The organism is Photobacterium jeanii (assembly GCF_001650345.1).
Taxonomy (GTDB): Bacteria; Pseudomonadota; Gammaproteobacteria; order Enterobacterales; family Vibrionaceae; genus Photobacterium; species Photobacterium jeanii.
Window position 1 is genome coordinate 1,036,799 of record NZ_LVHF01000033.1, and the last position, 57,671, is coordinate 1,094,469.

At 42.2% G+C, this 57,671-nt stretch carries 55 protein-coding genes (2 of these 55 running past the window's edge); 20 read left to right on the plus strand and 35 right to left on the minus strand.

Features of this window, described 5'->3' with window-relative positions:
* Positions 1-25, minus strand: partial view of a DEAD/DEAH box helicase gene (locus A3K86_RS22090; protein WP_068336760.1) — the 5' end (the start) only. 1,313 nt of this gene lie to the left of the window's left edge; the window shows 25 of its 1,338 coding nt (coding positions 1-25); its start codon is at positions 23-25; the stop codon falls past the left edge of the window.
* A gap of 243 nt (positions 26-268) precedes the next feature.
* Between A3K86_RS22090 and A3K86_RS22095 the strand changes: the two genes are divergently transcribed.
* Complete coding sequence (locus tag A3K86_RS22095; RefSeq protein ID WP_068336764.1) at positions 269-892, plus strand: DUF2238 domain-containing protein; 624 nt, start codon at positions 269-271, stop codon at positions 890-892.
* A 104-nt stretch (positions 893-996) separates the two neighbouring features.
* Here A3K86_RS22095 and A3K86_RS22100 read toward each other — a convergent pair whose 3' ends face one another.
* On the minus strand, positions 997-1,278 hold the full coding sequence (locus A3K86_RS22100; protein WP_068336767.1) for a helix-turn-helix domain-containing protein: 282 nt from the start codon (positions 1,276-1,278) through the stop codon (positions 997-999).
* Between the two features lie 724 nt (positions 1,279-2,002).
* Between A3K86_RS22100 and nadS the strand changes: the two genes are divergently transcribed.
* The 4 genes from nadS (at position 2,003) to A3K86_RS22125 (ending at position 5,692) form a co-directional block, all read left to right on the plus strand.
* Positions 2,003-2,218 (plus strand): NadS family protein, encoded by a 216-nt coding sequence (gene nadS, locus A3K86_RS22110; protein ID WP_068336773.1) that lies wholly within the window; start codon positions 2,003-2,005, stop codon positions 2,216-2,218.
* A 347-nt stretch (positions 2,219-2,565) separates the two neighbouring features.
* Positions 2,566-4,056, plus strand: coding sequence for a SulP family inorganic anion transporter (locus tag A3K86_RS22115; RefSeq protein ID WP_068336776.1), 1,491 nt, complete (start codon positions 2,566-2,568; stop codon positions 4,054-4,056).
* A 253-nt stretch (positions 4,057-4,309) separates the two neighbouring features.
* Positions 4,310-4,501 (plus strand): hypothetical protein, encoded by a 192-nt coding sequence (locus A3K86_RS22120; RefSeq protein WP_068336779.1) that lies wholly within the window; start codon positions 4,310-4,312, stop codon positions 4,499-4,501.
* Between the two features lie 567 nt (positions 4,502-5,068).
* Positions 5,069-5,692, plus strand: a complete 624-nt coding sequence (locus A3K86_RS22125; protein ID WP_084406731.1) for an outer membrane beta-barrel protein — start codon at positions 5,069-5,071, stop codon at positions 5,690-5,692.
* 158 nt (positions 5,693-5,850) lie between these two features.
* Here A3K86_RS22125 and A3K86_RS22130 read toward each other — a convergent pair whose 3' ends face one another.
* Positions 5,851-6,789, minus strand: coding sequence for a diguanylate cyclase domain-containing protein (locus tag A3K86_RS22130; RefSeq protein ID WP_198160461.1), 939 nt, complete (start codon positions 6,787-6,789; stop codon positions 5,851-5,853).
* A gap of 277 nt (positions 6,790-7,066) precedes the next feature.
* Between A3K86_RS22130 and A3K86_RS22135 the strand changes: the two genes are divergently transcribed.
* Positions 7,067-7,519 carry a DUF3069 domain-containing protein gene (locus tag A3K86_RS22135; protein WP_068336801.1) on the plus strand — a complete coding sequence of 151 codons (453 nt, stop codon included), beginning with the start codon at positions 7,067-7,069 and terminating at the stop codon, positions 7,517-7,519.
* A gap of 221 nt (positions 7,520-7,740) precedes the next feature.
* Positions 7,741-9,039, plus strand: coding sequence for a winged helix-turn-helix domain-containing protein (locus A3K86_RS22140; RefSeq protein WP_068336806.1), 1,299 nt, complete (start codon positions 7,741-7,743; stop codon positions 9,037-9,039).
* Here the strand turns inward: A3K86_RS22140 and A3K86_RS22145 are convergent.
* Complete coding sequence (locus tag A3K86_RS22145; protein ID WP_068336809.1) at positions 8,995-9,297, minus strand: hypothetical protein; 303 nt, start codon at positions 9,295-9,297, stop codon at positions 8,995-8,997. The genes A3K86_RS22140 and A3K86_RS22145 overlap by 45 nt on opposite strands.
* A gap of 308 nt (positions 9,298-9,605) precedes the next feature.
* Here A3K86_RS22145 and A3K86_RS22150 point away from each other — a divergent pair, with 308 nt between their 5' ends.
* Complete coding sequence (locus A3K86_RS22150) at positions 9,606-11,987, plus strand: fatty acid cis/trans isomerase (RefSeq protein ID WP_068336812.1); 2,382 nt, start codon at positions 9,606-9,608, stop codon at positions 11,985-11,987.
* A gap of 266 nt (positions 11,988-12,253) precedes the next feature.
* Complete coding sequence (locus A3K86_RS22155) at positions 12,254-12,934, plus strand: cytochrome b/b6 domain-containing protein (RefSeq protein ID WP_068336814.1); 681 nt, start codon at positions 12,254-12,256, stop codon at positions 12,932-12,934.
* A gap of 162 nt (positions 12,935-13,096) precedes the next feature.
* On the opposite strand, the gene A3K86_RS22160 is transcribed toward A3K86_RS22155, so the two are convergent.
* The 5 genes from A3K86_RS22160 to A3K86_RS22180 all read right to left on the minus strand — a co-directional run bounded on the left by A3K86_RS22160 (position 13,097) and on the right by A3K86_RS22180 (position 18,567).
* Positions 13,097-13,576 (minus strand): hypothetical protein, encoded by a 480-nt coding sequence (locus tag A3K86_RS22160; protein ID WP_068336817.1) that lies wholly within the window; start codon positions 13,574-13,576, stop codon positions 13,097-13,099.
* A gap of 160 nt (positions 13,577-13,736) precedes the next feature.
* A complete protein-coding gene (locus A3K86_RS22165; protein ID WP_068336820.1) occupies positions 13,737-14,372 on the minus strand; it encodes a hypothetical protein in 636 nt (211 codons plus the stop codon).
* Positions 14,373-14,608: 236 nt separating this feature from the next.
* Positions 14,609-17,107 carry an SEL1-like repeat protein gene (locus A3K86_RS22170; protein WP_068336824.1) on the minus strand — a complete coding sequence of 833 codons (2,499 nt, stop codon included), beginning with the start codon at positions 17,105-17,107 and terminating at the stop codon, positions 14,609-14,611.
* 141 nt (positions 17,108-17,248) lie between these two features.
* Positions 17,249-17,791 (minus strand): GNAT family N-acetyltransferase, encoded by a 543-nt coding sequence (locus A3K86_RS22175; protein WP_068336827.1) that lies wholly within the window; start codon positions 17,789-17,791, stop codon positions 17,249-17,251.
* 35 nt (positions 17,792-17,826) lie between these two features.
* Positions 17,827-18,567 (minus strand): DUF429 domain-containing protein, encoded by a 741-nt coding sequence (locus A3K86_RS22180; protein ID WP_068336830.1) that lies wholly within the window; start codon positions 18,565-18,567, stop codon positions 17,827-17,829.
* 200 nt (positions 18,568-18,767) lie between these two features.
* Here A3K86_RS22180 and A3K86_RS22185 point away from each other — a divergent pair, with 200 nt between their 5' ends.
* Both A3K86_RS22185 and A3K86_RS22190 read left to right on the plus strand, forming a co-directional pair.
* Positions 18,768-18,992, plus strand: coding sequence for a DUF6500 family protein (locus A3K86_RS22185; protein WP_068336833.1), 225 nt, complete (start codon positions 18,768-18,770; stop codon positions 18,990-18,992).
* 148 nt (positions 18,993-19,140) lie between these two features.
* Complete coding sequence (locus A3K86_RS22190) at positions 19,141-19,809, plus strand: MarC family protein (RefSeq protein WP_068336835.1); 669 nt, start codon at positions 19,141-19,143, stop codon at positions 19,807-19,809.
* 64 nt (positions 19,810-19,873) lie between these two features.
* Here A3K86_RS22190 and A3K86_RS22195 read toward each other — a convergent pair whose 3' ends face one another.
* The 4 genes from A3K86_RS22195 to A3K86_RS22205 all read right to left on the minus strand — a co-directional run bounded on the left by A3K86_RS22195 (position 19,874) and on the right by A3K86_RS22205 (position 22,331).
* Positions 19,874-20,707 carry a phosphotransferase enzyme family protein gene (locus A3K86_RS22195; RefSeq protein WP_068336838.1) on the minus strand — a complete coding sequence of 278 codons (834 nt, stop codon included), beginning with the start codon at positions 20,705-20,707 and terminating at the stop codon, positions 19,874-19,876.
* A 55-nt stretch (positions 20,708-20,762) separates the two neighbouring features.
* Complete coding sequence (gene yidD, locus A3K86_RS23165; protein WP_084406732.1) at positions 20,763-21,209, minus strand: membrane protein insertion efficiency factor YidD; 447 nt, start codon at positions 21,207-21,209, stop codon at positions 20,763-20,765.
* 16 nt (positions 21,210-21,225) lie between these two features.
* Positions 21,226-21,579, minus strand: coding sequence for a tRNA-binding protein (locus A3K86_RS22200; protein WP_068336841.1), 354 nt, complete (start codon positions 21,577-21,579; stop codon positions 21,226-21,228).
* Positions 21,580-21,644: 65 nt separating this feature from the next.
* A complete protein-coding gene (locus tag A3K86_RS22205; protein WP_068336842.1) occupies positions 21,645-22,331 on the minus strand; it encodes a DUF4336 domain-containing protein in 687 nt (228 codons plus the stop codon).
* Between the two features lie 192 nt (positions 22,332-22,523).
* Between A3K86_RS22205 and A3K86_RS22210 the strand changes: the two genes are divergently transcribed.
* Entirely contained in the window at positions 22,524-23,294 is a 771-nt protein-coding gene (locus A3K86_RS22210) for a siderophore-interacting protein (RefSeq protein WP_068336845.1), read from the plus strand.
* 188 nt (positions 23,295-23,482) lie between these two features.
* Here the strand turns inward: A3K86_RS22210 and A3K86_RS22215 are convergent, their stop codons facing one another.
* From A3K86_RS22215 to A3K86_RS22275, 13 genes are all read right to left on the minus strand, one after another.
* On the minus strand, positions 23,483-24,193 hold the full coding sequence (locus A3K86_RS22215) for a class I SAM-dependent methyltransferase (RefSeq protein ID WP_068336849.1): 711 nt from the start codon (positions 24,191-24,193) through the stop codon (positions 23,483-23,485).
* A 278-nt stretch (positions 24,194-24,471) separates the two neighbouring features.
* Positions 24,472-25,173: an ABC transporter ATP-binding protein gene (locus A3K86_RS22220; protein WP_068336852.1), complete on the minus strand. Its 702-nt coding sequence runs from the start codon at positions 25,171-25,173 to the stop codon at positions 24,472-24,474.
* Positions 25,174-25,185: 12 nt separating this feature from the next.
* Positions 25,186-26,466 (minus strand): ABC transporter permease, encoded by a 1,281-nt coding sequence (locus A3K86_RS22225; RefSeq protein WP_068336855.1) that lies wholly within the window; start codon positions 26,464-26,466, stop codon positions 25,186-25,188.
* A 1-nt stretch (position 26,467) separates the two neighbouring features.
* On the minus strand, positions 26,468-27,688 hold the full coding sequence (locus A3K86_RS22230) for an ABC transporter permease (protein WP_068336858.1): 1,221 nt from the start codon (positions 27,686-27,688) through the stop codon (positions 26,468-26,470).
* Positions 27,682-28,950, minus strand: a complete 1,269-nt coding sequence (locus A3K86_RS22235) for a TolC family protein (protein ID WP_068336859.1) — start codon at positions 28,948-28,950, stop codon at positions 27,682-27,684. Before A3K86_RS22235 ends, A3K86_RS22230 begins: the two co-directional genes overlap by 7 nt.
* The gene (locus A3K86_RS22240) at positions 28,943-30,082 is read right to left on the minus strand and encodes an efflux RND transporter periplasmic adaptor subunit (RefSeq protein WP_068336862.1); all 1,140 of its coding nucleotides are present in this window, start codon (positions 30,080-30,082) and stop codon (positions 28,943-28,945) included. Before A3K86_RS22240 ends, A3K86_RS22235 begins: the two co-directional genes overlap by 8 nt.
* A gap of 392 nt (positions 30,083-30,474) precedes the next feature.
* A complete protein-coding gene (locus A3K86_RS22245) occupies positions 30,475-31,020 on the minus strand; it encodes a YaeQ family protein (protein WP_068336873.1) in 546 nt (181 codons plus the stop codon).
* Between the two features lie 306 nt (positions 31,021-31,326).
* Positions 31,327-31,659, minus strand: a complete 333-nt coding sequence (locus A3K86_RS22250; protein ID WP_068336876.1) for a GIY-YIG nuclease family protein — start codon at positions 31,657-31,659, stop codon at positions 31,327-31,329.
* Between the two features lie 75 nt (positions 31,660-31,734).
* Positions 31,735-32,400: a YceH family protein gene (locus A3K86_RS22255; RefSeq protein WP_068336880.1), complete on the minus strand. Its 666-nt coding sequence runs from the start codon at positions 32,398-32,400 to the stop codon at positions 31,735-31,737.
* Positions 32,401-32,559: 159 nt separating this feature from the next.
* On the minus strand, positions 32,560-33,546 hold the full coding sequence (locus tag A3K86_RS22260; protein WP_068336882.1) for an OmpA family protein: 987 nt from the start codon (positions 33,544-33,546) through the stop codon (positions 32,560-32,562).
* A gap of 333 nt (positions 33,547-33,879) precedes the next feature.
* Complete coding sequence (locus tag A3K86_RS22265) at positions 33,880-34,329, minus strand: PAS domain-containing protein (RefSeq protein WP_068336885.1); 450 nt, start codon at positions 34,327-34,329, stop codon at positions 33,880-33,882.
* 2 nt (positions 34,330-34,331) lie between these two features.
* Positions 34,332-35,339, minus strand: coding sequence for a response regulator (locus A3K86_RS22270; protein WP_068336888.1), 1,008 nt, complete (start codon positions 35,337-35,339; stop codon positions 34,332-34,334).
* A gap of 241 nt (positions 35,340-35,580) precedes the next feature.
* A complete protein-coding gene (locus A3K86_RS22275; RefSeq protein ID WP_068336891.1) occupies positions 35,581-36,051 on the minus strand; it encodes a DUF1801 domain-containing protein in 471 nt (156 codons plus the stop codon).
* Positions 36,052-36,283: 232 nt separating this feature from the next.
* Between A3K86_RS22275 and A3K86_RS22280 the strand changes: the two genes are divergently transcribed.
* Together A3K86_RS22280 and A3K86_RS22285 are read left to right on the plus strand one after the other, a co-directional pair.
* Entirely contained in the window at positions 36,284-37,792 is a 1,509-nt protein-coding gene (locus A3K86_RS22280) for an FAD-dependent oxidoreductase (RefSeq protein WP_068336893.1), read from the plus strand.
* Between the two features lie 415 nt (positions 37,793-38,207).
* A complete protein-coding gene (locus tag A3K86_RS22285) occupies positions 38,208-39,644 on the plus strand; it encodes a basic amino acid/polyamine antiporter (protein WP_068336895.1) in 1,437 nt (478 codons plus the stop codon).
* Between the two features lie 129 nt (positions 39,645-39,773).
* Here the strand turns inward: A3K86_RS22285 and A3K86_RS22290 are convergent, their stop codons facing one another.
* Together A3K86_RS22290 and A3K86_RS22295 are read right to left on the minus strand one after the other, a co-directional pair.
* Entirely contained in the window at positions 39,774-40,094 is a 321-nt protein-coding gene (locus tag A3K86_RS22290; protein WP_068336905.1) for a cupin domain-containing protein, read from the minus strand.
* A 76-nt stretch (positions 40,095-40,170) separates the two neighbouring features.
* Positions 40,171-40,857, minus strand: a complete 687-nt coding sequence (locus A3K86_RS22295) for a chromosome segregation ATPase (protein ID WP_068336908.1) — start codon at positions 40,855-40,857, stop codon at positions 40,171-40,173.
* A 253-nt stretch (positions 40,858-41,110) separates the two neighbouring features.
* Between A3K86_RS22295 and A3K86_RS22300 the strand changes: the two genes are divergently transcribed.
* Entirely contained in the window at positions 41,111-41,635 is a 525-nt protein-coding gene (locus A3K86_RS22300; RefSeq protein ID WP_068336913.1) for a hypothetical protein, read from the plus strand.
* 59 nt (positions 41,636-41,694) lie between these two features.
* On the opposite strand, the gene A3K86_RS22305 is transcribed toward A3K86_RS22300, so the two are convergent.
* Positions 41,695-42,747, minus strand: coding sequence for a PTS transporter subunit IIC (locus A3K86_RS22305; protein ID WP_068336915.1), 1,053 nt, complete (start codon positions 42,745-42,747; stop codon positions 41,695-41,697).
* 507 nt (positions 42,748-43,254) lie between these two features.
* Between A3K86_RS22305 and A3K86_RS22310 the strand changes: the two genes are divergently transcribed.
* The gene (locus A3K86_RS22310; protein WP_068336918.1) at positions 43,255-44,121 is read left to right on the plus strand and encodes a DNA ligase; all 867 of its coding nucleotides are present in this window, start codon (positions 43,255-43,257) and stop codon (positions 44,119-44,121) included.
* Between the two features lie 106 nt (positions 44,122-44,227).
* Here A3K86_RS22310 and A3K86_RS22315 read toward each other — a convergent pair whose 3' ends face one another.
* Entirely contained in the window at positions 44,228-44,914 is a 687-nt protein-coding gene (locus tag A3K86_RS22315; RefSeq protein WP_068336921.1) for a VC0807 family protein, read from the minus strand.
* A 499-nt stretch (positions 44,915-45,413) separates the two neighbouring features.
* Between A3K86_RS22315 and A3K86_RS22320 the strand changes: the two genes are divergently transcribed.
* Complete coding sequence (locus tag A3K86_RS22320) at positions 45,414-46,346, plus strand: carbamate kinase (protein ID WP_068337223.1); 933 nt, start codon at positions 45,414-45,416, stop codon at positions 46,344-46,346.
* A gap of 404 nt (positions 46,347-46,750) precedes the next feature.
* Entirely contained in the window at positions 46,751-49,402 is a 2,652-nt protein-coding gene (locus A3K86_RS22325) for a molybdopterin-dependent oxidoreductase (protein WP_068336924.1), read from the plus strand.
* A 92-nt stretch (positions 49,403-49,494) separates the two neighbouring features.
* On the opposite strand, the gene galE is transcribed toward A3K86_RS22325, so the two are convergent.
* Entirely contained in the window at positions 49,495-50,514 is a 1,020-nt protein-coding gene (galE, locus tag A3K86_RS22330) for a UDP-glucose 4-epimerase GalE (protein WP_068336928.1), read from the minus strand.
* 336 nt (positions 50,515-50,850) lie between these two features.
* Here galE and A3K86_RS22335 point away from each other — a divergent pair, with 336 nt between their 5' ends.
* Complete coding sequence (locus tag A3K86_RS22335; RefSeq protein ID WP_068336930.1) at positions 50,851-51,903, plus strand: GGDEF domain-containing protein; 1,053 nt, start codon at positions 50,851-50,853, stop codon at positions 51,901-51,903.
* Between the two features lie 273 nt (positions 51,904-52,176).
* A complete protein-coding gene (gene gltS, locus A3K86_RS22340) occupies positions 52,177-53,403 on the plus strand; it encodes a sodium/glutamate symporter (RefSeq protein WP_068336933.1) in 1,227 nt (408 codons plus the stop codon).
* A gap of 471 nt (positions 53,404-53,874) precedes the next feature.
* Here gltS and A3K86_RS22345 read toward each other — a convergent pair whose 3' ends face one another.
* The 4 genes from A3K86_RS22345 to A3K86_RS22365 form a co-directional block, all read right to left on the minus strand.
* Complete coding sequence (locus A3K86_RS22345; protein WP_068336936.1) at positions 53,875-54,321, minus strand: hypothetical protein; 447 nt, start codon at positions 54,319-54,321, stop codon at positions 53,875-53,877.
* Between the two features lie 958 nt (positions 54,322-55,279).
* Positions 55,280-55,630 (minus strand): hypothetical protein, encoded by a 351-nt coding sequence (locus A3K86_RS22790; protein WP_068336943.1) that lies wholly within the window; start codon positions 55,628-55,630, stop codon positions 55,280-55,282.
* 130 nt (positions 55,631-55,760) lie between these two features.
* On the minus strand, positions 55,761-56,399 hold the full coding sequence (locus tag A3K86_RS22360; protein ID WP_107270273.1) for a hypothetical protein: 639 nt from the start codon (positions 56,397-56,399) through the stop codon (positions 55,761-55,763).
* Positions 56,400-57,231: 832 nt separating this feature from the next.
* Positions 57,232-57,671 carry the 3' portion of a hypothetical protein gene (locus A3K86_RS22365; RefSeq protein ID WP_068336949.1) on the minus strand. It continues 127 nt past the right edge of the window, so the window shows 440 of its 567 coding nt (coding positions 128-567); its start codon lies off the right edge, out of view; the stop codon is at positions 57,232-57,234.

Here is a 57,671-nt window from a genome sequence, read left to right on the forward strand (position 1 = left end):
CTAATCCAAGATCTTTAAAGTGCAAAATGATGCTCCGGTAATCACGCAGTTCTGCGTTATTGTTAACTCATACCAATGTGACAAGAATCACGCTTGGGTGAAAAATGTTAGCTGCGAATTATAACACAATTCTAGTGGATGATGACTAGCAACAAATAGGATTGATGATTAATTCTTGCTCAAGACCGGTTAATCAAGGAAGATTAATCACCAATGATATAAAATACTGATAATTAGATTGTTTGCTTGATAGGAATAATCATATCCAATGTCTGCACATAAGAGCCTAAAAAAATCCGCAGCCACTATGCTGCCTCATTACTTAGCCCTAACGTTTCTGACTCTATTCAGTGCGTTAGCAGTTGCTCCAGTCTTTCGTGAAGTGTGGCTCGCAGAAATCATTCCTGTGGTACTGATTTTTGCTGGTCTTGTCATCACCTACCCTAGATTTCGTTTTAGCAATACCGCTTATGTCTTAATGTTCCTTTGGCTTGTGTGCCACACCATAGGGGCGCACTACACCTTTGCCAATGTGCCCTTTGATTGGGTTAGCCAATTACTGGGAACAGAGCGAAACATGTTTGACCGCCTTGCTCACTTCACCATTGGCCTTTATGCATTCCCCATTGCAGAATGGTTAGTACGTCGTGGTGAATGTCCTCCAAAACTGGCTAGTTTCTTTGCTCTATCGACCATTATGGCCGTTGCCGCTGGTTATGAAATCTTTGAGTGGTGGTACGCAATGATAGCTGGTGGAGATGCAGGTATTGAATTCCTTGGCAGCCAAGGTGATATCTGGGATGCGCAAAAAGATATGCTGGCTGATACCTTAGGAGCAATCACGGCACTCGTACTCTTCTTTACGTTAAAGCCGTACGGAGAACCAGAGTAAAGGATCTAGTAAATGGTGTTTTCGCTCAAGGATCAGCACTAAATCAAAGTAAGAAAGCCACTTAAAGAATAAAGCCCATAGTTTCAACACTACAGGCCACACATTTACTTTCTTAGGAGAGAACTCAGCAAGATCTTTTCTACATCTGAGAGTTGTTTGGTCAAGTCTAAAATTTCATTTATCTGCGGTGATAACTCTTGGAAGTAGTTTTTATCGACTTCAAACAGAGCCACCGCTTTTTCTATCACTTTCTTTGATGGTTTGTTATGCCCATTCTCGACTAACGAGAGGTAGGTTGGCGTTATGTCTAAGTAACGCGCGCAGATTTCACTTTTCATGCCTTTTGACTGACGTAAGGCTCTAATCATTTGTCCATTTAGGTTCATCTTGTTTCGTTCACCATCATACAAGTAAGACCTTCAACAAGATTCAATTGCTCAACGGCACGACTAACAGCATCTTTATACAAACTGCTCTTCTTTAAGAACTGTACATGGATTCCATCGTTACAGGCTTTTACAATGATATCTTTAAACCCATAATCGCAAATCAATGATATTGCTAGTGATTCATCATCACGATTGAACTTGTCTGAAATGAGTACTTCAAATGAGTAAATCATTGGTCTTTATCACACCTTCTTTTCTCATCGAACAATGGCAACAAGCTGCAAGCAAATTTCAAGTTACCATTCTCGTCATGAGCATCTTGATTCAACATTTAACCGTTAAAGGTCTCTCATTCAGTTAAATTCGCTCTCGACTTTCTGTTTCGTGTGATTATTACATCGGCCTTCACTCTAAAATAAACAGTATTCAAAACCGTATAAAATATTTAATAAACATTATTTTGCTTTTATTAAGCACTTATAAAAAGCCATCACCTTAAAATCATAAACATACGCTAAGACTTAATTGGATAAGAAAGTTAAAATCATTAAATATTTTCACTATCATGCTTTCGTTTACATTTTTACTGTAAATTAACTTATTTATCAACTCAATATTTTCGGAAGATGATTTATTGATTTTTTTGCCAATACACATCTTGTAACATTCTTACATCCGCGTACAATGTACCTCCACTAGTCACGTGGATATAAGGTTTTCTATGGACGCAGCACCTCAAATTGAAAACGTCGACATTAAAGCGATAAGATTGAGGCTAAAAGTGAATCAGCATGAATTTGCCGATGCGCTTGGTTTAAGCCTGGAAACAATAAAAAGCTGGGAGCAAGGTAGAAGAAATCCTACTGGATTAGCCCAAAAAGCATTGAAACTTATAGAAAAAGACCTTGAACTCTATTACAGATTCAAATTTAACTAATGATATCACCGATAGCATCCACTCTCTCCTTCCTAGGGGTGCTATCGGTTATCTCATGAGTGAGTTCTCTCTATAAATATAAGGATTGAGTATTGAAAGATGATGAATATGAACTTGATATCTACTTCAACAATAAAGAAGAAATAGACAAATCAATTGATGATATTAACTTTGTAATTAATGATGGTTTTTTAAATTTTAAACACTTTAACTTACTCATTTTTTCTATCACCTTATTATTACTACTTTTGTTATTCATTTAATGGAGGGTAAGACAATTATTACGCCGCCTTAGACCCTGCATCTCTTTACACCAAATCTAAATAAATTAAATAGAAAGAGATATTATGCTGAGTTTTTACAAAGAAAAATGGTTCAACAACATCAAAGGAGATTTATTATCAGGGGTTGTGGTTGCTTTAGCCCTCATACCCGAAGCAATTGCTTTTTCCATTATTGCCGGACTAGATCCTAAAGTCGGTTTATATGCATCATTTGCTATCTGCGTGGTGATTGCCTTTACTGGCTCTCGCTCTGGAATGATTTCAGCCTCAACAGGGGCAATGGCTTTGCTAATGACCACCTTAGTCAAAGATCATGGTCTCGAATACCTTTTAGCAGCTTCCTTCTTGGCTGGCGTTCTTCAATATATTATTGGTTTACTGAAGCTCGGTGATTTAATGCGGTTTGTATCCCGCTCAATCGTTACCGGCTTTGTTAATGCTCTCGCTATCCTCATTTTCATGGCTCAATTGCCTGAACTGACCAATGTAACTTGGCATGTCTATGCTCTTACCCTCGGTGGATTAGGCATTATCTATCTGTTCCCGTATGTGCCACGCATAGGTAAACTACTACCTTCACCTTTGGTATGTATCATTGCCATTACCGCCGTGAGCATCATGTTCAATGTGGATGTGCGTACTGTCGGTGATATGGGCTCACTACCAGACTCATTGCCAGTATTCCTGATTCCAAACATTCCGTTTTCGATTGAAACGATACAAATCATCTTTCCTTACTCTCTCGCACTCGCCGTTGTCGGTGTGCTTGAATCATTAATGACGGCCAAAATCATTGATGACATCACAGATACACCAAGTGACAACAATGACGAGTGTAAAGGACAAGGTATCGCTAATATGGTCTCATCGCTTTTTGGTGGTATGGCGGGTTGTGCCATGATTGGTCAATCCATGATCAACATGAACTCTGGTGGTAGAACACGACTATCGACCCTTTCATCAGGTGTCTTCTTGCTGATTATGGTAGTGTTCTTAGGTGATTATTTAAAACAAATACCAATGGCTGCTTTGGTTGCTGTTATGATTATGGTGTCCATCAGCACCTTTTCATGGAAATCAATTCTAGATATCAAACATCACCCGCTTAACTCTAATGTGATCATGATTGCCACTGTCCTCTCCGTTGTGATGACCCATAACCTCGCTATTGGGGTCGTTGTGGGTGTGGTTATTTCTACCGTGTTCTATGCCAACCATAGTCGCAAGATCATGAAAGTGACTGATGATATTGAAATCCATAACGAACACACCATTCATAAAGTTCACGGTCAGATCTTCTTCGCATCAGCCTATAACTTTATTGACATGTTTAACTTTAAGAATCCAACAAAGTACATCACGATTGATTTATCTGACGCACATTTCTGGGATATCACAGCCGTTGGAGCATTAGATAAAGTCATCATCAAATTCATGAATGCAGGCTCAAACGTTGAAATCATAGGAATGAATGAAGACTCGGAAGAGATGATTTCAAAATTTGCTATCTTCGACAAACCAGACAAACTTGCCGCTCAAACTATAGGCCACTAGCTCAAAAGCGAAAAGCCACTGAAAGTCATTTAACAAATAACCATTCTAGGGGCTACACAGCCCCTATTCTCCTCTAAACACACTAGTACAGATCCCGCTCCTTTGTTAGCAGACACAGATCCGTTTAAAAGTTAAGCCTTAAGTAAATACCTAATAAGAAAAGATAAAATGACAATTTGAGAAAAGATATCTGTTCTAGCCACACGTAAGTGGTGATATATTAGCCACGTTAAAGATAAAGAGATTGATAACAATGAATAAATTAGAAAAGTTTCTTTACGCCTTGTCGATTATTGTCTTTCTTGTTCTCATGCATGGTGAATACAAAAGTATTAAATTAGATAGCGAAATTGAAAAGGAAATCAAAAAAATTGATGAACGCTTGAATAAATTAGAGCTTGAATCTCTGCCTTTTGAAAGTGCTAATGCGTTAAGGAACTTCTAGTTGTAATTACCGACACAACACGTAAACACTTCATAACAAACACCAAATACTATAGCAATATAAAACATTGCCAGCCGCACTTCTCCCCTCATCAATTAAAATCTGAAAACTTAAAAGATAAACACTTAAAGTTATTAATTAAAACTAAGAATGTAACTCAAATAAAATATTACATTTCACTTTTAACAATATCATCAATATTGAAATAACAGACACTACTGTTATGATGCTTTAGCTTGAATTAGGAAAGCCTCTAATAAAAATAGTAACATCCTTGTAGACACCTCACCCCACTTTTATGTGGGGTATTTTTTATTAGCCACAAGACTCTTCAGCATCCCCACAGTCTTTCCCTAATGAATACACGATAAAATCATGCTTATTTTTCAAGCATTCAGCACCAATACATGTTCAAACTATAGCCAGCAAAACGAATAGCCGACTTAAATACCACCACTCACAACCATAATGACCAATATGATTATTGATGAATGCAATAATACGCTTACAATGTTGATCTTCGTCACAAATCCTTGTGCCGTTTAAATAACAACCATTATAAAAAATATGAATAAGACTCTAATTGCATCACTTATCGCAATGGCTGCTATGCCATCGTTCGCTAACGCTAACAACCAAAATGTATCTTTTAAGTTGGGTACAGCTAAACACTCAGTTGATGGTAAGAAAATCACTGATAGCCAACCTGTAGCAATCGGTGTTGATTACACAAATTACATATTTCCTCTGAATTCGTACCTAGATCTTGGCTTCAGTGCAGGTGCAAACGTAGCTATTGCTTACGACAGCAAATACCATCGATACCCAGTTACTTCAACTATGTCTGTTGGCGTATCTCAATCAATCCGTACCGATTACGTTACAGGTTATTTTGCCCCTGTAATTTCGTTTAAGCCTAACGACATTATCGACATCTACGCACGTGTTGGCGCTTCAGTGAACTACTTCGCGATGACTTTGGAGCAAACAACGTCATCATACCTATACAGTAAAGACCGTACTGATACGACATCAGATACAACAGCTGGTCTTTACTATGGCGGTGGTATTAACTTTTCGCTTGGTCGTAAAGTATTTGCTGGTCTTGAGTACGTTGCTAACAAGTACGATGTAAAAGACGAGAAACTGAACTCAGAGATGTACTACGCGAAGTTTGGCTTCCGTTACTAAGCAAAGTTTTTGCTCAGTGCTCTTAGAAAAGAAGTCCGGATAGTTAAAAAAGTAAAGGGGCGCAATGCCCCTTTACTGTTTTACTATCCGCTATTTTCATTATTGAAGTTACTTGTTATAGCTTCTTTATATAGCCTCTTCTATACATCGGATATTCCCTAGGTAAACTCTGCAGCTACAAACCTATTACGACCCTGTTCTTTCGCTTTATAAAGCACCTTATCGACAATCTCGTACATATTCTCTGGCGTTTCCAACCCCGTAGGAACCCACGAAACCATGCCTTGACTCACAGTCACAATGTTTGATGTAGTGGATTTAGAGTGTGGAATTTCTAGCTTCTTAATGCATTGCTTTAAGCGCTCACATTCACGCACCGCGCGGGTTTTATCGCAATTACTGATCAAGATAACAAACTCTTCACCACCATAACGTGCAGCTAGCTCACCAGCACGACTAAAGTTTGTCTTCAACTCTTTAGCCACTTGCTGCAAACAGCGATCCCCTTCAAGGTGGCCGTAATAATCGTTATAAGGCTTGAAGTGATCGACATCGATCATAATCATTGTCAGTGAGAAATTATTACGACCATGCACTGAAATGAGCTCAGCTAATTTTTGATCCAAGTGACGACGATTAGCTAACTTGGTTAAACCATCTTCATTTACTTGTTGTGATAATAACTCGTTGGCGTTTTCAAGCTGCACTGTCGCTTCTTTTAATTTGTGACGCATGCTTGCGATACGCTGCATGGCTTTTAGCTTAGCTGCCAATACAATTTTATTGACGGGTTTAACTAGGTAATCATCACCGCCCATATCAATAGCCTTCGCTATCATTTCAGGTTCGTCATGACCACTTAGGAAAATAATAGGAACCCACTCTTCATGTTGAATACGCAGTTGTTTCGCTACATCTACGCCACTCATGTCTGGCATGCTAATGTCTAACAAAACCAAATCCGGATCAAAAACTGGGTATTTCTCAATAGCTTCATGCCCAGAGCCTACCGCCTCTACGACGTGTCCAAGGCGTTGTAATCGCATCGCCAGCTGCATCCGTTCCAAATGAACATCATCAACCAGTAGAACTCGCATCGCTTCCATGAAAGCATCCTATTGATATAAATAGAGTTGTATTGATTAATTTATAGCACAGATATGGGAAGTGTTAAGACGATACCAGCGTCAGCTTGTATTTTGTCACATCGAGCGTGACCCAGATTACAGTTTTATACTGTTATTCGTGCAGCACGATTGAGGTTTCGCCATCATTAAGCAGCATTAGCCAATAAAATAAACATCTTATTGACTTTTACCGGTGGAACTATAGGATTCCCCACCTAATTTATATTGTAAGCTGTAGGAACTCTCTATGTCTGAGATCGAAAAGAAAGACGAGCAAATCGTTGAAGAAGCAAAACTATCGTTGGATGATTGTTCACCAGAACTTCGTCAAGTAGCGGCGTTTGAAGAAGTTCCTGAAGAGCTAATCGACATGCTAATCAGCGTTTACCACGTGTCTGAAGCATCATCTCGTCAAGCATGGGATGCAATGCCAGCAAGTGCGCAAAACGTACTAGACAACTTCGAGCAATTCCACGCGCTAGTTGCTCTAAGCCAAACTTACTCTGGTGTTGATTTCCTTGGTGAATTCCAAGAAACCAAACTACCTGAAGAAATGAGTGCTGACGAGCAAGAAGAATACAAAGCAGTTCTTCTAGATAAAGTACTAAACAACTGTGTGAAAGATTTGACTAAGCAGCTTAAACAAGCTCGCCGTAACCCACCTATGAAGCGTGAGTTCCAAGAAATCTTCCAGAAGTAATACCTATTCGATATCAATGTCGCCTGATCAGGTATTCATATTAAAGGGAAGCGTTATGCTTCCCTTTTTACTGTATTGATGTGCTTTCCATTCCTTTTCCCCTTAGTGTAAAATTCTAACAGTCATCATAAATCAATAAGATAACGTCTTCGCCAACTATCAACCCACTTGATATCACGCCACTTCGTTTTGATTGATCATCCTTGGAGAATTTGAGCAGCATGTCTAAAACGGTACAAATCAAATTTCAAACTGAAGTTTGTTTTATCCCTGATGAAGGTATCATTAGCTCAAACAACACCTCACAGACGCTGAATAAAGCCGAATGCAATATCTTACTTTTCCTGGTTGAAAACCATCAGCATGCCGTTACCAAAGAAGCCCTTATTGCTGCAGGTTGGCCTGATCGTGATGTTACAGAAGCGTCTCTTTTTCAAGTGATCCGTGCCCTGCGCGTAAAGCTCCAAGAAAGCTATAAAGGCGAAATTATCGAAACCCTACCACGAGTAGGTTATCAACTCCGTCATTTTCAAATTGAAGAAATAAAACCAAAATTTAATTCACTGGTTGCCACCAAGAAGACACTACTCTCAAAAAAAGCGGGAACTTATATAGCAGCGGCGCTGATAGGTACTGGCATGAGTTATGCGGCTTATTTAGCCTTGACCAACCAACCTGACGGATTACAAAACTACACGCTTCATCATATGGAAGTGGATGGCGACATTGTTACTATTGCGGGAAGCTCTGCGGAAATCATCAATGAGCTGTCGTTAAAAGTACGTAACTTAAACAAGAGTTACAACGAGGTGCATTCGCCGGAAGATAAAGTGAATCGCCGTATCTATGTTTCACAGCATCACGACCAATATTCGGTTGCTTGGTGTCTAATCGATGACACCCAAACCTGTGTTAAAGATACAGACCTCGCTTATAGCCTGCCATTAACAAGTTGGGATAAGTTTGCTGATTATATTATTAGTATCCCAGAACAGCACCGCCTGCTTCACCGCATCCGAACCGATTACACTTTAGAGCCTGATGGCATTAGCCAAATGCACTTTTTTGATGACTCTAATATTCGTTCTAAAGTGGTTCAATATTACCTCTCTGAACGTAACGAATACGATGTAGTGTACTCTTCTATGACCTTCATTAAAGAAGAAGGTAAACCTCTACAGCAAGCTCTGTCTGTTAAGGCGGCAACATACCGAAGCTTAAAAGGGCTAAATAAAGACAAGAGCATCACAAGCATTAAGATCTTTCCGCAGATGTTTCACTGGGCATATCGCTCTACTCTTGATTGGTCGGAAAATAATTCGCTTGCGCTGAGTAACGAGCTAAAAATAAGGGACACCTTTAACAAAGGTAAAGGCATCCCGAATCATGTTATCTATCACCGCGATCACTTAAGCTTGGTATTTAGTGAAGTATCCGGTTACTACTGGCTACACAACCGCCGTAGTAACAGCATCTTATTTGAAGCCACGGTAAACAAGGAAGATACCAACGCCAATTAATGTCCCTGGGATCAAAATACTCCACATGATCCCTGTCCAAACTAATCCCCATAAAATGGCACCAGCAATCAAAAATATCGCAGCCGTTTTCAGTGCGTCTTTCCAGTGTCCACTTAAAATGATATCAACTAACCCTGTCACGCCGAGTAAGATCAACAGACCAGGCCACCACCATTGCGTTAAGTAAAGTAGGCCAAAGCCAATCAAAAATACGCCAGAAGAAACGCCATCACGCCCTTTCGTTTTCATTCCAAACATTACACTATCCTTCATGCTCTGCTGACATAATCATTTACGATCAATACTGAACACAGCCTGATAGCATTACAAGCTTTTCAAACACTTAATTACGAAACTGCGGTGTTATACACCTCTAACGGCTTCGTAGCTGAATCGCAGCTAACACATAGGTGATTATTTCCTACTGATACATGCATCAGATAACTACTTCGGTATATAATCAATGCATAATTATACTTAGATAACCACCTGAGCACTCAGTGAGTTTGCTCATTTATTCCTTCTTTGGTTATCACTTATCTAGCTATGCAGGGCTTTGTTAACTTATGATTTTCTCTTTTAAGCGAAATCACAAACGGCTTGTTGTCTTTTTATCAGTACTGCTTTTTTCCGGCTGTGCTGTTTATGCAGGCTTAAACTACGACCAACTCTACGGAAAACCGTCACCTCAGCAACGTATCGCACCATCAGAATCCAAAATGGCGCTGAACTACCTAACTGAAGTGAAACCTATCATTGAACAGCGATGTGTGGTGTGTCACGCCTGTTACGATGCACCTTGCCAACTCAAAATGTCATCGGCAGAAGGCATTGATCGCGGCGCCAACAAAGAAAAAGTGTATGAAGGGACGCGTTTATTGGCGTCTAACCTCACCCGTATGTTTGTTGATGCTCAAACAACTGAAGAATGGCGCGAGCTTGGCTTCAACCCGGTGTTGAATGAACGTGAACAATCGCCAGAAGCGAATACTCAAGCGGGTGTAATGGCGCGCCTGCTTCAACTGAAACAAGCACATCCACTTCCAGATCAAAAAGTACTTGATGCCGACAAATGGGACTTCTCACTCGACCGTGATCAACAATGCCCTACCATTGAAGAAATGGCACAGTATGAGAATAACTATCCAGAATGGGGAATGCCTTACGGTCTACCTCAGCTTGCTGACGGCGAAAATAATGTACTGATGCAATGGCTTGAAGCTGGTTCACCAATGGCAAGTGTCGCGCCCCCATCAGAAGCAACACTGGCAAAAGTTGCCCAGTGGGAAGCTTTCTTAAACGGTGATTCTCTCAAGCAACAACTGACCAGTCGCTACATTTACGAACACCTGTTTGTTTCACATCTGTATTTCGATGATGAAAAAGAGCCTGTTTACTTTGATCTAGTTCGTTCGCGCACCGCACCAGGTCAACCTGTCGATCTGATTGCGACACGTCGCCCGTTCGATGATCCAAAAGTCGATCGCGTTTACTATCGCTTTGTTCAAGTTCGTGAAACTATCGTTGATAAAACACACATGCCTTATGCGCTAAATCCAGCGAAAATGGCACGCATTAAGTCACTCTTCATTGAACCTGACTACAACGTTGACAGCTTACCTAGCTATGATCCTGAATCATCGGCTAACCCACTCATGAGCTTCACTCAACTACCCGTTCAAGCTCGTTATAAATTCATGCTTGATAACGCGCAAAACACCATTATGGGCTTTATTAAAGGTCCGGTTTGCCGTGGACAATTAGCTCTTAACGTCATTAACGATCGCTTCTGGGTATTCTTCGTTGATCCAGATATGGCTGACTTACCAAGTGTTAACGAATTTTACGCTAGCCAAGCGCACAACTTACGTATGCCAGCAGAAGAAGAAAGTAATACGATTCCGCTGACTAACTGGTTACGCTACGCCAAACAACAAGGTGATTTCCTTCGTGCAAAGAATGATTTCATGAAGCAAACCTTTAAAAATGGCGAGCACCTAACACCACGCGTGATTTGGAATGGTAACAACGAAAACGACCACGCTGCGTTAACGGTATTCCGCCACTTTGATAGCGCGACGGTAACCAAAGGGCTTGTGGGTGCAGAGCCGAAAACCGCATGGGTATTAGATTACTCGCTGCTAGAACGGGTACATTACCTTCTGGTTGCAGGTTTTGACGTGTACGGTAACTTCGGCCACCAGCTTGTTACACGCATGTACATGGACTTCCTACGTATGGAAGGCGAATCAAACTTCTTATCACTGCTCCCAGCTGAAGTACGTCATGATGAGTTAGCCGATTGGTACCAAGACTCAAACAAGAGCTTGAAGACATTCCTTCAAGGCGATATTAACGAGTTTGATCAACCCTCTGGTATCCAGTTCAAAACGGATAACCCAAAACATGAGTTGTTTACTCTGCTTCAACAGCACGTAGCACCAGTTCGTTCAGATCGCTACGACATCGACGCAGCAGAGTTAGGTACAGAAGCTATTGCTGCGCTCACAACGCTTGGTCGCCTATCAGGCGAACATGTTCACTTATTCCCTGAGCTCAGCTTCATCATGGTTGAGCCAACTAACCCAGCCACCAAGGCACAACTATTTACTTTGGTACGAAACAGCGCACACCGTAATATTTCGAGCCTATTTGATGAAGAGTCAAACCGCCTATTCGAGCGTGACAACGTCACTCTGGTGCGCGGTTTATTAGGGAGCTACCCAGGCGCTTTCTGGCACGTAAAAGAAGCAGACCTTCCGAAACTGCTAGAGAAAGTCCAACAAGTGAAATCAGAACAAACCTATGCCGAACTACTAGATGCATTCGGGGTTCGTCGTACAAGTGCTGAGTTCTGGTCTTTCAGCGATAAGCTAAACCAAATTAACCAAGAGAACTTCCCTATCGAATCGGGTTTACTTGACTACAACCGCATCGAAAACCGTTAATTCAAATAACTCTTCTATATTCAAAGGTCAGCTTCATGCTGGCCTTTTTCTTATCTGGTGCATCTGTGCCTTCTTCTGACAACGACTTATGGCTATCGCTAACAGGATTAAAATGTAAATTATTGAAAAGATGCCTACCGCAAAATAGCAATCAGTATGCAACAGTGACAAAATAATCTGATAACAATATCAATCAACTTTGTACTCATCACACCCTGCAATTTTGGTAACACCTCATTGAGTACAAACTTCAAATGGACTGAATTATGAATACCAAAGTCACTGTCTGGGATGGATTTGTACGAGGTTATCACTGGCTTCAAGTGCTCTGCCTTGTTGGCTTGTGGTACACAGGTACCGAAGGGCTCATGGATTGGCACTTTTCTATTGCTTACCTACTACTAACCTTGCTTGTCACCCGGTTGATTTGGGGAATAATCGGAAGTGAAACAGCTAGGCTTTCGAGCCTATTTCACTCGCCGTCTAGCGTCATCCAACATCTACGTTCAATGCATCAAAGCAAGGCGACCAGCTTTTCTAGCAAAGAAGATATCGGCCATAATCCAGCAGGTAGCTATATGGTGCTCGCTTTTTTCGCTCTCATCGCAATACAGCTCACAACGGGCTTATTTGCGACTGATGACATTATCTCTGAAGGACCGCTTGCAATGTACGCAAGTAGCGAGTTCAGCAGCCAGTTAACCGAAATCCACTCTCTTAATTTCGATCTAATACTGGTAGCGATTAGCCTGCACTTAGTCGCCATTATGATATACCGCATAAAGAAAATTGACCTAATTCAGCCAATGATTAACGGAAAGAAGACACTGTCACAGCAACTCGCACCAAAGATGGTCAACGGTTTGGTCGGATGGGCGATATTCATCGTTGTTGGCTTAGGCGTATATTGGCTGTGGGCCAAAGATGTGGTGGTCTATTTGTTTTAGCTTTTTTAGCTAGAGGCAAGATACGGAACGTAACCTGCTTAGCCGATACGTAGAAAAGTAAGGTATCGAAATGAGAATATTGAGCCAAGGGTACTTGGCTCATTCCATTCTGGCTGAAACTATATGAGTTTAACTATTCGAGTTGAACTATGTGGATTAAAACTATGCGATTTCTTGCTCGTCGGAATTATCAGATGGAGACTGTGTAACTCGCTCTATCTGCCATGAACCATGACAAGGGGCATTCGTTACATGCCAATCACCTTTGATCAATGCCGCATCACTGTTAGCTTGCACTTCACCATTCCCTGTGAAGCGATAGCCCCAGCGTACACTATCGGCATATAAGTCCAACTCACCACTTTCGGAGATCCAGCCTTTTAACACTGTGTTGTTGTACATCAACTTAAACTTCACCTCGCCATCCGTGATCGTGCCGAGGATCCTAGTCTGCTGGCAGACATTATCACCGCTAATATCGAGTCGTTTACCTTGCCACTCTCCATCAAACGCTGTCGAAACTACAAAGCTAGGCGCTTGAGGTAGAGGCTCATTCACTGGCGTTGGCTCTGCTTGGCGAGTATTTGTTGCTAAGTACGCAAACACACCTATCCCTGCGAGTATCAGTATTGCTTTCTTCATCCCTGTCTCCAAACTATTGTTAATACTGATATCTTACTTAATGGTTACGAGCTGTATATCGCATCCAAAGCCAATGGTTATTTTTGTAACCCACTGCAAATTTATAAATATATTTTGGACGTAGTTTTCATAAATTTGCACCAAAGTCATCACTCCGTCATTAACAATTGATAGACGAATAGTAAATGTCTGGTTGCTCCACTAACTCAAACTGAAACTCACTCAGCTCACCAGCCATATCTAGATAAAAACTCAATTGCTCAGGTGCTTCATGTTGCCATTCAAAAGTCACACTATAGCCAGTACGTTTTATTGATTGCCCTACACTGTTTACTGAATGCTGGGCATAAATCAACTCAGCTTGGTGAGGATAAAGTGATTGGTAATCTGGTGCCGCTTTCGTTGTTGAATTATCTTCTATTAAACTTTCTTCTGCTGAACTGCCTTCTGTTAAACGAGGTACTTTAAGATAAAACTGTGTCTGTAGATCTGGTCGCGTTGATTCTCCCATCTCCTCTAAAACAAGAGTCACTTTTAAATTCGAGCCTTCACCATATTCAGGATACAAATTAACGACTGTGTTATTTGCTTTTAGCTGCTTCCTTAGCCCGTCAAACTTTGCTTTATGATACCCACAACTCTGCCCTGCAATAGCGGTAAGGTCTGAAGCTTTTGCCGATAAAATGGGTTTATAGTAAACACGGGTTGTTGGGTACAAGACACAACCGACTAAACTCCACAGTGAGAATATCGCGACTAACATCTTTCCTGATCTTGCCTTTAACCATTGCTGCATACTTCATTCCTTACGACCTGACTTATTAAACTCATCAAGCATTAATTATGAACAGCGTTTTATTTTATCGCAAGATTAAATGCAGAATTTCACCACAGAACCTTTTTAGGCGGCTTGGGGCGTTAACAATGCGTTGCTTTAAGATAAGGTTCGGTCATTGCCATCGCTAGATAGCGATATAAAAAAGCCTCTTTACCTTATGCAGATAAAGAGGCTCTTACTATTAAACAAACAGCCTAGTTCAAATATACCATTGTTTCATTTGAAGTGATAAATAGCGTTTCTTCGCCAGTATTACGTACCGATTTTAATTCTAACTTTTGATGATTTGGCTTGATGTAATAGAGTTTATCATCCGTATCAATCAGAAGAGTTCGTAACCTACCGTAAACAATCACTTGTTCTAACTTTTTCCAGCGCTTACTTTTATCAATCGTCGGTAATAAATCATCGATGCCTTGATTCATAACGATAGACTGTAATGTCAATTGCCCTTGTTCATCAAGCATTGCAAACGTGTCAAAAGTACCTTCAACTTTCATCACGCGCGCCTTGTTATGAGCAATAACGCGTGGTGAAGCGCCGCCACCTAAATCCCAGCAATCGACATCACCATTACGGCTCAACGCACAAAAACGGTCGCTATCCGGACTCGCTGCCAGTGCTTGATACTCACCTTTAATTTCACCACCAAAATGATAAGCCATTGGCCCCCAAAGCAGAATATTCCCTGAGCTATCTAAAGCAAGGAAATGACTTTGCACCGGCGCGATATCGACAATATTCGCTTGTAAACGACGATAAACTTTGAGTTCATCATCAAGGCTTTGATAGGCTGAATCTTCAAAATTAGATGCCGCAAGAATAGGACTCCCACCAGCCATAGCACCGCCCCAAGTGACAACACTTCCATCATCAAATAAAGCAGCAGAAGCAGCGTCGTTATGAACTAGCTTTTTAGCCCCTTCTTGCTCAAGTCGAGCCAAAATACTTGGCTCAGGACGACATCCGCCTTTCAAGCGGTGGATTAAAAGATGATCCCCTGTCGCACGATTAAATAAGTAACCACAATGGCTTTGTTGCACACTTTGGTTATTTGCCAATAGTTTAAACGGGAGTTTCTCGGGCGGATTCCAAGCTCCATCCACGGCTAAACGCCCATCTTTATATCTCCTTGGCACTTTATCAGTACGGTTATAAGCCTCTATTTGCGGTACATCAGGAGCTTCAGCGACGATTCGCCATGGTGATAATGAGTAGTCACGAAAGCGAACACGCTTAAGTTGGTTAAGTAAGCGGTTATGTTCTAAATAATAATTTGGCTCATCATGCTGAGCGTTCAACTCTTGATAACGCTTTTTCAGATCTCCGCTAAATTGTTTTGTATATTGAATGGCATCCTCGCGAACTTCAGGACGCCCACTATCAGCTAAGACATTAACGTCATCTTTAAAGCGATTAGAAAACTCGTTTCTGCTCCTCCAATAGCTAGAAGCTTCATACCAGTGCTCTTTCCTCGCGTGCAAGGACAACTCAAACTGACTATACCTGTCTTGAAAAGCTGCGGCTTCTTGACGCCAAATAATTGCTTGCTCTTTATCGCCCGACTCATTTGCTCTATCCAGCAACCATAGCATTGCGGTTACATTACCTTTAATTGCTGCTTGATAAATTTTAGCGCGAGTATCCGGTAAATCTGGGGCTTGTTTAAGTGCAATCTCAAGCAAAGCGTTGGCATCACCTTCACTCATCGCACTCTGTAAATATGCTTCAGCATTTTCAGGCTCACTGTTTTCAAGCAGCACTGATAATTGATACTTACATGCAGCATCACACGATCCAACTATGTCAGCTTGACTTAATAACGCCAAAGCCGAATCAGCGTCACCGCCATCAATCATCACATACGCGAGTTCTGTAAACGCGCGAAGCTCACCCGCCTGAGCAGCAGAGAACAACAATGATTTCATCTGCTCACTATCGTCTTTAGTGAAAAATGTACTTTCTTGTTGAGAAAATAAAAGATCACCACGAGCTAATAACGCAGGTCCGTAGTTACCCGCCTTTTCAAACCAAGTATCAGCCTCATTAAGATCTGGATTCAACATATTAATGCCATGCTGAAATTGTAATCCCATGCGGTAACTTGCTATCGCATCGCCTTGCAATGCGGCTGGTTTAACCCATTCATTAACACAATGCTGGCTTAGATATAAAGGATCCTCTTGCAGACACATATCCAAATGCATTTGCGGCGGCACTTCAGTCGTATAAGCCCATTGCATCGCAGCTTTTAAATCTAGAGGCAACCCATAGTTACCCGTTCGATAACCTTCAGCCAAATACATTCGAGATTGTCTAATATCGGCTTTTGCGGCTTGCCACAAATATGGTGACGCTTTACTTGGGTCTGATTGACTTGCCCAACCTTGAACATGACCTAAAAACGCACTGTACGCTGAGTACGCATCGCCTAATTGCGCGCTCAATTCAAACATTGCCAACGCGCGATCTTTATTCGGTGACTCTAGCCCCTCACCCGTGTAATAAAATTGCGCCAATGCCCCTGCACTCCAAGCGGTATGCTTGGTGATAGACTCAGCGAGCGCAAGTCGCTGCTCAGCACTAAGCTTCGGCTGTTGTAATTCATTTTTAAATTCTGATAAAGGATCTGCCGCTAGACTTGGACTACCAGCAAGCGCTGCAACTATGGGGAAAATAGAAAAATACCGCACGAGATAAGCCTATATAACCAAATAAAGGCGAAAACTTACCACCTAACGTGCTGAAATAAAATAATTAAATTTAATTGATATTAATTATGATCGGCGTTTTAGCTAGCGTGAGAGCAAGCGCAATAATTGCGTCACCTATTATTATTTCAAAATGCTATAGAGCACATGTGGCGCTAACCAATGATCACGTTCTAATTTAGGGTGCAGAAAGTCATTCCCAGTATTCGACATTCCTATTTTCTCCATCACGCGTTGTGACGGCAAATTAACACCTGCGGTAAAAGCATGAATTTCAGCTAAACCTAAACCATCAACAACATGCTCAAATCCATAATTTAGTGCAGCTCGAGCCGCTTCTGGCGCATAGCCATTACCCCAATATTTCGCTGATAGTCGCCAACCAATTTCCAGCAAAGGTGCGTTAGGAAGACCACTGTTACTATCTTGATAGTGCAAACCCACCATGCCAATTAACTCATGATTTTGCTTTAGTTCAAGCGCCCAGAACCCCCAACCATTTTGATTAATCAACTCACGAAACCGAGCTATTTGATCTGCACTTTCCTGATCCGTTAATACCGAGGGGAAATAACGCATCACCTCAGGGTCTGCACACAATTGGCAATAAGGCTCAATGTCTTTATCTCGCCACTGTCTTAGCACTAATCTTGGTGTTTCAATCACTACTCACCTCCACAGACTATTATTTTCCATTAAACCTAAATACACCTTATTTGCGGTACCCAGATATATCCATGCGCGGTATCTCCGTAGCATTTACCTTCCGCATTCACAGCATATAAACCAGCAATATAAAGACACATTAACGCATCCAACACGTCTTCGTTTTGTTTAATTGCTTTCCCTTTTAATTTCGCAATATGATCCGAACATAAAAAGTGGCTATAGTTTTCAGAAATAGAAAACAGCAATATATCAGACTTAGCGAGTTGCTTTATAAACGATGCTAATTCAACCTGACCTCGCTTCTTATCTGTCACTGTCCCTTTCTTGTATAACAGCCGTTCAGACAGCGCAAAGCACTCAATAATTGAAGGATGTGGGTAACACTCAAACTGCCATTTAGAAGAACCTAAATGATCAAAACCAAGTTGAACCAAGCCCTCTGCCAACTCAACACTGAATGCATTGGGATATAACGTTTGATTGGCAGCATGACAAGCCACTTTTCGTGCACTGTAGTCTCTGGCTAACGCCTTCTCACAATCACGCATACCCGCCTTGTTATTGATGATCAGAGGTGCATCAATCGCAATCCCTTGAAGCTCGGTAAGGCTACCAATATAAGCCTTCATTTTAGGCATACCAATAATCGCAGGCATAACTTGCTCTAACACTAACACTGGCGTGTTCTTCGCTGAAAGTTCAACTCTACCTAACGCCAAAGCTGACGGATTAGTCTCACCTTGCCACGCAAGGTCAATGCCGAGAAGTCGCAATGATATTCCTCCTTTTAAATTAACACAGTGACATGTTTGGCCTGTTTTGCTTTTAGAGCAATCAAAACTTAACAACTTAGATCCAATTCCTAGATAGCACCAAATACTAGATAGCACCAAGCACTGGATAAAAACACAGTATCAAGATAATCTAGCACTCACCGCCAATTATATGTTTAATTTTCAATCAGGATGACGACATGAACATCGCAATGCGTAATAAAATCATCGAAGTATGCCAGAGCAAGATCGCTAAGAAAGGTGATAATGTCGGTGTCTCTTTCTATGCCTTCTTTGCCAACAAGAATGACAAGCCAAATGAATTAATGGAAGTCGCAACATGGTGGATCCAAACCCACCAGCTTGATCACTTTGAAAAAGCCCACAAGATCATAAAACTCGTTCGAGACGAGAAATCCCTCTAACCGAAGCAGCGCAGAGCAATTTATTGCGCTCGGAATAAATTCTGTTAAACCAAATTGCTTAAGATAATGGAATTAGCCTTAAATCACAGTGTATAGATTCATTAGTGCTAGTGTTGAGTTATTAAATAAGTAACTAGGTACACTTCAAATGCATGATATTGGAACTACTGCTGTCACTGTATTTATGGGCTTTTTTGCCATGATGAACCCAATTGCTAACACTGCTGTCTTTGTTGGCATGACAGGTGATCAATCGCCATTTCAACGAAAAAAAACAGCAATAAAAGCGCTAACAACAGCTTTTATTATCATCGCTGCTTTTTGTTTGTTAGGAAAAGGGATCTTCGAGCTATTTGGTATCACACTGCCAGCATTACGACTGTCGGGTGGCATTTTAGTCTTCTTAGTGGGCTATCATATGCTTCAAGGTAGCTCGTCTAAATTACACACCCAAGCGAGTAGTTCTGATAGCGAAACAGCTAACCCAGAAAATGACAGCGATAAAGACATCGCTATTTCACCACTAGCCTTACCGATATTGGCAGGGCCCGGCACCATAGCAACAGCCATGAACTACTCGGCATCCGGCGAGATGCTACATATCGTAGTCACTATCATTGCCTTTGCTATGTTGTGCTTGATTACACTGGTCTGTTTTCTATTTGGTCCTAAGCTCATCGATAAAGTCGGTGAAAACGGCATCAGTATTACAACTCGATTGATGGGGTTAATTTTAACCGTCATTGGTATGCAAATGCTGATTCAAGGCGTACACGATGCGTATTTGCTCTTTGAGCACCATGCAGTTATTGGTTGAAGTATTGCTTAATCGAACTTAGTAGAGCTTGAACTAGCTAATCGTACTATTCAGCCGTGCCCCGTTATTTCACCGTGAGCAAGCGGCTAATAACATCTTGATTCTGGCGCAGATATTCAATATCGGACAAATAGGCCTGATCATGGCCATCTTGCAGGTTCGCAATAAAGCTTTGGTTACCTTTAGCCGCCTCATCGTGCATAAAGGTAACTAAAGCTTGTAAACGTTGAATCATCATAGAAACTAATTCTTGCCTGTCGTGCACAGGAAAACCATAAGCTTGGCAGAATATCTTCGCTCGTTTACATTGCGCTTTGAGATCTCCCATCACATCCGGTGCCGTGGTTTTAAACGGCGCCCAACAATATATCGCGTACGCTAAATCCCATATTCTTGGCGCTGGGTGTGCAGTATCAAAATCAAATACGCCCACCACTTCGTTACCGCGTAACGCAACATTGTAAGGTGCAAAGTCACCGTGACAGATCACTTCTGGTGGGGCTTTTGGCGAAAGCATCCAAACAAGCTCACCACCTTGCTGACAAGTACTGCCTTGTGGCGCAATATTGTTGTGCTGATAACAGTTCGTTTTTTGATTCCAGCTTAAAAAGCCTTCAGTGAAATCATGATAGCGACGTAATAACTGAGCGACTGATATCAAAGCCTCCTCTGTCGCAATCGCCCCCGTTAACGGATAATCGTACACATCGCCTTCAATCAAACTCAACTCTTCATACTGTTTTCTATCAATACTATCTTCACCAAGCGCGATAACACGAGGCACAAAGTCACAGCCTTGATCTTCTAAATACGATAACAACGCATGGATCGCGGGTGACCAAAACCCCGCCTCTCTTCGCACAGTTTTGTCATTACATACCACTTTTTGTTCAGACATTTACCTTCCTTGGCTCAAGATTAACCTTCAATTGACTGGTTAGATTATTTAGTTTTTACCTAACCTTCGTCTTTCGATGTAATACAGAACGTACCTTCTGGCTAATAGAATGCAGTGAACACTCGCAGGGTAAATCAAGAGAATCGCACGATGAGATAAAATCACAATCGCAATGGGTCGATAGCGGAAGATCACAACAGTCTATTTGATCGCGTTTACGTCGTTTGGGTCTATTTTTCTTATTCGCATTCATCTGTACTAACGACTGATGTGCTAAATGGCAATGATGGAAGCGCGTTTTAATTGCAACGCGACCGCCGATAACACCCTGCGCTGCAATAATATTAAGAACGGCTTGCGAGCAAGAATCCCCTTTATGCAAAGAGGCATGTGCACAACAGAAACCTTTATAAGGAGAGATACACCGCTGATAAGCTTTTATTCCCCAGATCGCGATATGAGAAATAAATCTTTCAGTGTTCAAGGCTCCCTCCAATGACATACATATACGAGTACAATTAACCTGCACGAGCACCGTTTGGTAGTGGTGTTTCAGGCGTTGCCAAACATGGTGTTAGCTTGTCTTCGTAACCAATATCAAACAACATACCTTGAGAAAGCTCACCAGCCATTTTACGTTCAGGTAGATTCACCACAAACAGCGCTTGTTTACCTTCAATCTCTTTTGGATTTTCGCGTTCTTGTTTAATACCAGCCAAAATTGAGCGCTGGTGATCGCCAAAATCGACTGTCAGCTTCATCAACTTATCCGACTTAGCAACTTCGGAAACCTCAACAATCGTTCCGACGCGAATATCTAATTTCGCAAAGTCATCGTAAGTAATTTCAGGCTTAATTGGTGCAGGTTGCATAGCGTCTATCCTATATTCTAATGATAACCACAAGCGAACAATCGCTTAATCAAACAAGATATTAGCTAAATAAGCCAACGAAATGAACGCTTTAGAAATGATTGTGCATTATTGGTGATGATTTCACCGTGCGCCATCACTAAAACTTCGGGTTGCCACTCAAATATTTGGGACATATGTTGGCGAGCCTGCGCTTTACCAAACAAAAAACTCAACCGCCAGTCTAATGGCATCTTGCCGTTTGGCGCTAAAATACCCACGCCTTTTGCGACTAAACGCTGCCAGTAGTTAAAGCTAGTGTTCGGGAAATTCTCGACTAAATCGGTGACAATTAACGTTTGCGATGCTTTATGAAAGAAAACACACTCTTCCATTAATGGCGAGCCTGAAAATAACACCTGTTCGATCTCGTCTTGCCAAGACCATACTTGCGTGTCATTCAACGAAGCATCAAAGGTAAGATCATCTCTCTTTTTTATTACTTCATCGGTACCAAAACATTGAACATTTGGGTATGCCGCCTGCCACTCAGCTAAAAATAAATGATGCAGGTGATTAGGCGCGATTAAAAAGCGCACTGTACCTAATTCAGCTAGTTGAGCTTGAATCTGCTCTGTGATTTTAATCGGGCTATGGATCCACAATTGATCATCACTAAGACGAACAACCGTCATACGGGTGGTGAAAGGTAAGCTCAAAAATGGCACCGCTTCACCATCAAAAATCCAAATATCTTGTGCTAATTTTTCCATGTCGACCTTCTCGCTATTCAAAGAAAGACAATAAAGGCGTTTATAGCGATCTTATCAAAGTGACTTTATGACACCTAAGCCATACAAAACTTAAGTTAACCGTAATAATTAACACAAGGCGCTATCTTCATCATGAAAGTATTGCTACCTTAACGCAAAAGAGAATCATTACAAAAAAGGAAGTTAAGTTATATGAAAAAGCCGTCCCCTAAACAGCTTACTGTAAGCGACTCACAACGAATCACACCGAATATGCAACGTATCATGTTGCAGGGCGATGAGCTTGCTGATTTTCCTCAAGATTGCGAAGGCGGCTACATTAAATTACTGTTCACACCAGCAGGTAATACAGATTTAGGTGAGCTTGACACTGACCAACGACCTGTCATGCGCACCTATACCATCCGCCGTTTTCTACCAAATAGCCACGCGATTGAAGTTGATTTTGTTCGTCATATTACCCACGACTTACAATGTGGATTTGCTGCGCGCTGGGCAATGGAGGTTAGCGTTGGCGACACTATCAATATTGCAGGTCCGGGCACCATCAGTAGTTTAAACATGGAAGCTGATTGGTTCTTCCTGACTGCGGACATGACCGCGCTACCCGCTCTTTCAGCAAAAATCCGCCAACTTCCAATGGATGCCAAAGGCTATGCCGTTATTAAAGTGATTGATAGCGATGACATTCAGTCCATTGAGGCACCAGAGAATATTCAAGTGATGTGGTTAACGGGCAATGAATCACTAGAAGATAAAGTAAAATCTCTACCTTGGTTAGAGGGAAAAGTCTCTGTTTGGTCTGCGTGTGAGTTTGATTCAATGCGCGCATTACGCCGTTACTTCCGCAATGAAAAAGAAGTCGACCGAGAAAATATCTATATCAGCAGCTACTGGAAGCAAGGTGTAGCTGAAGATGGGCATAAGGTCATCAAACAACAAGACGCGCAGGAGAATGCTTAATGGCACTATACAGCCTGTGTAATAGCTAAGCCTCTCCTCGCCTATTCAGCCCTATTTATTCCATAGATAGGGCCCATCAGTCTTCATGCCTAGAGCCAAAAGCTAAAAACTAAGAGTTCAAACGAGTAGTCACAACAAATTGGTAAAACAACTGGTTAGGTGTTGAAATGATGAGTGCTCGCTCTTAACTATTTAATCAAATAAACAGAGCTATAAGTATCAATCTCAACTTTATGCGTGTGCGATATCTCTTCTAGTTTCGCTTGCACTAACTCAAAAGTATTGGTTTCACCAAAATGCATCGTAAAGGCGTGAAAACGTTTAGCTGAAGAAAATAAGATATGCGCTAACTGTTTTGCACTAACCTCTAGTTGTAGTGTTTCCGTATTCACAAATAACTCTTGAAACGCTTTGCTGTCACTAAAATTAATGGCGTGATCATAACCACCTTCACTCATTTCTAGCTCGATACCTAACCGCTTCATCACGGCTTGCAGCTGAACTTCAAAATCGTAAGCCACCACTTTTGCCTTAGGCTTGCAAAGGCGCTGCAACTCCACAATCAAAGCATCCGATTTGGCATAGAACAGAGAGCCAGCAAATGTGACTAAGCTCGCCAAATGATCTGGTAGCGGGATTGCATCTCCTGTACCTGATAGATATTGAATACCGTCGGTATCTGTGGTTTTAGCCAACATCGCTTCACTGGGCTCAACGCCATATACAAGCTTGCAGTATGGACTTAGCGCCACCGTCGATAACCCCGTACCACAGCCCACATCAATCGCGCATTCGTATTTACCATCTTGCGATAAAATCGACGCTAAGATCATGTCATGCAGGGGTGGCCTGTAAGCCGCGTAATGGTAAGAAACTTGAGAGTTATATTGGTTATTCATAAATTTTGACCAACGAAGCTATTGATTACTCAGACTTACCCATTCAATCCGAGTTATATCACCAAAGGCTCTGGCGTAAAAAATGTGAAAATTGAAAGGGTTAAGATAATTATTTGGAATGAAGATTCTATCCGCCCAAGATAAATAGTGCTGCGACGCGCTTCTAAAGTTGAAAAAAGAAGGGCTGAACGCTTATACGCCCAGCCCTTCTATTACTTATGTCGCGCTGCTTACATTCTCGATGCTTAATTCTTGAAGCAACTTACTTTGCTCAACCTTTAAATGACTCCTAAAGGCTCGCTCGGTACTTCATCTCCAACCAATTTACCATCTCGGATCGTGATGATCCTTTTAGTTCGCTGCGCTAACTCTAGATCATGAGTAACCACAATCAGTGTTCGCCCTTCTTGATGAAGCTGATTAAACAACGCTTCAATCTCAGCACCGGACTTAGTATCAAGCGCCCCTGTTGGCTCATCGGCTAAGATAATTTGCGGCTCATTAACCAAAGCTCGTGCGATAGCGACACGCTGCTTTTGACCACCAGATAATTGATTCGGCTTATGGTGCATTCGATTACCAAGACCAACCTTTTCCAACAATACAGCAGCACGTTGGCGACGCTCTTTGAGTGACACACCACCATAAACCAAAGGCAGAGCGACGTTATCCAAAGCACTGGCGTATTCCAGCAAATTAAAGCTTTGAAAAACAAAACCAATTTTTTGATTTCGGATCGCAGCTAACTGGTTGCTATTCAAGCCTGAAATTAACTGTCCTTCTAGATGGTAATCACCGCTGGTGGCTTTATCCAAACAACCAAGCATATTCATCAAGGTCGACTTACCCGACCCCGAAGGGCCAAGAATAGAAAGAAACTCACCTTTCTCGATACGTAAACTCACGTTATCAAGCGCGTTTACGACTTCATCACCGGTTTGGTAGGTCTTGGTGATTTCTGTTAATTCAACTAAAGACATCTTTATTACCTTTTACTCGCCTTGAAGTGCTTCAAGCGGTGTCACACTGGCTGCTTGGCGGGCAGGAAACCATGCCGCTAATAATCCAACTAACGCAAGTGCACCAATTACAACTGCCACTACAGGCAAGGAAAGCTCTGGTACTGGACGACCAAGCTCTTCATATAAATAGTTACCTTCAATAGGAATTGACGACAAGGCGGTGACTGCCAAGTTGGAAATCAGCAGACCAATCGTGCCTCCCATTCCCATGGTCAAAAATGCTTGCGTAATATAATGCAAGGTGATGTTTGTTGGGGTGGCACCAATCGCCATTCGCACCCCAATATCACGTGTCGCACGTTTCACCGTGGCATACATCACATTAGCAATACCCACACCCGCCACCAATAAAGTGACCAAACCAATCACACCTAGGAAGGTTTGTAATCCCATTAAAAAGCTCTTCATGGTTTTCTGACGGATCAACATATCTTCAATTTGAATGATTTGCTGATCTTCCAGACTCGCGCCATATTTACGACTGACAACCTGACGAATTGTCTGTGCTAGCTTAATGCGATCAACATTAGGGTTAGGGGCAACTTCAAGAGCACTAATAGCCGCGTTTACATTAAAACGTTGCCATGTTGAGAACGGAATAAAGACAGCGTAATTACCCGGAACACCTTCACCAACTCGCATCCCTGTTGGTTTCATTACCCCAATCACAGTAAATTGCTCTTCACCGATTTTAACTGTTTCGCCCACAGGTGAGCGTGTTAGCTTAGGCAGGTTATCCCAATCAGTAATTTCACCTTTGTAGAACAGTTCAACGGCAGCGCTGTTACCCAGCACAATCACTTTTCGCTGCTCTTTCATGTCCAACGGATTAAGCCAGCGACCACCCTCTTCAATCGAAAACCCCATCATTGCTTGATACTGGGGTGAAACCGCCATTGGCGAACGCCATGTCGACTGCTTATCTTTGGTAACTTGCTTATCCCATGTCACCACAGCCTCAGCGTGAGCAACCGCAGGTAATACGCGAAGTAATTCAACATCTTGAGGATAGAGATTAAGTTGTTTACCTTGCGTAAATTTACCGTGGTTAACTGTCGCCATCCCTCCCATCACACGGATCAATTTACCATTACCACTTTCAGCATGGCGCGTTAACCCTTGGCGCAAACCCTCGCCGACCGATAACATAAAGGTGATACACACAGTCGCCCATGCTATCGCTAATATCATTAAGCCAAGGCGAAGTTTCTCTGCTGCCATTTCTTGAAATATCTGACGAAATGGAATCATGTTACCTCCTTGCACTCAACGCGATTACAGGTGTTAACTTTGCGGCACGTAACGCAGGGAACCACGCGGCTAGCAAGGCGAGAACCAAGGTAACTGATACGGTAAGCCATAAAGATCCTGAGGTAATTTCGGGTACACCTAACCAAGGTGGTACACCCCAAGCATTCAAAGAATGAACAACAAGGTATGCTAGCGTCACACCCAAACCACAGCCAAACGCCACCAAAAGGCAACCTTCAAGAATAAAGTGATTTAAGATATCCCGTTGTTTAGCCCCCAAGGCTAGACGCACACCGATTTCGCGCGTTCGTTCAGTCACAGATAAAAACATGATATTAGCGACACCTAACGCGCCAACAGCTAATGTCATGATCCCGCTAGCACCAAGGAACGCCTGGATACCACGCAATAAAGCATCGAAAAACTTAGCGTCTTCACCAAAATTTGGTAGCCAGATGGCGTTAGGATCTTTGGGATTAAAGTGCTCAATTTTAGCGAAATAATGCTGCAGACTTTTACGCAGTAAAGCACCGGATACCCCAGGGTGAGGTTTAACCCATAACTGCTTTGGCTTTTCTTGCCACAAGTCGAGGAATGTGGTCGATGGAATAATGACTTGGCTATCTTCACGTTGACCAAAAGCACTACCGCCTTCAGCTTGTCTTGTAACGCCTACAACAGTGAACGGCACACCATTTACCTTAAATTGCGAGCCTACAGACATGCCACCTTGCGCAGCTAGTTGCCAACCAATCACCGCAACCCGAGTATGATTATTCATATCACTTGGGTTAACTCCTCGCGAGCCTTGGCTTAAGCGAACATTACGAAGTTCAACATAATCTTGATCAGCACCACGAATATAGCCCGGTAATTTTCTACCCTGCATATCCGTTACCGCTGCATCCCATTTGAAATACAGTACCGATACCGCATCCACTTCCCGATGCTCAACTAAGCGTCGTGCTGTTTCTTCTCGAAACGTAATTTGACGCCCTGCTGGCAGCCCTTGCCAAGGTAAGCTGGTATTGCCATCCATCGCCAACTGAGTATCACTCATTAGCACGGCAAACGATTTAACATTTACTTTGTAAAAACCTTCACCCAACGCCACCAGCACCAATACCGCCAATACACCCCAGCTCACAGCTATCACGGCTAAAAAAGCCCGTAATTTATGCGCAAACAGTGTTTGATAGATCTGCTGAAGTAGCATCATGATTCAAGCGCCTGACTAACCATAGCAATGGCATTATCATCAAGCTGCCCAACAGCTTTCAACAAGGCAACACGGTTCTTCCAGTATTGATAAAGCAATGACTGCAAAGAGTTTTTACTTTCAAATAAGCGGTTATGAGCACGAATCACTTCGAGCGCGTCGGTCATACCAGCTTGATAAACAGACTTTTTGCTAAACAATACTTTCTGGCGAGACTCAACTTGTTGTTGCGCCATTTCAACACGCTGCCAATCTATGGCGAGTTTTCTGTAACGCACTTGCACATCTTGAGTCAGCTTGATTTCTACCGCCCTAACATCTTGCTGTGCTTGTTGAACACGTAAGGCTGCTTTATCCACTTTCGCCCCCGTCGAACCATTAAGATCGAGCGGAATACTTAAAGTTACGCCAGCGGATAAATCATTGTTGTTGTATTTAATGTCGTCATTAAAACTCACGCGACCGCTCAAAGTCGGATAATAGCCTGCTTTAGCGACACTTTTATCTATCTGAGCAGCTTTTAAGTTTTGGAGTGCAACCAACAAGTTCGGGCTATTGTCTTTGGCTTTTTTCAGCCAAGCCTGTTCACCTTGATAGCGAAGTGGCGGCGAAACAAATTGATCCGCTTTCACTTCATCAACCTGATCAGGCATCGCATTGATCAAGTTTGCAAGTACCGATTGGCTATCCATTAATCGTGACTGAGCGGTGAGAATCGCTGCTTTTGCATCCACATGGTTAGCTCGAGTATCTTCAAGCTCTGTTGCCATGATTTTGCCGGCTTTATAACGAAGCTCGGTATGTGAATACAGCTTTTCACTCTCGGTGTATTTCTGCTCTGCCAATTTTAAGGCCGCTTGCGCAGAAGCCACATCGAGATAAGCGGTGATCACTTGTTCTGCGAGCGTGTTTTTCTTAGCTAGGGTTTGTAAGTTCGCACTGATTAAGCGCGCTTCACTGGCATCGAGTTCACGCCAACGACTGCTATCCCAAATCGTTTGGTTAAGTTGAATGCCATAACTAGAACGAATTTCATCGCTGTTTTTATCGTTCCATTTCGCACCAGCATTGGCACTTAACCCTGGTAAAAGTGCAGATTTAGTTTGTACTACATTAGCTTGGCTAATTTGTTCGTTGAGCTGTGATTTCAAATACTCAGGTTCATTTTCTTTTGCCGCTTGCCATGCTTGCGACAAAGTGAGAGCAGATGCCTGCCCAGTGAAAAGTACCAAACCACATGCTAAAGCTAGAGCTTGCTTACGCATTTGGTACTCCCATCATCATGCTGGCATCGAGAATTTCTTGTCCTTGCTCAACACCTTCAAGTACTTGAACATTAATACCATCAGAAAGCCCTAATTTTACCGGCTGAGGATGGAAACCAGCTTCACTTTCATCAGGGATAAGCACAGAAGGATTGCTACCTTCAAACTGCAGTGCGCGCTCAGGAATGGTCGGCACATCATTCACCGCTTTTAGCGTGATTTTTGCCGTGGCTGAGAAGCCAGATCGAACAGTAAGATCGTCAGGAAAGTGGATCTTGTTAATTTCAATTTGGAAACCGTTATCAAAATTTCCGCTGGCTGTCTGACCGTTCGACGCATTAAGTTTTTCTGACTGAACTGCAACCTTGTTAAGTTTGGCGTTAACCACCACATCTGGGTACGGTGCCATCGTCAGGTTTGCCGCCATGCCCGGTGACAATTGAGCCGCATCATGCTCGCTAACGCTACCTTTAAAGATAATGTCTTCCATATTTGCCATCGACATCATCACAGTGGCAGCTTGGTTTGACTCAGTTGAAATGATCGGCTCGCCCACTTCCACCAGTACATTAAGCACTGTTCCTGAAATTGGTGCATAGATAGTTGAAGACAACTTAGACTTACCTACTGAAGATTCGCCACTTTGGATTAAATCCAAGTTTTGCTGCTTCTGACGTAAATCCGCTTTGGCTTGGCGTAAGTCGGCCTTAGCTTGGATATAGTCGCTGTAGTTACTTGGAATCACTTTGTTTTTAACTAAGCCTTCCAAGTTTTCAAATTTTTGCAGAGCCGACTCTAAACGCGCTTGACTGGTTGTAACGTCTGTCGTCGCTTGAGTTAACTTCTGTGGGGTTGGGTTTGGCTTAATTTTAAACAGCGCCGTCCCCGCCTCGACTTGTTCACCAGTATGGTGATAAATCTCTTCTACAATCCCTTCAAGTTGAGATTTAATCTGCACCGAGTGTGCAGGTACAATTTTACCAACAGCAATAGCAGTTTTCTCAATACTGCCCTTTGCCACCGTTAAAACAGGTTGTGTCATGTTTGCATCATCGGCAGAAGGTTGCCAATAAAAGTATCCACCAGCAGCTAAAGCGACAGCAATAGCGCCTGAAATCCAGCGTTTTTTCATAATATTTTTTGTAATGGTTGGAATGTTTGAGATTATGACTGATCAGTCTATATTTAGTTCCCGAATAATAATACATCGTTCAATTTATGAACACAGATTTTTGCTAATGTTTAAGTTCTTTACATAAAAGAAAGGTACTGATGAAGATATGCATCTAAGTAAATTGCGTTTTTATGAACGACCATCATTGGTTGGAAGACGATAACTTAGGTTAGAAATGCATTATCGAAAACATGAGGGGCAAAATATGGCTGAAGAACAAATATATAAAAACTGCGGTTCACAATAACTAGGGCACTGTACGCTACCCTAGTTATATGATTGCAACATGTAAAATCTAACACCAAACCTCATCATGGTTAACAATAGGTCTGGGCAGGTTTATCTGTGCGTTAGTCGTTTCGCTTTAGCCATTGTGGCGTAATGGTGCAGCTACCTTTATCCGAGCTTAGCCATGCTTGCTCACCTTCAATGGTAAGTTGAAGCTGCATTGAACGTTCAAGCAAGCCTTCCATTTCCACCAAAGATTCATCATGGATTTGAACAATTTGAAGGTTAGCGTATGGCGCTAGTTTCTGCTGATGTTGCTGCCACCATTGTGCCGTTGCGTTATCACCATAAGCGACAATCAACACTTGCTTCGCTTTGTTACACGCTTTACGGATACGCTTCTCATCTGGCAGGCCAAGATCAACCCACATTTCAATCTCGTCGCTGTAGTTTTTATGCCACAACTCTGGCTCATCAACTTCACTCAAACCTTTAGTAAATACAAGATCTTCAGAAGCATTTAAGCCCCAAGTTAACAAGCGCAGCATGAGGCGTTGCTCAGTCTCAGATGGATGCTGAGCAAGCGTATGACCAACATCTAAATAAACATGACGGTTAAGATCGGCAACATTGATATGTGCCTTATAAATAGTGGCTTTAAGTGCCATAACGAATTACACCTTGAGAACTTATGGGTGGAGTGTAGCCAGTATCAAGATGTTAAGCAATTTCCATTTCTATCAGATAGATAGCAAAACTGAAAACCTTGATTATGTCTGCATTTCAATTAACAAAATCACTTAAAGCAAGCTACAAAACCATAACTCACTCACACCTAGTCCGATACTCATATAGACAGGTAAAAGTCATGTTGGTTGCAATAATCAGAGGTTGTGGGAAATAGGTTATAAGTACTGCAGGTATATAAGTGAAAAGAATAAAGGTGAGCTAGCTTAATTTAAACTTGAATACAGCTAGATGCTATCAAGTAGGCTGGTTACCTGCCATTTCCCTTGAATTAACGCTTCTTTTTTCGCTTTAACTAAGCGTTTGATCCGATATTCGATCTGCATTGCTTGGCGTTTATTACCAATACACTCTGACCACGCTAAAGTTAACGGACCTTTCCCCTTTAACGATTTAGCCCCTTGTTTGCCTGTTTGATGCTGTTTAAACCGGCGCTCCACATCAACAGTTACGCCACAATACAAACTGTTGCTACGCGTTCTGATCAGGTAGACATACCACAATTTTTCAGTATTTAGTGACGATTCAGATGATTCCAGATCGCTTTGCTGTTCAGACATAAACTTTAGCTATTTGATAAATTAAAGGCTTGGCAACAGCCAAGCCTACTACAATAATCTAACGTTAAAACAAGTTTAACTTGTCAGACTTTCGAGCATTTCACGCAGCTCAGCAACTTCTTGCTTTAGACTACTGACTTGCTCTTCAAGCTCCACAATGCGCTCTTCAGAAACAGCACTAACTTGTTTTGCTGACGACACTGGCGCTGATACGAAATTCTCAACATCAACCTCACCACTGAATAAGTGCATGTAACGACAATCACGCTTACCAGACTCACGTGGTAGCTTAATAACGAATGGGCCTTTCGCATGCTCAGCCAAACCATCCAGCACACTTTCGGCTTCTTTCACATCGCTAAACTTACACAAACGGTTTGTTCGAGTACGAATTTCACCGGCTGATTGAGCACCGCGCAATAACATGACACATACCGCGCCCTTTTCTTGCTCATTAAATTGGAACGTGCTGAATTCGGTATTACAGAAGCGGTGCTGATATTTCGCAACACGACTACCAAACCCCGTCACTTCTTGAATAAAGTGGCGAGCTTTAAGTTGTTCAATGGTATCTAAAACTTCCGCTTCGCTCAGTGCCATCACAGGTTCACGGCTACTTTTCTGATTACATGCCGTGGTGAGAGCGTTTAATGTCAGGGGATATTGATCAGGGGTAGTGACTTCCTTTTCAAGGAGGCAACCAATTACACGAGCTTCATTTGGTGAAAAGTTAATATCCATGTGTTCCTCTACCCTTCTTATTTTTGAAGATACTGCAAACAGATTAGCACGATGGATAAATGCAACAAGCCTTGTCGAATGCGATTGCTGAAACTTTCAGCAGCCAAAAGAAAAAGCGCCTTGCGGCGCTTTTTATAATTGAGATGAAGAAGTTACTGCTTATTGCTGCATTTCAAAACCTGGTGTGTAGACTTCTACACGACGGTTTTGCGCACGACCTTCCTCTGTGTCATTAGATGCAATTGGCTGAGACTCACCACGACCTTCTGTTTTAATACGGCTTGGATCAATCTCAAAGTGAGCTGCTAAGTAAGTTGCCACTACAGTAGCTCGTTTTTCAGATAAGGTTTGGTTGTAAGCTTCTGCACCTCGGCTATCGGTATGACCAATAACGAAAAGCTCTGTTTCAGGGTAATCTACTAAACGCTGAGCGATAGGTTGAAGGCGATCAATGTCTTCTTGCGTTAGGGCTTTACTATCGAACGCAAATGGGAGCAATGCGGTAATTGGCTCAACCTGCGTAATTACTGGCTCTACTGGCGTCGCTTGCACTACTGGTTCAGGTTCAGGCTCAACCACAGGCATAGGTGCTGGCGCACCCCAGCTGTACACTAAGCTAATGCCGTAGAACTGTGCATCGGTACGACCAGTTTTATCTTTATCACCTAGGTTAAAGTAGTATTGGTACTCCAAACGGCTTGATAGGTTATCGGTAAAGAAGTATTCCGCACCGACACCTGCCGTTGGTGCAAAACCATTTTCTTTCTCACCACCCGATTTCACTCGGTATCCGTAACCACCTAATTTACCAAACAGGTCGAATGATTCCGTCGCACCCCATGTAAATTTACCTACAAGGTCAATACCTTGAGTTTCTAGGTAATTATCACTGTTTGCCTTGTCTTTTAATTTACCAAGATGGGTATAACCACCTTCTAACGCGAACCATGGAACAAAGTTATAACCAATAAATACGCCGCCACCAAAATCATCTTTATCAAGATCAGCGTTTTTAATTATTCCTTCGAAATTGTTGTAATGCGTACCACCAATACGGGCACCCGCATACCAAGGGTTATCGTTTACTGCGTGAGCTGCACCTGAGATTAACAGAGCCAATGGAAGAGCATAGGTCAACTTTGACATAAGAATTTCCTTATTATTTTTTGCCACTACTCTGTATGGTGTAGATGCTGTTTTAGGGGAATACAAAAATAAAGTGCGAAAAATTATAGATATATCAAATTTTTGATAAAAAAATTGCACTTCAAACCAGATGAGCAACTGCCAGCATAATATTGTAATAATTTTGTCTTTTTACCTACTTCTTACTGACAAAAAGTACAATAAAAAAGCGCAAGCACTATTTAAAAATAATAATGCTTGCGCTTCTATATTTTCACAGCACAACGGTAGCTTTGCTGGACTAATGGATAAAATAAAGAACCATTAAGTTACGTTGTCACAATCCAATGCTAACTACTTAGTCTCCGTAGTTACCCCTTCAGCAATCGCTTCTGCCGTGGCATCTTCTACCGCAAGGAATAAGTAATCAACTTGCCCTTTCGGAGATGTCATTGGGTTCATGGTGACATTCTGGTACATAAAAGAGGCTTGCTGCGTGATCGGACGGACATTTCGACACTTAAATAAGTACGGACGTTGACGCCAAATCAAGAAACTACGACAGCCTAAGTTAAATACCGGGCGGGCTTTAGCAATAAACCACTCTTGGGGAATTTCAGGAAACACCTCAAAAATGGTTTTACCAATAGCTTCATGAGACTGTTTACCACTGTGGTGAACCATAAAGCCATTCCATACATGGATGGTATATTCTCGATCCAATACAACTAAGCCAAGATCAACATGTTGAACCATGTCGACCATCCAGTGAAATTGTTCAAATTCAGCAGGTAACGACAACATGATTAATCCTCATCCAGCAAGTAAGACAGTTTGTTATCCAACAAAGGTAGCGATTCATCGACAAACATCAGCAGCATGTCACATTTGATGTTGGTGTTTTCAATACAGTAACTCACTTCAAACGTCATGGTTCGACGCCAGTTACCCGACGTTTGATCGATAAAGGAATCAACCGGTTGGTGTTTACCCAACAATACTGGATGACTTTGGAAAAACTTCACCTCAGCCTGCTGCCCTAGCCCTTTGAGGAAAGAACCTACCAAGATGTTGCTGACATCCATCAGCAATTCAAGCTCAAAATCTTGACCGCTATCTTCTGGATACTGCATTAGCTGCATGACTTCACTCACGCTTGAGTCACTCAGCAGTACCAACGCCTCACCAGCGATACCTTCACCACTAAAGCCTTGGCAAACACCAGACATATTGCAGTTACTCGCCAAGTGACGCATGGTCATATGCAATTCACTCACCTCAAACACATTCACGTTTGGTAGAGGTAAGTTAACAAATACATCGAAATGACGTGCTAGTGAGTCTGCGGCACGACCAATCGCAACGTTAGCCACTTCAAGGTAGATATCACGACGGCGTAACGCCGGAATAGCTGTACGCTGGATTGGCGCATCAAAGTCAAAGTCTGCAGGTGGCGGCAAAACTTCTTGAAGCAGGGTTTTAATGTGGGCTTTATCGACAGGCTTTTTCAGAAAGTCGATCGCACCCAGTGCTTTAACACGCGCTTGTGCTTGTGGCTGGATATCACCAGAAACCACAATCACTTTAATATCAATCCCGTGATCTTGAATCGCCTGTAGCGTTTCGTAACCGTCCATTTCTGGCATGGTTAAATCAAGGAACATGACTGAAAACTTGCGCTCTAGCAGCAGTGTTAGTGCTTCGCGCCCGTTAACGGCAAATGTTACTTCCGCATTCAGCGAACCGGGCAACGCCCTTGCCATCTGCTTTCTGGCTAACGCGGAGTCATCACAAATTAAAACTGAAGGTGTCATTATCGCTCCGTAGCGCTTTTTTAGTTATTAGAGTCTGTAAACTCTAGTCAGCATGAGCCTAATTTAAGGCGAATCTGTGCTGATTATTTGGAGCACATTGCTTTCTCATCAGGTTCTCTTTTTCGTATAGTGCAGAGCATAGGTTTAACAACCAACCACACTTAGCACAGCAGCAATCTTGTTGCCTATACAGAGAATTAAATTGGGCTAATCATATCAGCACTTGCAGATAGGATCTTGCCTAATTACCTTTCTTTGTGCCATTTCTGCCCGATTCATACTGAGTTATCCACTGCTCTACTGTCATTTTGCTCACAAGTTGAGCAATTAGTTCAAAGGGGATTTTGCTCACATTTTTAAAACGAATACAGCTTTTGCCCATATCCAACTTATTGTCGCAATGTTTAGGATATTCAGACACAAACCATTGCTGTAACTCTTCACTGGCATAGATGCCTGAATGATACAGAGCGACAAAATTCTTCTGATTAGCAATGTTAATAAAAGGCAGTGGTAATTCAGGTGAGCAATGATACCCATCTGGATAAATCGAGTGCGGTACAACATAGCCTATCATGCCGTAGCTCATCGTTTCTTCAAACCCTGCAGGTAAGTTATCGACTATTACCTGACGAAGTTGAAGAAATGCCGCCTGTCGCTGTTCTGGCACCTCAGCAAGATAAGCTTCTATCGTGGTTGCTTCTGACTTCATATTTGCTCCTCTTATTCGCAAGGGCTTTTATATTTTTGAAGCATTATAGTGATCTGTAAGCAAAAACAACACGTAATTGAGTAGTAAATGAGTAATAAACCGCATTGCGTTCTAGTTAGCCAACCCCACTCGCTCACTTTATGCGCAATCGTTTACTTAATTTGTATTTTCAACCTGCTTTGCGGCAAGTAGAATACGCAGTTCAAATTAATAAGATTGATTGTTATTACCAATGACTAAGAACCTAATTCGTAGCGAGCAAACACCTGTCAGAGTCGGTATTGTCGGTGGCGGTGTCGCAGGCTCAACTATCGCTCTTCGGTTAGCGGAAATGGGAGCTGATGCTGGCATTGAAACTTTTCTGTTTGAAGAAGGAAAGTCATTGGTTAACGGACCACCGATCTGCCATTTACACGCTGGTGGCAATCTATATCGTGAGATCTCTGATCAACAGTGTTTAGACTTATTGCAACAATCAATCGATACGCTCCGCGTTTTTCCTCACACTGCGAATATTCGCCCTACCGTGATTGCCATCCCGCAGCACGACAACGGTGATCCTAAAGCCCTGTTACCCCGCTTGGAACTCGTTCAACGCGCATACAAAGTGTTAGTTGATGAGAATCCTGCTAATAAAGTGCTGGGCGAGCCAGAGGATTACTTCAAGCTTTACGATCAAGAAAGTTTAACGCTGTTAGCGCAGCAAGAATTACCCACAGCGCCTCAGTCTCTTGATGATTGGATGATACCTGTCGCAAAGCAATTAGACCTTTCTGCATTTAAATACCCTTTGGTGTTGGTACAAGAATACGGTTTAAGTGTTTTCAGAATTGCAGCCACTGCAGATCTTGCCTTAAAAGCACTACCAAGCTGCCAAGTGTTCACTCAAGCCAAAGTGCACCATATCGAACAAGCAAGTGATTCCCACCAATGGCAAATTCACTATCAGATTTACGATCAAGACTCACAGGATTGGATTAGCCAAGTTCAAGAAGTTGATTACCTCGTTAATGCTTGTGGCTATCGTACCGGCACGCTCGATAACTTGGCGCAATTACCCCGCGAACGGTTAGTCGAGTTTAAATCAGCCTATGTTACCCATTGGGCTAACTGCCAAGGTGTATGGCCAGAGGTCATTTTCCACGGCGAACGTGGCACGCCACTAGGAATGGCACAACTAACGCCTTATCCTGACGGGTACTTTCAGCTACACGGCATGACAGAAGAGATAACCCTGTTTAAAAATGGATTAGTCAGCTCGCGAGCCAATAATGCACAACCTGAACTTTCTGCGGGCTTTATCAAGAAACTGACCCAATCATGGCAAGCTGAAGAAATTGAATTACGTAGCCAACGTGCGATCAACCACATGGCGAAGTTTGTACCTGCGTATCAAACTGCCACTGTTGGCGGTAAACCGTTATACGGCGCGCAACAGATCCCCGGTGACGATCCATCTCTTCGCGCTGCTGATATTAGTTTTGCAGGCAAACACTATGCACGCACTGAAATCGTCAAAGCCTCATCAGCGATTACGGCTGCCAATACCTTGGTCGAGCAATTACAACAACTAGAACTAATTGCCGAAGTCAGCCCATTATGTGCATCAAACAAAGTAGACCTAGAAACTGCATTTTCTGTCACTCGCAGTTTTTCGTTTGACGAAGTGGAACACAGAGCATCAGACATTGCGTTACAGCGTCACTACCCAGCCGCACTTGCTAAACGTGTACGCTGGTAACAAGCACTAAGCAAGTAAATAACTGCATTTACAGGGATTGTTATCGTTTTGGATAACAATCCCTTTTTATAAGTCATCACGACTGCTTCAACACTGCCTCAACCAAACAAATAGTGATAGTTGTTACTCCACACACCATAACTAGAAAATAAAACCATAAAAACAGCAGTTTTATTCATCATTCTTCCATATTAAAATTGATGTTCAGCACTTAATGCTCTATCGTACAGACCTCTTATTTTTTGATGCTTTACTCAGTAACACTTTCTGACAAACCTTTTTTATCAAGCCAAACAAATAACTGCATTAACCTCATTTTGATAAGTGCCTTTTATCAGCAGAGTAAGCACAGTGATTTGTTGAGCTTGTTATTAGTACTAGGCTTAAAGCATCTTGTTACAAGCTAAATTACAAAATGAATAATAAATTAGGGCTCGGCGCTCTTACTGCGCTCGTGCTCAGCACTATGGTTGGTGCTGGCATATTTAGTCTTCCACAAAACATGGCAGCGGGTGCTGGTCCAGGTGCTGTGATGATTGGTTGGCTTATCACGGGTATCGGTATGCTAGGGCTGGTACGTGTTTTCTACAGCCTTTCAATTCGCAAGCCTGATCTTGACGGCGGTGTCATCGCCTATGCTCAAGCTGGCTTTGGCAGCTTTCTCGGTTTCAATTCAGCTTGGGGTTTTTGGCTTAATACCCTATTAGCTAACACTTCCTACGCTGTCGTGGTCTTTAGTGCTATCGGCTATTTTACTGATACACCAGACAACATCATTTTTGGTGCCGGTAATACTTGGCAAGCGTTTGTTGGTGCTACAGTTCTTATTTGGTTGATGCACTACTTAGTTACACGCGGCGTTAAAGAAGCAGCATTGGTAAACATTGCCGTTACCTTTGCTAAGCTAGTTCCGCTATGTGCTTTCTTAGGCTTTACTGTACTTGCAGCAAATATGGATAAGTTCAGTTTCGATATTTGGGCACAGCATAATAGTGAACTTGGCAGTGTGATGGATCAGGTACGCTACACCATGTCGATCACCCTATGGGTATTTATCGGCATTGAAGGTGCGGTGGTACTTTCTGGTCGCGCCAAAGACCGTAAATCTATTGGTCAAGCGACGATTATTGCACTACTGATTGCTTTGGTTTTGTATGTCGCAGTGACGCTTTTCGCCTTTGGAGTGATGACACAACAAGAACTGGCTGAGCTCAACAACCCATCAATGGCATTGATCCTTGAACACATCGTGGGTCCGTGGGGTGCATGGATCATTAATATTGGTTTGATCGTTTCAGTTTGTGGCGCACTACTTAGTTGGACTGTGGTAACCGCAGAAGCACCTTTGGTTGCAGCTAACTTAAACCTATTTCCAAAATGGTTTAGCAAAGAAAATGCTCATGGTGCACCGATTACAGCATTAACCGCATCAACACTGGGCGTGCAAGCTTTCTTAGTCATGACCCTGTTTAGCGAAAGCACTTACCTTACGTTAGTAAACATTGCGACGTCTTCTATTCTAATCCCTTACGGTCTGTCGGCAGCATTCGGGTTGAAAGTTGCGTTGGCCAACAAAGATTACTCAAACCAAGGCTTGGCGCGTTACTGGGATCTCATTGCGGGTACCATTGCGACCACTTACGGCGTATGGCTGATTTACGCTGCTGGCTTAGATTACTTATTGCTTGTTGCCCTACTTTACCTACCGGGCTTAGCTGTAATGCTGTGGACGCGTCGTTCTCAACATGAATCTCTCGTTCAGCATAAATACGAGTGGCTTGGTATTACTTGTATTGTATTGATGTCTCTGAGTGCTCTAGGCTTGATATTCCAAGGAACGCTAAGCATCTAACTCAGCGCTCAAGCCCCAAAACAATTAAGCCGTAGTTGCTGTCATGCACTACGGCTTTTTTATGTCTTGCTTCCATGCGTTATTTTCACGCCTTAAATTCAAAACTTACTTTAGACGTTACAAAGTTTGCTAGCAATAGAAAACGGCAAGCCAAATTGTCTCTTGAGTAGGATCTGTCCAACTGACACGATGACGTTGATGAGCTGGAATATTAATGTGATCGCCTTCTTTAAGGCTAATCTCTTTCAACCCTTCTTCAAACACGAGTTTTGCATGACCTTTTACCACCATTACCCACTCATGTTCATCTTGATCGTACCAATCGCCCTCTGGCGTCACATGACCTTTAGAGATAATACGCTCAATACGAACATGTTCAGTCTTCACCAAATCAGTGAACACTTCTTCTGGCATACTCATAGGAATATTGGTGAGTAAATTGGCTTTCATCTTTGTCCTTAAACCGCGCTTTTACAACAGGCTACTTAACCATCGCTATTAATAAGAGAGTTACCCTCAAGTTTGCTTATTTAGGGATAGCGATTTCAATCTTCTTGTTCAGCTCATCTAGCTCTGTTTGCAACGCTGTCAGTTTCGCTTGCTCGTTGTCCACCACGGCTAAGTTTGCTTCGTACTTTTCACAATCCGCTTCTGATACCCAATTCCAGCTGGTACCACTCTTAAATTCATCACACGCTTTCTTTGATTCTTTCGCGACCGATTGTGCTTTCTTCACATCTGCTTGCGCTTTTTCCACCTGCTTTTGAAGCTTAAGCTGTTGCTGATAAAGTGCTTTTGAGTGATCTAACACCACCTTTTGCTTTTCAGCTGTTTCGGTTAATGCCACGACCTTGGTATCAAGTTTCTTTTTGGTCACCGTGATCTTTTTCTGCTGTGATTTCAGCTTCACGATCTGTTGTTCGTAATCTAGTTTCTGGCTTTCAAGCGCTTCATTCGCTTGAGTTAAAGAGGCTTGCAACTCTTTTTGCTGCAATGAAGAATCCGTTTGCAGTGTTTGGAATTGTTCTTCTAACGCGGCATACTTTTGCTGCCACTCTTGCGTTTGTGCGACCACATCTTGATACGCTTCTTGTGTCGGTCTTTCCTCGCGCTGCCAAACAGCCGTGGTTAATAAGCCACCTACAACTGCGCCAGCGATAGCCGTCATAATAAAAGAGGTGGTTGAACTTCCATTTTGATTACGAATTCGCATAGTGACCTTCTTCACTTAACACTACGATTGATAACTATAATATCAGTAACATCGCCTTATTTGTCAGCGCATTATCAATAATTTCACTCCAAATACCATCCTAAGAATAGAGCATGACCAATCCATCGCTAAAAAGATGATGTAAAACAGCTGAAACAAATTCTCACAATAGAATAATCCTGCCCGTAAGACACTTTTCTTACTTAATGCTGTCTATATTTAGACGAGGTTTTTGCTGGTAAGGAGGCAAGTGATGGTTACGCCACTTTTATTTTTGACTGTATCTGCTTTTTCAACCCCGCTGCTTGAGAATTCCAGCTACCACCAGCAAGGTAACTCCTGCTTTTTAACCATTAACGAAGAGCGAAATCAGCAAGATGTGGTTCTTTTGCTCACCACCTCGGGCACTATGCCTTCAAACGTCACCATCTTTCATCAACACGCTTTTAGCGATAATGAGCAAGGTCACCTCACGCAATCAGCCACAAGTTATAACGACTGGTACGCCAATAATGATTTTTTTGTCCAGCATAAGCTCTACAAAAAACTGGAAGATATGACAATTTACGCGACAAATTTAGTCACCCCAGAGCAAGATGCCAATACCTTTATCGACACATTCAAAACTCGTGGTAACAAAACCAAAATTGATATTGAAGGGATCGCAGATACATTCAACTTTGTAGCTGACAAGCATCAAGCTGACGCGTTTTATCAATGCACACAAGCAATGCAAAACGAAGGAACAAAAGGTAGGAAAAATAAACAGAGAAGTTAGCTGCGAACAAACTTTCGTTCGCCCGCAGCCATATTAAATTAAAACAGGCAGTGCTGTTTCTATTTGCTCGATAGATTCAGTGTAAGATCGCCTGGTTTGATCCAGCCAATCTTACGCATCAACTCTGAAATCACTAGGGTTAGCACTGCAGGTGCAAAGATGTGCATGATGATAATCACTTTGTAAATATCAAGATCGCTAAGCCCAGCACCTTCCATAGCAATGTAAGTCTGAATTTGCCCCACCAGCCCAGATGTTCCCATACCAGCACCTAATGGGGTGTTTTGCATTTCAAATACCAAGGTTGCTACTGGTCCCAAAATCGCAGACGTCAAAATTGGCGGCCACCAGATTTTTGGGTTCTTAATAATATTTGGCATTTGTAGCATAGAAGTGCCAAGACCTTGCGCCGCTACACCCGCCCAACGATTTTCACGAAAGCTCATTACTGCAAAGCCAACCATTTGCGCACAACAACCGACTGTTGCCGCACCAGCTGCCAAGCCATTCAAACTCAGCATAATTGCAATTGCAGCACTACTAATTGGTAATGTCAGTGCCATGCCCATTAATACAGCCACGACAGCCCCCATTAATAGTGGCTGTAAGTGTGTAGCTGACATGATCACATCACCCAGTGCCAACATCATCGCACCAACATGAGGACCAACCCAGCTACCGACTAAAACACCCACAACTACAGTTACAGCAGGTGTAACAAGAATGTCTACTTTGGTTTCATTAGCAACCAGCTTGCCGCATTCTGTCGCTATAACGGCAGCGATATAGGCACCAACAGGCCCGCCCATCGCCGCACCGGCTGCACCAGCAGTAGTGGCAGAGAAAAGAACCAATGGTGGCGCTTTTAGTGCATAAGCGATTGCAACCCCAATGGCAGGACCTGTCATTTGTTTTGCAATCGGCCATAGTGTTTCAGATAACAGCGGAAGACCAAACTTGATGCCAACCGTATTTAGAATGGAGCCAATAAGAAGTGAAGAAAAGAGACCAAGAGCCATAAAGCTCATGACATGAATGAAGTAATTACGAAAAGAGAAATCAATGTTCTTTCGAGCAAAGAAACCTTGCAGTGCTTGATTTGTTGCTAACATACCTAACCTATCAATTCCAATGAATACCTATCACTCAAACACTTGGTTATTTACGCTATAAACAAATTTACAGCGTAACTTTTAAACGCATATTTGACGCGATGGGTATAATTGTCTCTGTTACAGCCGTTTATTATTATCATGTGAGCTATAACACAGGCAGGAATTCTACCCTAGCTAGAAATGAATACCAATTAGCTTATTAACCGCAGATCCTCAGCTCTTACTGAATGTATTAATAAAACAAAATTCCACTTAAGAATTTCAGCTCTCTCTCATTCTATTCTTGAGTTTAGATCGCAAAACATCGACGCTCTTAGCGCTAATTTTCCGACTATCATGACTAATTGACACCTCCGTATGGCATTTTGCTCCAATTTCATCCCATTTTTCATTTAGATAGAGTTAATTTACCCACACATATACCACTATAAGCATAAAGAGCAGCTACGGTGATTTAATTCGCTAACATCAAAGTATGGTTATCATAACGACTTGAGGAACAGTATGAAGCTAGCTCCACTTACTCTGGCACTTACTCTTTCTTTCCCTCTTTTTGCGCAAGATCAAGCACCTGCAATTATGCAGGCTAATGATCTACTCTTGTCTTCCGTTCAATCCGATCTTTCCTTGAATGCCTCTATCAATGACTACCTTATCAGTGAAAAGCTGGATGGTATTCGTGCCTTTTGGGATGGTAAGCACTTTGTAACGCGCTCAGGTAATAAATTGAATGCGCCCGAATGGTTTGTGCAAGGCTTCCCTAGCATACCGCTTGACGGAGAACTCTGGGCTGGACGAAGTGGTTTCCAACATGTCGCAAGAACCGTGCTTGATACCCAGCCTAAAGATGAAGACTGGCAGCGTATTACTTTTATGGTGTATGACACTCCTACACCGAACATGAGCTTTGCTGATCGCTATCAGTTACTCCACGATAAAATCACCACCTTGAATCATCACCACATACAAGTGATAGAACAATTTGCAGTCGACGATATCAAGCAGCTAGAAAAAAGGCTCAGCCAAACAGTGGAACATGGCGGTGAAGGTCTAATGCTTCACCACAAAAAGAACCACTATGAATTAGGCCGCAGCGAACAACTGCTCAAGCTCAAAGAATACCAAGACGCCGAAGCCAAGGTGATTGGCTATGAAGAAGGGAAAGGCAAATACACCGGCATGATGGGAGCGATTTGGGTTAAAACAGCCGATAATGTGACATTTAAAATCGGCACCGGGTTTAAAGATAGCGAACGCGAATCTCCTCCACCGCTAGGTAGTATGGTGAACTACCGTTATAACGGGAAAACCGAAAAAGGCATTCCACGCTTTGCCCGCTTTGTTCGGATTCGTAATAACCCTGATATCTAATTCCGCCCTTTCGCTAAACTGCCCACAAGGCTAACCATGTTCTTAGATAAGAAAAAAGCGCCAATCGGCGCTTTTCTAATTACTATCAAGTGAATCTTGCAAACACTTACTGAGTACGGAAAATTTGCTCAGCTTCCAGTTGCGTCATTGAACGCAGCTGACGCCACACAAAGTAGAAAATACCCAACATCATCACCATAGATGGAATCGCAATCATCGGGTAACTCAGCAATGTCATTCGACCTAACTCTTCATTGAATGCCGCCGTACCTGAAGGGCTAGTCACAATCCATTTTGCCAATACGTAATTCATGATTGATGAAAACACAAAGGTGCTGGCAAATAAGTAGTTTGAATTCATCAAACAACGATCAAAAGCCGCTTGCTGATTGTTTTCAGCTAAATGCTGGTTGATGGTTTCAAGATTAAGCACGGTGTCGTTGAAAATCATCTTTTTGACGACCGGGAACGGCGTATAAGTTGAGATAAACACACCAAGACCAATCAAGCCAGGGATCAAGGCTTCTTTAATCGCAAGCCATTTGTTGTCTAGCTCCAATAAACCAATACCACCGGTTAGCAGTACGCTAACAAAGCCAAGTAGTGAGATGAAGTTAAACTTGCGGAAACGAATTAATTCGTAGCCACCAAACGCCAAAGGAAACGACAGCGCAATCACTAATGCCCAAACGGAACCCAGTTGTTCTTCCCCACTCAGCTTCATCAAGATCGCTGATGGGATCACCACATTGAATACAATCTCTAATAAAGGATTCGATTTTTTTTCTGTCATAGTGCCTTACAAAGGTTAGCTAAAAGTTAATGCGCGCCTATTGTTTACTGAATCGACGTGCCTGTAAAGGTTGAGTCCGTTACAAAGCGTTAAGCCCTTTTGATCTGATTGTAGCAGATCGGAATTTACAATGAGCCATGCTGTGATCTGAGCAGCATTTATGGCATTTATTTGATTTTTTGTATGAATCAGCGCTTGGTAGATTATTCAGTCCCAGCGAATCATCAACATTTTCAAGTCAGAATTTTAATATTATCCACACAAAAAGCTGGATATTTAATCGAAATGTACCATAAATCGGTTTAAGTCTGCGCAGTAATGCCACAAAATATTTAGAGACTAGTCACATTTCGCCCTGCTTTTTTTCTCTATTCTAACGCCACATTCAAGGGATAAACCTTTGTCTTTGAATGATTAAAACTACATACAAAAGATGACCAGGCGAAGCCTCTTCGTACCTGAGTACATCAATAATAAATATATAAAGAGAGATATGATCATGCGTATAGTATTAGCACTAGGCGGAAACGCCCTACTTGCTCGTGGACAAGCACTGACTGCTGAAAACCAACGTGACAACATTAAGAAAGCTGCAGCTAGCATTGCTGCTATCGCTAAAGAGCACGAAATTGTCGTTGTTCATGGTAACGGCCCACAAGTTGGTTTGTTGATGGAACAAAACTCTGCTTACCAAGAGTACTCTCCAGAAACAACACCTTACCCAATGGATGTATTAGGTTCACAAACTTGTGGCATGGTTGGTTACATGCTGCAACAAGAGCTTCGCAATATCGACCGCAAACTTTCTATTGCAACCCTAGTAACGCAAACAGAAGTAAGTAAAGAAGATCCTGCTTTTGCTAACCCAACTAAATTTGTTGGCCCTGTTTACACCGAAGAACGCGCAAAAGAAATCATGGCAGCTTCTGACAAAGTATTTAAAGCCGATGGCGAATACTTCCGTCGCGTAGTACCGTCACCAATGCCTAAAGACATTGTTGAACTACCACAAATCGAAACTCTACTTACAGCTGGCAACCTAGTTGTTGCTTGTGGTGGCGGCGGTGTACCTGTTTGCTTTGACGACAACCGCACAAGCTCTGGCGTTGAATGTGTAATCGACAAAGACTTAACGGCAGAACTACTTGCTGAGAAGATCAACGCTGATCTTTTCATCATCCTTACTGATGGCTCTATCTACCGTAACTTCGGTAAAGAAGACCAAGCTGAAATGAAACAAGCAACACCTGCTGGTCTTGCTGAATTCAACTTCCCTGCAGGGTCTATGGGTCCTAAAGTTGACGCTGTATGTAAGTTTGTAAACTCTGGTCGTGGTGACGCTGCTATTGGTTCTCTATTTGAACTTGACCGCATCACTCGCAATGAAGCTGGTACCTTAATCACTAAGGGTGAAGGTATCATTTACTACTAAGCACAAGCTTAGAAGTACAAAAGGTAATGCCTTAGCTTTCCACCTACTGAGTTAAGGTAAACCTCTAAAAGACTCCACACATAAAGTGCTCACTATCACTTTGATAGCGAGCACTTTTCATTTCGCACCTGCAAGCTTTCTCCAATTCGACTCCACTGCGGATTCTCACCACCCAAAAGTGAAATCAATTTTTGCTCTTTTACCAGAATGATAAAACCACACTAAATTGCGACAAACATAGCTTAAATTGCTGCTAATTAACGCGATTGCACCAACTTACCTACTCACCTTCAATCAAACACACAAACATACATTTAAAATGAACCTTAATGTGATATGCTAGATCTATTGCTTGATTTATCAATTCATTATGAAGCGATAATAGTTAAATCACGGAACCTATCATGGCTATATCTCGACGCACTTTCCTCAAGACATCCATTGCAACAGCTGTCGCTACTGGCGGCGGTTTAGCAATTTACCCTGCAACACAGATCTTTGACGACTCTGATGTCGAGGTTATTCCACATGCCTGTCACTGGGGACCTTTCAACGCCATCGTAAAAGATGGTGTACTTGTCGGCGTTCAACCCCGAGCTGAATTGGACGCCATGCCTACCGAAATGCTGACGGAAGGTTTGATCAGCCGCCTTTATGATAAAACACGCGTGAAATACCCGATGGTGCGGGCTTCATACCTTGCCGATCCTCAAGGTGACACAAAACCGCACTTGAGAGGTAAAGAACCTTTCGTTCGTGTAAGTTGGGAAACCGCTTTATCGCTGGTAGCGAATGCAATTCAATCCACAGCCACTAACCACGGTAATGAAGCAATATTTAGCAGTTCTTATGGCGGATGGTCACATGCAGGTTTGATGCGCCCCCAAGTATTACAAGGACGTTTCTTTAATTTGATCGGTGGACAAAGCACCACAACAGGTGATTACTCTGGCGGTGCTTCGCAAATTATTTTGCCTCACGTTATTGGTGATATGGAAGTTTACTCACCACAGACAGCTTGGCAGGTGATTGAACAACACACAGAAACATTTGTGCTTATCGGCTGTGACCCATGGAAAAATAATCGCATTGAGTTTCGTGTTGCCGATCATCAAATGTATGACCATTGGAAAAGTTTTGCAGAAAAAGGCATCAAGTTCATTTCTATCAACCCTCAGCGTACCCGTACTGATAATGAATTGAATGCCGACTGGGTTAGAATTGTTCCAAACACAGACACCGCGCTATTTTTAGCCATGGCTCACCATGCTTATATCAATGATCTTCACGACCAAGAGTACCTTAAACGCTACACCGTAGGTGCCGACAAATTCATCGACCACTTAATGGGCAAAGAAGATAACGTTGTTAAATCGGCTGAATGGGCAGCCCCTATTACAGGAATAGCTGTTGAAGAAATTCAAGCAATGGCAAAGCTGTTTGCCACTACCAAAACCCAATTTGCAGCTGGCTGGTCATTACAAAGAGCGAATCATGGTGAAATGACACACTGGGCTATTATCAACTTTGCCGCTATGTTGGGCAAAATTGGTAAACCTGGCGAAGGGGTTGGTTTCAGCTGGCATTACGGCAATGGCGGTATGCCGCAATCAGGAAAAGCGTTACCCATTGGTTTATCGCAAGGTAAAAACCCGGTAACAGCCACCTGCCCTGCATCACGAATCTCTGACATGCTTTTGAACCCAGGGAAGCGCTTTACTCGTGATGGCATTGAGTACACCTATCCAGATATCAAAATGGTTTATAACGCTGGGAATAACTTACTTTCCCACCAGCAAAACACCAACGAGCTGATCCATGCATTAAACCAGAAAGTTGAAACCTTTGTATGCCAAGACCCTTGGTGGTGTGCTTCATCCCGCTACGCCGATATTGTGCTACCTGCAACCAGCACTCTAGAACGAGATGATCTCTCATCTGGTGGTACTTACAGTAACGATAAAATTTATGCGATGCGTCAGGTTATTCAACCTTATGGCGAAAGTTTGGATGATTATGAGATCTTCCGTCGTCTTGCCAGCATTTTTAATGTTGAAGATAAATTTACTGACGGTTTATCCTACCAAGACATTCTAAAACGTGCTTACCACGCCTCAGCTGCAACACTACCTTATGAGGAATTCTTACAAGCTGGTGTAGCATTTTTGCCCGTACCAGAAGAAGCGAACCAATGGGTAAGACATGGTGACTTTTATCAAGATCCTGAAAACGCACCACTTCACACCACCTCGGGTAAAATTGAGCTCTATTGCCAAGATATCGCAAACTTTGCCGTTAAAGATTGTCCGCCAGTACCGACGTTTTTAGAGCCTTTTGAATATTTGGGCAACGCCAAACCGAATCAAGTCCATGTCGTAAGTCCACACCCTTATAACCGGGTGCACTCACAAATGGCCAACGCTGATGTTCGTAAATACGAAAATGTTCAAGGTCGCCAATATGTGCTGATTAATAAAGAAGATGCTCAACGACACGGTATTCGTTCCGGTCATCTAGTAGAGATTTTCAACCAACGTGGACGCACAATTGCAGGGGCTAAAGTCTCAGATCAAATTATGCCAGGGGTGATTAGTTTAGAGGAAGGTGCATGGCTACAACTTGATAGCCAAGGCCGTTGTAATGGTGGCTCGATCAATGTGCTCACATCTAGCCAAGCCTCAAGTGAATTAAGCCAAGCAAACAGTGCTAATACTTGCCTCGCGTTTATTCAACGCTGCCGTGATCATGAATCAGCTAATATGGCCTTTAAGCCACCGAAGATTATTCAGCAACAGACTGAGGTAGCCGTTAATTCAATGACGACAACCTTAGCAAATCACACGCAGGAAGGTGGCAATCAACAAAGCCTTGGTGAAGCATTGTTCTATCAACGCTGTACTCTGTGCCACTCAGCTAAAGATCCAAAGCAATATACAAAATCCCAATGGCATGGCATTACGAAAAGTATGTTCCCACGCGCTGGGTTAAGCCCAACAGAGCGCGAAGAAGTGATGGCATTTCTTGAAGCCAATGCGAAAGATGCACAACCGCTGTAATACCCTATTGGGCTAGGATGAGTCACTGTTTTCATCCATAAAAAAAGCAGCCTAGGCTGCTTTTTCAATCTTTAAAAGTCTTAGTCGACTTATTATTCAGCGTCAGGGTAACCAGTTGGGTTACTTGACTGCCAGCGCCATGTATCAGCTGTCATATCTTCAACTGATAATTTCGCTTCCCAATGCAACTCAGCTTTTGCTTTTGCTGGATCAGCCCAACATTCTGCAATATCACCAGGACGACGTTCAGCGAAATGGTAAGCCACTTCAACACCCGACGCTTGTGAGAATGCCGCAACCATTTGAAGAACACTACTACCATTACCTGTACCTAGGTTATAGATATGTAGGCCAGCTTCTTTACCTTTATGTGTTAGCGCCGCTAGGTGGCCATCAGCCAAATCAACAACGTGGATATAGTCACGAACACCTGTACCATCAACCGTTGGGTAATCATTACCAAATACAGCTAATGATTCACGACGACCAACCGCCACTTGCGAAATAAACGGCATCAAGTTATTTGGGATACCTTGAGGATCTTCACCCATTGTGCCTGATTTGTGTGAACCAACAGGGTTGAAGTAACGCAATAAGGTAATGCTCATTTCAGGATAAGCGTGTTGAATATCCGTCAAACACTCTTCAACCATCAGCTTGCTACGACCATACGGGTTTGTTGCGCTGGTTGGAAAATCTTCAGTAATAGGCACTGAAGCAGGATCGCCGTAAACCGTTGCAGAAGATGAGAAAATAAGACTATTCACGCCAGCGGCACGCATCGCTTCAACTAGTACCAAGGTTCCGTGAACATTGTTATCGTAATACTCCAAAGGCTTTTCAACAGACTCACCTACAGCTTTTAAACCTGCAAAGTGAATAACTGCTTCAACATCATTTTCTTTGAACACTTTATCAAGGAAAGCATGATCACGAATATCACCTTGATAAAAAGCAGGTCGAACGTTCGTTAATGCTTCAATACGATCGAGTACAGTCGACTTGCTGTTATATAAGTTGTCTAAAATGATTGGCGTCATCCCCGCTTCAATCATTTGTACACAGGTGTGGCTACCGATGTAACCCATGCCGCCTGTCACTAAAACGCGCATTGGAATTCTCCTTTATTTACGCACATCTTCCATGCTCAGCCGATACATCAATAGTAATCCAAATATTTTTCCCTGTAGGGTTTAATGTAATAAATCAGCAAACAATCTGCAGTAAAGATGAATGCAAAATAGCTAAAAGAGAATAAAAACCCCGACAGAAAAGCACTAACCGCTCATAAATCAACCTGTTATAGGTAGTATTATTAACCTAAATCAATTTATACGATCTATTTAATATAAATATTAGACATTGTATCAATAACTCCATACTCTAGTGATATTGCTCACATGATGAGAGCAGTGTTATCCCTATAGTTACACGGAAGTCTGACATCAATGTCAATTCAAATTAAAAGCACTCAGCTTGAATCCCCTAATTACGCTTATATTGAGCTAAGTAAACAGACGTTACAAAAGCAGCTAACCGTACTTTTTCCTGCTTGTGGCCTTATCTGTACCATGATTGCCTTCAGCTACTTTGTTTCTGATGTCGAGCCTTTTTTCACACTGACAGCAGTAACAGGCAGCTTTCTTTGCTACTTACTCAACAAAATTAACAATAAACACGTTAACCCATTTATTTTAGTGTGGTTACTGATTTTCTTTACCACCACGACCTGTGCGTTGGGGTTTATGATCAGCGGTGCGAATGACATCAGCCACACCATAGGACTAACTATCCCTCTACTGTGCTTTTTCTCGTTGAGCCACAAAAGCGCTTGGTGGTATAGCTCACTGTTTGGTGTGCTCTACATGGTGCTGAGTGTTAATGAAATCAGCGAAAAACACATCCAAATATCGGAAGCTTTACAAAATATCAGCGCTTACGCCATGGTCTTAATCTTGGCGTATTTGTTAGCTCGTCACCGTAACGAGGCCATTGACCTTGTAAGGAAAACTGCATCTACTGATTTCCTAACAGGTCTTCATAACCGTCAAGGTTTAATTCCTATTTATCAGAATGAAGCCGCGAGAAGCAGACGTTATTTGCGTGACTTTTCGATGGCACTGATTGACATAGATAATCTAAAAGAAATCAATGATCGATATGGCTTAAAAGCAGGCGACAAAGTTTTGATGATGCTTGCTAAATGCCTTAAAGACAACTGTCGTAAAGCCGATCATGTCGCACGCATTGGTGGCGAAGAATATTGCTTACTTTTACCTGAAACCGATATTAAGCAAGCCGAAGAACTGGCAACGCGTTTACGTGAAGCACTCGAAACTTGGTCTTTAGAACTTGATAATGGTGAGATTATACAAGTAACAATAAGCATTGGGCTGACCCAAATCGAATACCAAGACTTTAGCTATGACTACATTAAAGCTGACAGTGCCCTTATGCGCGCTAAGAGTTGGGGAAAGAACCAAATTGCAGTGAGTGAATAACCCCAAAAACAACACAAGCAACACTTCTTACTCTATAAAGCCTATCTTTTGATAGGCTTTATTCTATTTGAAACAACATGCAAAAAAGGACCGCTGAGCAAGATTGAATTTACAGTAATTAAGGAACTGATTACAAAATTATTGACGCTAGGATCAGTCTTTGCACTCGTCAGAATGATCAATTACTTATTTTGAATAGCATTCGCTAGAAGTTATAGCAGTTCAAAACTAGTATCACTTACGTAGTTGTTTCATCATTTCTCAGGAGGAGTAATGGATTACGCTGACGGTGTATTACACATTGAGTCATTTTTAGCTGTCACACTCGGGATTATTGTGCTGTTTCTTGGTAGACGTTTAACCCAAGCCAGTTATTGGTTAAGAGAGTTTAGCATTCCAGAGCCTGTTTCTGGTGGCTTACTGATTTCCATCCTATTTGCCATTTTGCACTACGTCACCAAAGTTGATGTGCAATTTGAATTAGCAGCAAGAGACCTTTTATTAGTCTACTTCTTTACCACCATAGGCATTAACGCCAGCCTTGCCGATCTATTCAAAGGCGGAAAACCACTTATCATTCTTCTCTCAATTACCATCGGCTATATGTTAATCCAAAACTTAACAGGGATTGGTATTGCTCACCTTCTTGACCAACCATCAGCTTTTGGCTTACTCAGTGGCACCGTCTCATTAATCGGAGGCCATGGCACCGCGATCGCATGGGCTCCAAAAATTGGCGAATCATTCGGCTTAAACACCGCAATGGAAATTGGTATTGCCAGCGCAACGTTCGGACTCATTCTTGCAAGCATTATGGGCGGACCAATCGCAAAATACTTAATCAATAAATACCAGCTTTCTCCTGAGAAAGATGAAAAAATGGACATTGGTACTAAGCAATCAGAACCTCAACCTAAAATCGATGCCTACGATTTTCTCGATGCCGTACTAGCAATTCATATCTGTATTATTCTGGGTGGAATATTAAATGAAGTAATTTCATCAATGGGGTTAGAATTACCATTATTTGTGACATGTTTATTTGCCGGCATTCTTATTTCAAACTTAATTCCAGCTTCATACCCTCGCTTGACAGGAACTCGCTGGCCAGCACGCCAACCAGCCGTGGCATTAATTGCCGATATCGCACTGGGTTCATTTCTTGCAATGTCGCTAATGAGCATGCAACTGTGGGCGCTAATCGATCTTGCTGGACCTATCTTCGTTATTCTTGGTGTTCAATTTATCGTTGCTGTGTGTATTGCTATCTATGTCATCTTCCCATTAATGGGAAAAAACTACGATGCTGCTGTTGTCTGCGCAGGCTTTGGCGGGATTTCACTTGGCTCAACACCAACGGCCATGGCAAACATGTCAGCAGTTGCGCAAAAGTATGGCAATTCGCACCAAGCTTTTATCATCGTACCTTTAGTCTGCGCGTTTTTTATTGACCTTGCTAACGCTCTTATTATTCCTTACTTTATTCAGCTAATCAGTTAGTGCTCTAAAATGAACGGCGCCAACTCAGTTTGGCGCCCCTATCTTTTATATCTTTTTCACTGCCATCAACTGCGTTCGGTTAATCTAGTTCATTGTCGATCGACATTAGATGAAAACTACGTGACAAACCCGGAATCTGACGACGATAAAGTCTTTTGGCACGAGTGATAACATTTAGGGCGACAAGTACTGACTTGCATCTGTGATAGCCACAGACATTGTTTAACTTAACATGCGATTAACTCCACACCGCGACTTGCGGTGAGCAACTCTTAATACAGACAAATGTTTCTGGAATTGACCGACAAACAGCAACAGCGGAACCGACAGACCCAACCTTCTAAATTCGCGAGTTAACGCCCAATTAAAGTGTGAGCCACGCTACCACAACACTAAATATGGACTCCATAAACACTGAACTAAAACCAAACCAAAAATGCCAAGCGTGGGGAATCACTCTTAAACAGTTTGTTATATTTTTGTCCTTCTAGCCTCTTGCAAGACAAGATAGTGTGTCAAACCAGAATAGAGACTGTGAAGTGCAGACAGTAAACCAAAACCAATTATTACGTATATAATTGTTAGCTCGATTTTTGACGTTGCCTCAAATTCATTAAGCATCCAAAAAAATACGAGCGTCATCACTAAATATATGATAAACCAGATTTTTTGATTTAGAAACTCTAAGTAACAAAGCACTTGTTCATGCTCACTTTCTTGAAGTTCTTTAATCCATTTTTTCCGTTCATCAGCATTTCGTTTACTCCCAGATGCCCACTTATACGACAACTTTGATAAAAATGAGTCGAGTGCAGGCTTTAAGTAAGCTGAAAAGACATTGATAATTAAACCAACTACGACTACACCGATCCACCAATCTAACGATCCCAAATTAGAGAAAAAACTACTATCTTCCATATAACCTCAAATAAATATAATGACTGCCGTAAAACGCCAGCAACGTATTACGACTATTTGTAAATGACCACCGTAAACACGAAAGCCAATTCATACCCAAAATGCCGAGCGTTGATGGTCGTTTTGACGGCCTTGTTACCCGCACGCGTGAAGAAGCCAAAGCAGCTTGCCTGCCATGATGCGATGAAGCTCGCTCTGATGAGAAACTTCAGTAACAAATTTGGAACTCAACGCAGACAAAGAAAGCTATAACCACCGAAATCGCTGCGTGTAGACTTTGATATAGCGGCTCTCGACTATGCAAGGCATGCCAGCACACCGACTCCATCACTAAACGCGGGTACCAGCGAATGATTGGCGACTTGTGCCTCAGAAAACCATAAACAAAGAACGACTAACTTTCGTAGCCCTACCCGTTAAAACCTGTTGGCATGAGTGGTAAGATTTAGGGCGACAAGTACAGACTTGTATCAGTTACAGCCAAAGACATTGTTGAACTTGGCATGCGATTAACTCAACACCGCGACATACGATGAACAACTCTTAATGCAGGCAAATGTTTCTGGAATTGACCAACTAACAACAACAGCGGAGCCGACCGCCCCAACCTTCTAAATACGCGAGGTAACGCCTGCAATAAGGTGTGCCCCACTGAACCAACAAAGCACACTGAACTCCATACCAAAACCGCCAAGTGTAAGGCATCACCTTGATTGCCTTGTTAAGTCTCTTTCATACTGATCAAGTTTAATTAAAAATTGAAGAATAAAAGCTTGTTCGTTTTCATTTACCGTCAATGAACGTGCAAACTCAGCTTCTTGTCTAATTTCAAAACACTGTTCAACCGTTGCGCCATTGTTACCATAAAGAATGCCTGCGGGCCATTCATGCTCACAATATGAGAACCAATCTAGAAGACAACAGAGTAAGAGCTCTTTGCCTTCAATACGGTTGGAATCTAACTCATAGCACTTACGGTAAAAACCCATTTCAGCCAATGAACCAGTTCTTCAAAAACACCTTTCGTTTGATATATGTTTTGAGCTAACTTTCCAAGCCATAATGTCGAATCATAATGCCCTACTTCGAATCCTTTCTTTAAGGTAGGGTAAACAAGGTTTACAAAGAGTTCATGCCGAATACAACAATGAGTATTCTTCTCTAGCTTCGGTAGATATTCCCACACCCAAGACCGTATTTCGTCTTCACTTTTAAACGAATTTATAAACAACTGAACCGAATTTGCAGCCTGCTTCTTCAGTCCAGCACTCAGCTCTTTTTCAAACTTTTTAAAGTACTCAATATTCATAAGGTTACTTTCTTTGAGACTTAACGCCTGCAATAAGGTGCCCCACACTTAACTAACAAAGCGCACCGAACCTCATACCAAAACCGCCGAGTGTAACGGGTCACCTTGATTGCTTTGTTAGGCTCCAGATCTAAAATATACAGATAAGGCTGACATTCTCTGATGAATACTGACGTTTAAAGATCAAACGTCTCGAAATATCACCTACATTTTTTTCGGCTACTATGTAAACATCATTGTTATATAGCATCGGTTTGATTTCATGATAACCACTAAAATATTCACTTTCTATTTTCCCATCTGGAAATTCAACATCAAAATACTCTGGAAAAATAGGCTTAAGACCAAATTCGTGCCTAGGTTGAAGATGAGTGCTACGCAATAACTTTCTCAGTTTTTGATTATCAGTATACACATAACCTTTATCAGGAATATTGTAAAATGCCAGGTAATATACATCGCTAGCTCTAGGTTGCCAATCAATAACAATCAAATCTTCAGTTGAATTATTATTAAAATCATAAGACTCAACCCAAAGATAATAATCATCAGGGTTGTACCTAAGCCTGTTTTCGCCGACAAATATATTCTTCGATGAACCTTTTCCTAACAACCTCTGAGGTATATTTTCCAATTCTGTTTCTATTGAATCACATTGTTCTTTACTTCCTTCTGTTTTAAAAACATTATTGTCACCGACTGGAGCGGCACTAACAGAATTTAAAAAGAGTAATAAAAGCAAAGAACAAAACCTAACACAGCTACTCATGTATCGAACCTCTAAAGGAGCCTAACGACCTGCCATAAAACGCCAACAACGCATTACGACAAGATTTAATTAACCACCGTAAACACTAAAGCCAACTCATACCTAGAATGCCAAGCGTTGAGGGTCGTTTTAATGGCTTTGTTACCCGCTCGCGTATAAGTGCCAAAGCAGCTTGCCTGCCATGATGCGATGAAGCTTGCTCTTACAACAAACTTGAGTGACAAACCTAGAACTCAACGCTAACAAAGAAAACTATAACCACCGAAACTACTGTGTGCTTACAAACAAAATAGCGGCTGTCGATAAAGTTAAGGCTGGAACTTTCGACAAAGCAAAACATTGACCACAGCCCAAGTTAAGCCGCGGGCAACACCCACAAAACAATTTGGTTCGGCAACCACCAAAATGTAACCGCTGGTGTGGCAACGCACCGCCTGCATTCTAAAACGCGGATACCAGCGAATAATTGACGACTTCTGCTACAAAAACCACGAACGGGGAGCGACTAACTTTTGTAGCCCTACCCGAAAAAGCCTTTTAACACGAACAACAACATTTAGGGCGACAAGTGCAGACTTGCATTAATGACAGCCACAGACATTGTTGAACTTGGCATGCGAGTAACTCAACACCGCGACTTGCGATAAGCAACTCTTAATGCAGACAAATGTTTCTGGAATTGACCTACTCACAGCAACTGCGGAGCCGACCGCCCCAACCTTCTAAATTCGCGAGGTAACGCCTGCGATAAGGTGTGCCCCACAGAACCAACCAAACGCACCGAACTCCAAACCAAAACCACCGAGTGTAACGCATCACCTTGATTGCCTTGTTACATGCGTAATTCATTTCCCCACATAAAAATAAAAATCAAAAATAAGCCTGAGTAACTTACCAGGTTTGCCCGCCAAACAAATTTATTAAGACTAAATTTTGGTTTAAAACCAATCTCATACCAATAGCCTCTGTAAAATACCCTTTCACAACAAACTGTTAATAGATATGTAATTGAGAACCAAAATAATGATAAGAATATAGATTTCATACCGTTATTTGGCATATCAAAAGTATAGATACCGGATGAAGCAATATAATTTAGATAATCTCCTGGTACAAATGCTGATAGCAACACTAAGATAAAAATAAGAAAAATTGGAAAACCTAAACCAACAATGATTGTAGAAACAACATTTGCTGAAAACACAAACCTAAATGCTTTTCTTAAATCCAAATCTGATATTCTAGATAGAAACACACTTTCAGCAAGTAATA

Excerpts from the sequence above, each read along its gene's own strand:
- A3K86_RS22095 (WP_068336764.1), top strand. The coding sequence starts at position 269 with ATGTCTGCACATAAGAGCCTAAAAAAATCCGCAGCCACTATGCTGCCT.
- A3K86_RS22100 (WP_068336767.1), bottom strand. The coding sequence starts at position 1,278 with ATGAACCTAAATGGACAAATGATTAGAGCCTTACGTCAGTCAAAAGGC.
- nadS (WP_068336773.1), top strand. The coding sequence starts at position 2,003 with ATGGACGCAGCACCTCAAATTGAAAACGTCGACATTAAAGCGATAAGA.
- A3K86_RS22115 (WP_068336776.1), top strand. The coding sequence starts at position 2,566 with ATGCTGAGTTTTTACAAAGAAAAATGGTTCAACAACATCAAAGGAGAT.
- A3K86_RS22120 (WP_068336779.1), top strand. The coding sequence starts at position 4,310 with ATGAATAAATTAGAAAAGTTTCTTTACGCCTTGTCGATTATTGTCTTT.
- A3K86_RS22125 (WP_084406731.1), top strand. The coding sequence starts at position 5,069 with ATGAATAAGACTCTAATTGCATCACTTATCGCAATGGCTGCTATGCCA.
- A3K86_RS22130 (WP_198160461.1), bottom strand. The coding sequence starts at position 6,789 with ATGCGAGTTCTACTGGTTGATGATGTTCATTTGGAACGGATGCAGCTG.
- A3K86_RS22135 (WP_068336801.1), top strand. The coding sequence starts at position 7,067 with ATGTCTGAGATCGAAAAGAAAGACGAGCAAATCGTTGAAGAAGCAAAA.
- A3K86_RS22140 (WP_068336806.1), top strand. The coding sequence starts at position 7,741 with ATGTCTAAAACGGTACAAATCAAATTTCAAACTGAAGTTTGTTTTATC.
- A3K86_RS22145 (WP_068336809.1), bottom strand. The coding sequence starts at position 9,297 with ATGTTTGGAATGAAAACGAAAGGGCGTGATGGCGTTTCTTCTGGCGTA.
- A3K86_RS22150 (WP_068336812.1), top strand. The coding sequence starts at position 9,606 with ATGATTTTCTCTTTTAAGCGAAATCACAAACGGCTTGTTGTCTTTTTA.
- A3K86_RS22155 (WP_068336814.1), top strand. The coding sequence starts at position 12,254 with ATGAATACCAAAGTCACTGTCTGGGATGGATTTGTACGAGGTTATCAC.
- A3K86_RS22160 (WP_068336817.1), bottom strand. The coding sequence starts at position 13,576 with ATGAAGAAAGCAATACTGATACTCGCAGGGATAGGTGTGTTTGCGTAC.
- A3K86_RS22165 (WP_068336820.1), bottom strand. The coding sequence starts at position 14,372 with ATGCAGCAATGGTTAAAGGCAAGATCAGGAAAGATGTTAGTCGCGATA.
- A3K86_RS22185 (WP_068336833.1), top strand. The coding sequence starts at position 18,768 with ATGAACATCGCAATGCGTAATAAAATCATCGAAGTATGCCAGAGCAAG.
- A3K86_RS22190 (WP_068336835.1), top strand. The coding sequence starts at position 19,141 with ATGCATGATATTGGAACTACTGCTGTCACTGTATTTATGGGCTTTTTT.
- A3K86_RS22195 (WP_068336838.1), bottom strand. The coding sequence starts at position 20,707 with ATGTCTGAACAAAAAGTGGTATGTAATGACAAAACTGTGCGAAGAGAG.
- yidD (WP_084406732.1), bottom strand. The coding sequence starts at position 21,209 with ATGTCATTGGAGGGAGCCTTGAACACTGAAAGATTTATTTCTCATATC.
- A3K86_RS22200 (WP_068336841.1), bottom strand. The coding sequence starts at position 21,579 with ATGCAACCTGCACCAATTAAGCCTGAAATTACTTACGATGACTTTGCG.
- A3K86_RS22205 (WP_068336842.1), bottom strand. The coding sequence starts at position 22,331 with ATGGAAAAATTAGCACAAGATATTTGGATTTTTGATGGTGAAGCGGTG.
- A3K86_RS22210 (WP_068336845.1), top strand. The coding sequence starts at position 22,524 with ATGAAAAAGCCGTCCCCTAAACAGCTTACTGTAAGCGACTCACAACGA.
- A3K86_RS22215 (WP_068336849.1), bottom strand. The coding sequence starts at position 24,193 with ATGAATAACCAATATAACTCTCAAGTTTCTTACCATTACGCGGCTTAC.
- A3K86_RS22220 (WP_068336852.1), bottom strand. The coding sequence starts at position 25,173 with ATGTCTTTAGTTGAATTAACAGAAATCACCAAGACCTACCAAACCGGT.
- A3K86_RS22225 (WP_068336855.1), bottom strand. The coding sequence starts at position 26,466 with ATGATTCCATTTCGTCAGATATTTCAAGAAATGGCAGCAGAGAAACTT.
- A3K86_RS22235 (WP_068336859.1), bottom strand. The coding sequence starts at position 28,950 with ATGCGTAAGCAAGCTCTAGCTTTAGCATGTGGTTTGGTACTTTTCACT.
- A3K86_RS22240 (WP_068336862.1), bottom strand. The coding sequence starts at position 30,082 with ATGAAAAAACGCTGGATTTCAGGCGCTATTGCTGTCGCTTTAGCTGCT.
- A3K86_RS22245 (WP_068336873.1), bottom strand. The coding sequence starts at position 31,020 with ATGGCACTTAAAGCCACTATTTATAAGGCACATATCAATGTTGCCGAT.
- A3K86_RS22250 (WP_068336876.1), bottom strand. The coding sequence starts at position 31,659 with ATGTCTGAACAGCAAAGCGATCTGGAATCATCTGAATCGTCACTAAAT.
- A3K86_RS22255 (WP_068336880.1), bottom strand. The coding sequence starts at position 32,400 with ATGGATATTAACTTTTCACCAAATGAAGCTCGTGTAATTGGTTGCCTC.
- A3K86_RS22260 (WP_068336882.1), bottom strand. The coding sequence starts at position 33,546 with ATGTCAAAGTTGACCTATGCTCTTCCATTGGCTCTGTTAATCTCAGGT.
- A3K86_RS22265 (WP_068336885.1), bottom strand. The coding sequence starts at position 34,329 with ATGTTGTCGTTACCTGCTGAATTTGAACAATTTCACTGGATGGTCGAC.
- A3K86_RS22270 (WP_068336888.1), bottom strand. The coding sequence starts at position 35,339 with ATGACACCTTCAGTTTTAATTTGTGATGACTCCGCGTTAGCCAGAAAG.
- A3K86_RS22275 (WP_068336891.1), bottom strand. The coding sequence starts at position 36,051 with ATGAAGTCAGAAGCAACCACGATAGAAGCTTATCTTGCTGAGGTGCCA.
- A3K86_RS22280 (WP_068336893.1), top strand. The coding sequence starts at position 36,284 with ATGACTAAGAACCTAATTCGTAGCGAGCAAACACCTGTCAGAGTCGGT.
- A3K86_RS22285 (WP_068336895.1), top strand. The coding sequence starts at position 38,208 with ATGAATAATAAATTAGGGCTCGGCGCTCTTACTGCGCTCGTGCTCAGC.
- A3K86_RS22290 (WP_068336905.1), bottom strand. The coding sequence starts at position 40,094 with ATGAAAGCCAATTTACTCACCAATATTCCTATGAGTATGCCAGAAGAA.
- A3K86_RS22295 (WP_068336908.1), bottom strand. The coding sequence starts at position 40,857 with ATGCGAATTCGTAATCAAAATGGAAGTTCAACCACCTCTTTTATTATG.
- A3K86_RS22300 (WP_068336913.1), top strand. The coding sequence starts at position 41,111 with ATGGTTACGCCACTTTTATTTTTGACTGTATCTGCTTTTTCAACCCCG.
- A3K86_RS22305 (WP_068336915.1), bottom strand. The coding sequence starts at position 42,747 with ATGTTAGCAACAAATCAAGCACTGCAAGGTTTCTTTGCTCGAAAGAAC.
- A3K86_RS22310 (WP_068336918.1), top strand. The coding sequence starts at position 43,255 with ATGAAGCTAGCTCCACTTACTCTGGCACTTACTCTTTCTTTCCCTCTT.
- A3K86_RS22315 (WP_068336921.1), bottom strand. The coding sequence starts at position 44,914 with ATGACAGAAAAAAAATCGAATCCTTTATTAGAGATTGTATTCAATGTG.
- A3K86_RS22320 (WP_068337223.1), top strand. The coding sequence starts at position 45,414 with ATGCGTATAGTATTAGCACTAGGCGGAAACGCCCTACTTGCTCGTGGA.
- A3K86_RS22325 (WP_068336924.1), top strand. The coding sequence starts at position 46,751 with ATGGCTATATCTCGACGCACTTTCCTCAAGACATCCATTGCAACAGCT.
- galE (WP_068336928.1), bottom strand. The coding sequence starts at position 50,514 with ATGCGCGTTTTAGTGACAGGCGGCATGGGTTACATCGGTAGCCACACC.
- A3K86_RS22335 (WP_068336930.1), top strand. The coding sequence starts at position 50,851 with ATGTCAATTCAAATTAAAAGCACTCAGCTTGAATCCCCTAATTACGCT.
- gltS (WP_068336933.1), top strand. The coding sequence starts at position 52,177 with ATGGATTACGCTGACGGTGTATTACACATTGAGTCATTTTTAGCTGTC.
- A3K86_RS22345 (WP_068336936.1), bottom strand. The coding sequence starts at position 54,321 with ATGGAAGATAGTAGTTTTTTCTCTAATTTGGGATCGTTAGATTGGTGG.
- A3K86_RS22790 (WP_068336943.1), bottom strand. The coding sequence starts at position 55,630 with ATGAATATTGAGTACTTTAAAAAGTTTGAAAAAGAGCTGAGTGCTGGA.
- A3K86_RS22360 (WP_107270273.1), bottom strand. The coding sequence starts at position 56,399 with ATGAGTAGCTGTGTTAGGTTTTGTTCTTTGCTTTTATTACTCTTTTTA.